Origin of the sequence: Mesorhizobium sp. B2-7-2 (assembly GCF_006440775.1) — a bacterium.
GTDB lineage: Bacteria > Pseudomonadota > Alphaproteobacteria > Rhizobiales > Rhizobiaceae > Mesorhizobium.
Map to the genome: position 1 here is coordinate 1 of NZ_VFTZ01000032.1, position 50,092 is coordinate 50,092.

The window sequence follows — 50,092 nt, forward strand, 5'->3', positions numbered from 1 at the left end:
CCAGTTCCCCAGTTCCCCAGTTCTTCAATTCCCCAGTTCCTTTTTTCTCGCCTGCCGCGCCGTCGCCAGGGCTACGCCAAGGGTCGCGATCGCCATGCCGGCTATCTGCAGCAGATTGAGCTGTTCGTTGAAAAGCAGCCAGGCGATGACCGCCGTTACGGCCGGTACCAGGTAGAACAGCGAGGCGACCTTCGACATCTCACCGTCCCTGATCATCACCATCAACAGAAATATGGCGCCGATCGACAGCACCAGGACCAGCCAGGCCATGGCGAAGATCAATTCGCCATTGACGGTGACGGCGCGGGTCTCGAAGGCGAGCGAGCCCAGGATCATCACGGCGGAGCCGCCGACATACTGCCACATCGTCGCCGACACCAGATCGCCGCCGGAGGCATAGCGCTTCTGCCAGATGGTGCCGGCGCTCATGCCAAGCACGGAGACGAGCGAAGCCGTCAGTGTCGCCGGCGTGACGCCGCCCCCCAGCGCGCCCAGCTTCGGCCACAGCACGATGACGACGCCGAGAAGGCCGACGGCGAGGCCGGCCCAATGGCGCGGCAGGATCGCTTCGCCGAGGAACTTTCCGGCGAGCACGGCGGTGATCAACGGCTGCAGGCCGACAATCAAGGCCGATAGGCCGGCCGGCATGCCCCTGTGGATCGCCCAGAAGACGGCGCCGAGATAGACACCATGCATGAGGACGCCGGCCACCGTCGCGTGCAGCGCCTCTTCGCGCGTCGCCTTGCGCGAGCCAAGCAGAACGGTCAGCCCCGCGAACAGGGCCGCCGCGATCACGAAGCGGATGGCAAGGAAGGTAAAAGGTTCCGCCCAGGGCATGGCATAGCGCGCCCCAATGAAGCCGGTCGCCCACAGAACGACGAAGGAGGCGGGAATGAACCGCTTGATGCTCTGCATGGGGGAGGCTGCCGGGATGAACGGTTGATGACGCCAATTGCTCTAATGCCGTTCAATCCCGCAAGCAAAACGAAACGGTTGATCCATAAGCTAAGTTGAATTCATCAAACCGTGCCAACAGGGGCATGGCGCGTCGCCGCGCCATGGTGAGGCATGCCTTTGCATCTGGACACGACCTGGCTCTTGTTCGCCTTCGCGATCATCGCCGCCTTCGGCTTCTTCTTCGGCACGGCGCTCGACGCGATCATGAAGGAGAGCGGCTTCGGCCCGACAGGCAACACGCTGCTGTTCATCTTCGGCTTTTTCGTCGCGGTGGGGGTCGCAAACAAGCATGGCATCAGCCTGAGCGATCTCAAGCTGGCAGTGGCCTGCGGGCTGGGCGGCGCCTTTGTCTTCATCAGCGTGCTGGCGCTGATCAAGGCCGGGATGGCGCGCCTCTAGCCAGCTAAAAACCGACCGATCTTCTGACGTCCTGCGGCGACATGCCGGCCTCCCGGAGGGAGGCCAGGCCGGTGTCCTTGAAGCTCTTGGACAGTTTCCTGCCGTCCGCACCGAGGATCAGGCGGTGGTGGAAATAACGCGGCTGCGGCAGGCCGAGCAGTTGCTGCAGCAGGCGCTGCACCCCGGTCGCCGAATAGAGGTCCTGGCCGCGCACGACATGGCTGACACCCTGCAGCGCGTCGTCGACGACAACGGCGAGATGGTAACTGGTCGGGACGTCGCGGCGGGCGACGATGACGTCGCCCCAGGCCCGCGGTTGTGCTTCGATTGCTCGCGTCGCCGACATCGTCTCGTCGGTGAACTCCACCCATGACAAGCCGGCCGTGACGCGCGCCATTGCCGCCTCGACGTCGAGCCGCCAGGCGAAAGGCATGTTGTCCGCGATCCGCCGCTTGCGTTCCTTCACCGGCAAGTGCTTGTCGAGCGGCGGATAGAGCGGCACGCCGTCCGGATCGCGAGGCCAGTCGCGGCCGCCGGTCTCGGCGATGAAGGCGCGGATCTCGCCGCGACTCATGAAAGCGGGATAGACGAGTTCCTCGGCGATCAACCGGTCAAGCACCTCCCAGTATTCGGCGAAATGCTCGGACTGGCGACGCACCGGCTGCTCCCAACGCAATCCCAGCCATTCGAGGTCGCGAAAAATGCCGGTTTCGAATTCGGGCGTGCAGCGGGTGACATCGATATCCTCGATGCGCAGCAGCAGGCGCCCGCCGACCTGCGCCGCCATGCGCTGGTTGAGCAGCGCCGAGTAGGCATGGCCGAGATGCAATTCGCCATTGGGGCTCGGCGCGAAGCGGAATGTCAGGAGTGTCATATCTCGGGCGGTATTCGGGTTGAAAGGCGCTTCCGCCGGTTGCTAGTTAGCCATCAATTGCCATTTCGCGGGCGCCCTGGGAACAAGCAACGTGCAACGCATCGCCTCGCTGGACGACATTGCGACAGGGCTCGACGCGCTCTGCCGGATCGATCCGCGGCTGGCGACCGTGCGCGGCCGGGCGGGCGAAGTGCCGCTGCGGCTGTCGGAACCAGGGTTTGAAAGCCTCGCCTCCATTATCGTTTCACAGCAAGTTTCCCGCGCGAGTGCTGACGCTATCTTCGGGCGGCTGGTGAAGCTTGTCGATCCGCTGACGCCGCAGGCAATCCTTGCCGCCGGCGAAAAGGTTTTTCGCGAGGCCGGGCTGTCGCGACCGAAGCAGCGCGGGCTGCTCGCCGTCGCCGAAGCGGTGGCCGGCGGGCTGGATCTCGATCACCTGTGCACGCTGGACGCCGGCGAGGCGATCGCGGCGATGACGGCCGTGCCCGGCATCGGCCCATGGACGGCCGAATGCTACCTTTTGTTTGCCGCCGGCCACCCGGATGTGTTTCCCGCGCGCGACGTCGCTTTGCAGACGGCGGTCGGCCATGCGCTCGGCATCGACCCGCGCCCGCCGGAGAAAATGCTTATCCGGCTGGCCGAATCATGGAGCCCATGGCGGGGTGTCGCGTCGCGGCTTTTTTGGGCTTATTACCGGGAATTGAAGGGCAGGGATGCGGCGCCGACTGTCGAAATGGCCAAAAAAGCCTGAAAATCATGCGGTTTTGGCGATTTCGACGCACGACAATCCGCTTCACATCCCTGTCATGTCGGGCTTACAGTATCCGCGCCGTTCGGTTCTAGAAGCAAGGAGGCGAAGGACGTGACGGTTGCCGTATCTCCGGATGGGCTTCCCGCGCTGGTGCTGAACGCGGACTACCGTCCGCTCAGCTATTACCCCCTGTCGCTCTGGTCGTGGCAGGACGCCATCAAGGCTGTCTTCCTCGACCGGGTGAACATCGTCGCCGAATACGAGCACGCCGTCTCTTCGCCGACCTTCTCGATGAAGCTGCCGAGCGTGGTCAGCCTGAAAGCCTATGTTAAGCCGTCCAGGCATCCCGCCTTCACGCGCTTCAACGTGTTCCTGCGCGACCGCTTCCAGTGCCAGTATTGTGGAACGCCCGAGGACCTGACGTTCGACCATGTCATCCCCCGCCATCGCGGCGGAGCGACGACCTGGGAGAATGTCGTCGCCGCCTGCTCGCCCTGCAACCTTCGCAAGGGCGGCATGATGCCGGCCCAGGCCAAGATGTGGCCGTTGCAAAAACCCTATCAGCCGACCGTGCACGACCTGCACAACAACGGCCGCCTGTTCCCGCCCAACCATCTGCATGAAAGCTGGATGGATTATCTGTACTGGGATGTCGAACTGGAGCCTTAGAGTTCGGCACAAATTCGCCATGCTGGTCGCCTGCCGCAGCTTTCTGCGCTTCCGGTGCTCACGTACTTAAGTACGCTCCGCTCCGGTTCTCGAAAGCCGCGCCATCCGACTCAGCCTGCCGAATTTTTGCTCGAACTCTGCGTCGCGTTTCTCGATCAATTGGCTCAATCCCGCGCGAGCGCGCTGCGGAAGGCGACGGCGGCGAGGACGAGGCTGGCGATGGCGTTCCAGCCGGCGAGCGACAGGCCGAGGATGCGCAGCGCGGCCTTGTCGCAGGAGGGCGGCACGAATTTGTCGAGCGCGTCGAGCACGCCCTTGCCGCCGGTGTCGACCGGACCGGCGCCGGCGGTGCAGTCGGCCGGACCTTGCCACCATGCCCATTCGACGCCCGAATGATAGACGCCGAGATAGAGGCCGTAGAGCATCAGCAAGCCGCCGATCGCCAGCAGGCCGCGCGTCACCCAGGCGGGAGCGCGCAGCATCGAGGCGATCGCCGCCAGCAGCATCAGCGGCACGCCGATATAGTAGGGCGTGCGCTGCTCCAGGCAGAGATGGCAGGGGATATAGCCGCCGATATATTGGAAGGCGAGCGCCGAGCCGACCGTCGCGGCCATGGCGACGGCGAGAAACAGCGCCGCGCGCATGCGCTGGCGTCCGGTGTCGGCATTCATGGTCGCGGTCATCTATTGGATCCGTTGTTGCGTCGCTATCCGTGGGCGTATCTGACGAGGATATAGAGCAAAATCAGGGCAGCGGCGCCGGCGCCGACAATCAATCCCAAGCGCTTTTCGATGAACTCCCTGATCTCCTCGCCATAGCGGCGCAGCAGCCAGGCAAGCAGCAGGAAACGCGCGCCGCGCGCCACGATCGCCAGCCCGATGAAGAGCAACAGATTGACGCCGATGACGCCGGACAGGATCGTCACCACCTTGATCGGCGGCAGATGGGCCGCGCCCGAGGTGACCAGCATCAGGATGATGAAGCCGACGCCGGACGAAGCGCGCAACTGCTCGAACTCGTCATATTTGCCGTAGAATTCGAGCACCGGCTTGGCGACCGCCTCATAGGCATAGTGGCCGATGAACCAGCCGGCGACGCCGCCCAGAACCGAAGCGACCGTGGCGATCAGCGCATAGCGATAGGCGCGCTCGGGCTTGGATAGCGCCATCGGCAGGAACAGCACGTCGGCCGGCACCAGGAAGACCGAGCTTTCGACGAAGGCGATGAAGGCCAGCCACCATTCGGCCGATTTGCGCGCCGCCAGCGACAGGGTCCAGTCGTAAAGTCCGCGAAGCATCGGCTCTCCTAATGCGATTGACACAATTCCGGACGGAAAACCGCTGTGCTTTTCCTGGAATTACCTAATGCATGTCGCCCCAAACGACGCAGCGGTTTTCGGCCACCGGCACGCACGAAACAAGGACCCAAAGCGCCGCAGCCGCCATTATCGACCGGGCACGTTAAACATTCGCCTCTCTAAAAAGATTCCTGCGGCGCACAATGGCGGCGGTCCTTACAAGACCGCCGGATGCTGTTTGGCGAAGCGGCGCCGGTAAATCCGCAACAGGCCAGTTGACGAAAGGCCGTCCAACCGTATAGTCCGCGCCCATCCAGGCCGCCCGGCCTGAGCCCCTATGGCGGAATTGGTAGACGCGCTCGACTCAAAATCGAGTTCCGCAAGGAGTGCTGGTTCGATCCCGGCTAGGGGCACCACCCTTCGTTCTGCGAGCTTCGGGTGGCAGGCCATGCTTTACGAGCTTCGGATGGCAGGCCGTTCCCCCCAACGAGCTTCGGGTGGCAGGCCATCCAAGCAGCCTACCGCATATTCCCCGTATGCCCCTGCGAGTAGCGCCCCGGCTGCGGCCACACGGTGAGGCCATGCGGCTCGGCGCCGACGCGGATTTTCGTCACCGCGCCCCTGGTGGTGTCGATCATATAAACCTCGCTGTCGAAGCGGCCCGACAGCCATAGCTGCCTGCCGTCGGCGCTGACATTGCCCATGTCGGGGCTGCCGCCGCCGGGGATCGGCCATTGCACGACCACGGCGCGGGTGGCGAAATCGATCACAGTGACGCTGCCCGGGCCCTTGGCCTTGCCCTGCTCCATTTTGTGCGAGCCGCGGTTCGAGACATAGAGGCGCTTGCCGTCGCGGCTGACGACGAAACCGTGCGCGCCGATGCCGGTTGGGATGAAGCCGATTTCCCGAAAACTGTCGCCGTCGACCAGGAACACGCCGTCATTCATCATGTCGGCTACGTAGAAGACCTTGCCGTCGGGCGACAGGCGGATGTCCTGCGGCATGCCCATCCTGGAGAAGTCGAGGCGGCCGAGCAGCTTCTGGTTCTTCAGGTCGATCTTGGCCAGGCCGCCGTCGCCGTATTCGCAGGTGAAGATCGCGTAGGAGCCGTCGGCAGAGAAGTCGGCGTGGTTGATGCCGGGGCAGGTCGGCGTCGGCAGGCTCGATTTCAACGCCATGGTGTGCGGATCGCGGAAATCGAGCTGCTCCATCGCCTCGTCGACGACGATTGCCGCGCTGCCGTCCGGCATGAAATACAGATTGTAGGGGTCGTCGACCGGAATCTGCTGGCCGGGCCTGGCCGTCATCGGGTCGATCGGCGTTAGGCTGCCGTTCCTGCCGGTGCCGTTGTTGGCGACCCACAGCGTCTTCAAATCCCAGGACGGCACGACATGCTGCGGCTTGCTGCCGACCGGAAAGCGGCCGACCTCCTTCAAGGTGACGGTGTCGATCACCGAGACGGAGTTGGAGGAGCGGTTCGGCACATAGACGCGCGGCAGCGCGCCGGCCGTGGCGGGGCTCAGATGGCCGGCCGTGGTCTGGCCGTAGATGTTGACCGGAGGAGGCGGCGGATCGCTGCAATCCTCCGGGCAGGTATCGGCCACGGCTCGAGCCGGAAACGCGGCGAGCAGGACAAGCGGCGCGCAAAGGCGGGCGAAGCGCAGGACGATATCGATCATTTGAAGTGCTTTGTGGTGAAGGCAGGCCGGGTCCGGCCGCCGCAAGCCATAGCCGGTGTCTCGCCGCCCATCTAGCGCCTTTTCAGCAGGCTCCGCATGCGGTTGCGCAGGATGCGCGCCATGTTGCGGGTCTCGCGGTAGAGATGCAGTTGCGAGGCGGCCTGACGCGCCAGCCGGTCGGCGTCCGGCGTCAGCCCTATCACCAGCGTGCCCATCGGCTTGCGCTCGCTCCACAGACGGCTCATCACCGGATGGTCCGGAACCGCGCAGGAATCGGTCATGACGATGTTCGGGTCGTCGAGATGCTGTCTGGTCACCTCTATCATCAGCAGCGTGCCCGGCGAATAGGCGGAGAGCGCCTCGTCATAGGCCGTCTTCCAGGTATAGGCGACGCCGGCCTCGACGAAGACGACCAGGCAGGCGATGGTGCGGCCGTCGAGCGTCAGCAAATGGATGCGGCACATGTCCTGCTCGGCCAGCCTGTGCACGGCCTCGCGGGCGAACGCGGCGCGGTAGCGGTCGATCGCCATCGCGGTGCGCTCGCGGCCTTTCCAGCCGGCCGCTTCCAGCGTCAGGAAGCTTTCGATGGCGTGGCGGATCTCGTCCGGCCCGCGCGCCACGACGTGCTCCAGCTTGCCGAGCTCGGCGAGACGTCGCTTCAGGCGGCGGAATTCGCGATAGTGGTGCGCGCGCAGCGAAGCCTTGAGATAGTCCTCGCCGTCGGCATCGCTTTCCAGCACCGGCCGCTCGACCTTGCCGGTGGTCACCATGGTCAAGCCGCGGCTGTCGGCAAAGGAGGTGAGCAGGCTCGCCACCGGACCGTCGAGGCGCATATCGGGCAGCACGAAGACTTTTGGCAGCTTGAGATGCGGCCGCGATAGCATCGAGAAGAAATCCTCGATGACGCCGACCGGATCGTCGCGATCGACCAGCGGCGTGCCGAGCGGGCCGAACGGGCTCGACCATGTGCGCATCACCGGAACGCCGAGCGGGATCGCCGGCCGCTCGACCGAGAACGGCGCCAGAAGGCGCAGCCGGTTGCGATACTCGTCGCCATCGCGGATGACGGCCAGCCGCACCTCGCGGTCTTCCAGCCGCGGCATCGCCGGCGCCAGGAAGCGCGGGTTGAAGAAGACGTTCGGCTCGATCGTGCGGGCGCTGAGATAGTCGAGCTCCTCGACGAGGTCGAAGCCGGCCGAGGCCGGGTAGATGGCCAGCTTGCGCTCCGGCCTGTTGCTGGCGAAGAGCTCGATATGGGCGGGGTCGACCTCGCGCGCCAGGCCGGCAAGGTTCGAGACCATGGCGCCGGCGGGGCCGCCGCTGGTCTCTTCGAGCAACGGGACGGCGGCCATCAGGCGACTTCCTTGTTTGCTGGCACGAAGATCGCCATCACGATGCCGAGCTTGCGCCAGACGGTGAAGGAGAGTGCACCGGCCTCGAAGACCATGGCGAGGCTGGTGGCGATAGCCGCGCCCCAGAGGCCGAAGAGCGGAATGAGGATCACGTTGAGGCCGATGTTGAGCGCAAGCGTCATGGCATAGACGGCGGCGCAGATGTTCTGGTTGCCGCTCATGGTGAGCAGGCTTTCGCAGGGGCCGACGGCGGCGCGCGCCACGACGCCCAGCACCAGCAGGAAGAGCAGTGGGTAGCCGGCGGTGAATTCGGGGCCGAACAGCACCAGCATAGGCTCGCCCAGCGCCAGCACCATGAGCGCCATCAGCAGCGAGGGCCAGAAGGTCCAGGAGACGGTCTCGCGGGCGAAGGCGGCGAGCCGATGCGGCTCGCCATGGGTGAATTGCGCGTAGCGCTGTGCGACGCCGGCCTTGACCGCGAAATAAACGAAATGCACCAGCGCCAGCGTCTTCACCGTGGCGAAATAGACGGCGACGTCATTGGGATCGAGATAGGCGCCCACCATCAGCACGTCGGCATTGGTGAGCAGGAAGAAGAAGCCCTCGACGAGGAAGATCGGCAGCGAGACGAGGATCCACTGGCCGAAATGCACCGCCATCGGCCCGGCCGGTATCTTTTTCTCCATGCGCGAGGTGACGGCCATCAGCTGGCCGAGCGTGGTGACATAGGTCGCGGCGATGGAGGCGAAGATCGCGGTCTTGGCGTCGGGCACATAGTGCAGGCCAAGCATCAGCGCCATGAAAGCCAGGATCAGCACCGGCCGCACCAGATAGGTGGGCGACAGCGCCAGCAGCGCCCAGGAATTGGCGCGCGCCAGCCCTTGCAGGAGATCGCCGAGCGCGATCATCGGCAGGCAGATGACCCCGAGGATGAAGGGGATGACATAGTAGTTCTCGATCCAGTCCGAGGCGAGCCAGACGCCAAGCGCGCCGAGGCCTGCCACCAGCGTCGAGGCGACGAGCACGAACAGGCGGCTTGCCTGCACGATGCCGCGCAGCTCGGCCAGCATGCCGCGCTCGCGATATTCGGGAATGAAGCGGATGACCGAGGTGTGGAAGCCGAGGCAGGCGAGATTGCCGACGATGACCATCGTCACCCAGACCAGCACCGAGATGCCGTATTCGAACGAGCCCATCCAGCGTGCCATCAGCACCTGGCTGACAAAGGCGATCAAGGCGCTGACGATGCGGATGGAGAAGGCGATCAGCGACATGCGCCCGGCTTCGCCGCGCTCGTCGGCGGTGGACAGCACGGCGTCGATGCGGCCAAGCAACGGACGCATGCGCAGCGCCCAGCGCTGCGGCAGGAACCGCCCGGCAGTCGTCGCCGCGGAAAAGCGCACCCAGAACTCTCCGTTTTCCGCCTCTTTCCAAGGTTTTGGGTCTATCCGAAACACCTTAAGAAAGCGTGGGTGGGGTGCGGGCTTTTCCCGTCACTATATGGGAGGAGAAGGTGCCGGCAGGCGGATGAGGGGCAGCGCTGACTTTTGAAAGTTAACGTTGGATAAGCAGATCGGTTGAATGGTAGCGCCAACGTGCGGTTGCTGTCGAAAACAAATTCTGTTTTTCTCGCCCAGCAGTGGGGGAATGCGTGCAAGTCGAAGAATTTATCCATAGATGGACAGCGAGGGAAGGCGGCGCGGAGCGTGCCAACTACCAAATGTTCCTGTCCGAATTTTGCGACGTGATCGGTGTTCCACGCCCCGAACCTTCTGGCGCAGAACGCGAACACAACGATTATGTGTTCGAACGCGCGGTGCGCCGTCGCGCAAGCGACGAAATCGCGTCGTCCAAACGGATCGATCTCTACAAGAAAGGCTGCTTTATATTAGAGGCCAAGCAGTCGCGGTTGCCAGGGGCGAAGAACGCCATTCCGGCGCAAGGCGCGTTGTTCGCCGACGAGCCGGAGCAACTTGGCAAGCGCAGTGTCGCGCGCGGCTGGGACGTGATGATGCAGAACGCGCGTAAGCAGGCAGAAGAGTATGTCTATCTGCTCGATGCCAGCCATCCCGCGCCGCCCTTCATCATCGCTTGCGATGTCGGCAACGCATTCGAGATTTTCGCCGACTTCACTGGCACCGGCCGCGCCTATAGCCAGTTTCCTGATCGCAAGGGATTTCGCGTCTATCTGGACGATCTGAGGCATAAGGAAACGCGCGGGCTTTTCGTGCGTATCTGGACTGATCCCGCAAGTCTTGACCCGGCAAAGGAATCGGCTCGGGTTACGCGCGAGATTGCCAAGCGGCTGGCGGAAGTCAGCAAGGCACTGGAGAAGAATCATCCTGCGGAGGATGTGGCGCATTTTCTTATGCGCTGCATCTTCACCATGTTTGCGGAAGACGTGGATCTGTTGCCGAAGGGGTCGTTCACGGAGTTGCTGGAAGACTGCGTGAAATCGCCTTCGGCATTCGTGCCGCTGATCGAGGAACTGTGGGCGAAGATGGACGAGCCCGTGCAGGCAAAGCGCTTCTTCTCAGCGTTCCGTACCGAACTTCGCTATTTCAATGGCAATCTGTTCAAGAATGCCCGCGCTTTCCCACTCGGTCGCGAAGAAATCGGCGAACTGCTTCAAGCCGCAAAGGCGAAGTGGACGGAGGTCGATCCGGCGATCTTCGGCACTTTGCTCGAACAGGCCCTAGAGCCGGGTGAACGCAAGAAGCTTGGGGCCCATTACACGCCACGCTCCTACGTGCAGCGACTCGTCGAGGTGACTGTCATGGAGCCGCTACGCGACGACTGGCAGAAGGCGCTGACCAAGGCGGAGGCCGCCAAGGACGAACGCGATGACGCCAAGGCCATCCAAATTGTACGCGGCTTCCATCACCAGCTTTGCCTGACGCGGGTGCTGGACCCCGCCTGCGGCACCGGCAATTTCTTGTATGTCAGCCTTGAGCTGATGAAGAAACTGGAAGGCGACGTGTTGGAAACTCTGGCTCGGCTCGGGTTCAACGAAAGCCTTGGATTGGAGCGCGAGACCGTCGACCCGCATCAACTCCTCGGGCTGGAACTTAATCCGCGCGCAGCGGCAATCGCCGAACTGGTTGTTTGGATCGGATATTTGCAGCAGCACTATCGCACACGCACTGGACATCCGGCAGAACCGATCTTGCGGGCATTCAAGAATATCAATTTCGGCCGGCGCGAAGGCTACGACGCGGTTCTGACTTGGGAATGGGTATCCGGTGCCAAAGGTCGTTGAAAGGGATGGCCAGCGAGCCGAGACGTTCCCTAATGCACGACAGCCCGACTGGCCGGAGGCCGAGTTTATCGTGGGAAATCCGCCGTTCATTGGGAACAAGCGGATGAACAGCGTCCTAGGTTTGGGGTACGTCAAACAGCTACGGTTAATTTGGCCGGAAGTGTCAGAGGCTGCTGACTTCGTGATGTATTGGTGGTCAAAAGCAGCGGAATTGTCGGGTAAATCGAAAGTGCGTCGGTTTGGGTTGGTTACTACAAACTCAATAACCATGTCATTTAATCGAAGCGTCGTTGAAAAACACCTTTCCGCTAAGTGGCCTATTTCCATCGCCTATGCTGTGGCTGATCATCCTTGGATGGTGGGCGAGGGTGGCGCGGCGGTACGCGTGGCAATGACGGTGGTCGAAAAAGGGCTACGCGAAGGATGGGTGCAAAGCGTTAAAAATCCGAAGTCGGGTTTTGCCGACAGCGATGATCTACAGGCGCCTGTTCGTGGGTTCATAAATGGCTTCTTGCGGACTGGTGCGAAGTTAACTAATGCCAAGCCGATCTTGTCTAACGCAGGCTTATCTTTCATGGGTGTGATACCCGTCAGTCTCCGCTTTGTGCTTAGCGAATCTGAGCAGAAGTTATTCGATGTCAATCGAAAAGACTATGCTGCGATATTGAAGAATTACTTGGGAGGAAAGGATCTTTCAGAAAACCGTAAAACTCGTCTTATAATAGATTTTTTCAATCTGTCGGAATCGGAGGCACGACAAAAATTTCCGCGAGCATATCAACACGTTATGGAATTCGTTAAACCGTTTCGTGACAATGTCGCTCGCAAGAATCACCGGGACAATTGGTGGATATTTGGCGAAGCACGCCCAGGTATGCGCGCCGCGTTAGCGGGGTTAGACTATTTTATTGCGACCACAGAAACGTCAAAACATCGGTGGTTTACAAAGTTGCCAGCCACGATTCTTCCGGATCAAAAGATTCGGGTGATAGCAAGTGACAGCAACTTACTCCTAGCGGAGCTGAGTTCACGCTTCCATGTCCTCTGGGCAAACGCAATAGGCGGGCGCGTAGGAAAAGGCAATGACCCCGTTTACAACGGCACTATTTGCTTTGACCCATTTCCATTTCCCGATCCGTCACAAGATCTGAGGGATAGACTCGGAGAGGTGGGCCGGGAGCTTGACATGTTGCGCAAACGGGTAATGACCGAACATTCCGACCTAACTTTCACCGCATTGTACAACGTTCTGGAAAAGCTGAAGGCAGGCGAACGGCTGTCGGATAAAGATCAAGATGTGAAGCAACGCGGACTGGTACTGATCCTAAAAGATCTCCACGAGTCGATCGATCGGCTGGTGGCAGAAGCCTACGGTTGGCCTGCTGACCTTTCCGATGACCAAGTCCTCGAACGGCTGGTGTCGCTCAACGCCGAGCGAGCGAGGGAAGAGGCAGTCGGCCAAGTGCGCTGGCTCAGGCCTGAATATCAGATACCGCGCTTTGCCAAGGGAGCCGTGGCCAAGACGGCTGAACTGGATATCGGCGAAACCGTGGTGGCAATCGACGAGAGCAAGCCGGTGTTTCCGAAAGATCGCTACGAGCAGCCGTTGGCTGTGGAAGCCTTGCTTTCGGCAAGTGCCGTCACGCTCGACGCTGCTGCAATCTCTCGGGCATTCAAGGGTGGGGGCAAAAAAATCGAGCCGCGCGTATCGCAAGTGCTTCTCACGTTGGCGCGCTATGGTCGGGTGACGCGACTTCCCGACGGTAAATTCGCCGCACGCAAAGTGGCGTAAGGCGGGGGTAGAACAACATGGACGCAATCGTTCCGCCGTTCGCAGAGTTCTTCGTACCGGTTCTCAGGGCGCTGGACGTCCTCGGGGGCTCTGCTTCGATTGAAGAAATAGACGACAAGGCGGCCGTGCTCATGAATATCTCCGACGCGGCGCGGGCTGTGTTGGTTGGCGACGGGCCGAGATCGAGATTCGACTATCGCTGCGCCTGGGCGCGAAGCTGGCTGAAAAATGCCGGCCTCACCAACAATAGTGAGCGAGGAGTTTGGACCCTCACTGCGGAAGGTCGGGCCTCACTGTCTCTTGATCCGGAAGAGATCGTGCGGCGCGTGCGGCGAGCGGACGCGGTCTTGCGCAAAGCGAAGGCCAGTGTGGCCCCCGAACGCGTGGAGGCTGAAGCGGAAGCGGCAGAAATCTCCCTGAAGGATTGGCGCGAGCAGTTGCTCGACGTTCTCTTGGCATTAGATCCTGCGGCCTTCGAGCGGTTGTGCCAGCGGCTTCTTCGAGAGGCAGGCTTCGTCAAGGTCGAGGTGACTGGGAGAAGTGGCGACGGCGGCATCGATGGGACCGGTGTGCTGCGCGTAAACCTACTTTCATTTCACGTGCTTTTTCAGTGCAAGCGCTGGAAAGGATCGGTTGGTGCTGGTGTTGTTCGCGACTTCCGCGGCGCTATGGTCGGTCGCGCCGACAAGGGCCTGATAATCACCACCGGAACGTTTACAGCGGATGCGCGGCGCGAGGCTGTCCGCGACGGAGCGCCCGCTATCGATCTGATCGACGGCGACGGGCTTTGCGATCTCCTGAAAGAGCAGAAAATTGGCGTACGAGTGAAGATGGTCGAGGAAGTGATCGTGGATAAAGCCGCTTTCGAAGGAATCTAGGCAGCCTTCCCGCACAAATAGCCAATCGCAATCGCCGGCGCTGCCCCTCATCCGGCCCTTCGGGCCACCTTCTCCCCGTGAAACGGGGAGAAGGAAAAGGCGCTGCTTACATCCCCTGCATCGCGTCGCACGAGACGTTCGGGTTCATGTCGGCGAAGGCGCCGGTGGGGTTTTGCTTCCAGGCCCAGACATGTAGCTCGTAGAAGGGGCCGAGGCCGTAGCGGTTGGGCGCGGTGTTGAAGTTGAACAGGTGGCCTTCGAGCGAGGCCGGGCCCTTAGCGGTGATGTATTCGACCGCGATCAGCTTCAGCGTGCCGTCGGCCATCGGCTCGTACATCACGGCTTCCGGCTTGGCGACGTCGACGGCGTCGTCCTTCAGATAGGCGGCGTTGACGTAGTGGATGCCCATGGCGCCGCCGGTGAGGCCGCTGGCGCAGGGGATCGGCGCGTAGCCTTCGGCTTTTGCCACCGCGACATCCTCGAAGCGGCTGTCGAGCGCCCGCACCTTTTCGGCGAGCGGATTGACGATTTCGGCCGTGGCCGCGCCCGCCATCAGCATGATGATCGAGGCAGAAGCGCCGATAACGCATTTGACTAAGGTCTGAATGTTCATTTGTCTCTCCAATTGAGGCGCGCAAGCGGCAGCGGTCGGCCGGTAGGCCAACTCCGAACGCCGGCGGCGCCTGTCTGTAAAAGGGATGGCCGCTGATCCCGACCAGAGCGGTTCACCGAACGAACCGCTCCAAGTCTTTGCTTTGCGCAATTCCGGACGGAAACTGCTGCGCAGTCTTCCTGGAATTGCTGGGTGCGGGATCAGCTGTGATGCCACCAATATTCCCAGTATTCGCGCGGGTTTTCCCGCTCGTGCAGGCCGATGTCGCGTCTCAGGTAGTCGTCCTGCGGTGGCAGAAAGCGTCGCCGGTTTCGCAGCGGCGAAAGCAACGCCGACACAGCCCGTCGCATGAAGCCGCGCCATGACGGGACGACGTCCGCCGCGGCGGATACAGCCTCGTCCTCTGGCCCGGCGTCAGGTCCGCCGGCGACGGGTATGGTCTGCCCAACATGGTCTGCCCGATCAGCGATAAAAGTAGGGGTCGAGGACCCGGACCTCCGTGATCTTGTCGACGGGAAGCGAATTCTTCTGCGCGGTGCTGCGGATCGCCTCCGGCGACGGCGCATCGTAAATGCAGAAGCTCTTGCTCTTGTCCGGCGAGACGAAGGATTGCACCCAGGTGACGCCTTTCTCGGCATTGCGGGCGATGACGCCGCCCATCGCAGTTGCGCCGGCATCGTTCATCGGCACGTGAAGCCCATCGGGGAAGGTACGTTCAATCAGGTAACGAGGCACGATCGGTTTCCTTTCATTGGTGAATTGCGCTCGGTTCAAGCGCGACCCAGCAGAAATCACCTTCGCGGCAGGCGCGCATCGGAGCCATTCCCCATATTGGCCGGGACGAATCCCTATCTTTGCGACGTTTTATGTGGAAGATGGCACCTCAATGTGTGGAAAGTCACATTGTCGCGCCGTTTCCCATTCTATCGCGGCGGCGGTCCGCCACGATGGAAATTCGGATTTGGCGAGAGAGTGACAATGCTTCTGGAACGGCAGACGCAGCTGCAGCAAATGGATGCCTTGCTGGCGGATGCAACAGGCGGGCGCGGCCGCGTCGTGGCCCTGTCGGGAGAAGCCGGCGCCGGCAAGACGGCGCTGGCCGAGGCGTTCGCAAGCCGTTTGGGCAAGGGTCTGACCGTGCTTCGCAGCGCCTGCGAGGATCTCTCCATTCCCGATCCCCTGGGGCCGCTTTACGATCTGGCGCGCGAGGCGCAGTGGGAGCCGCCGCGCGCGATCGACGACCGCCAGGTGCAGCGGCTGCCCTTGTTTTCCGAGGCGCTCGACGTCTTCGAAGCGAAAGGTCCTTGCCTGCTCGTCATCGAGGACCTGCACTGGGCCGATGACGCGACGCTCGATTTCGTGCGTTTCCTCGGCCGGCGTATTGCAAACACGCACATCCTGCTTCTGATCACGGCGCGCACCGACCGGAGCGAAGGACAGGTGCGCGTGCGCCGGGCGCTTGGCGAGATACCGGCCGGCAACATCCATCGCATAGAAGTGCCGCTGCTTAGCGAAAGCGCGGTGCGCTCGCTCGCGGCGGCGGCCGAGCGCGACGGCGACGCGATCTACCGCGCAACGGCGGGCAACGCCTTCTTCGTCACCGAGCTGCTCGCCGCCACAGTCGATGGCGCGTTGCCGGCGAGCGTCCGCGACGCCGTGCTGGCGCGCGCCGAAAGATTGTCGCCCGGCGCCCGCTCGATGCTCGACGCGGTCTCGGTGTTTCCGCGCCGCGCCGACGCCTGGGCGCTGAGCGGCCTTTGCGGGATTGCCGCCGCCGGCCAGCTCGCCGAATGCGTCGCCAACGGCCTGCTCGAGGATTTCGGCGATGGCTATGCTTTCCGGCACGAGATCGCCCGCACGGCCATCGAGATGGCGCTGACGCCCAGCAAACGACGCGAGTACAATGAGCGCGCGCTGGCGGCGTTACGGGAAAATCCGCAAGTCGCCACCGCAAGGCTGGTGCATCATGCCGTGGAAGCGCAAAGCCTGGACGTGGTGCGCGAGCTGGCGCCGGTTGCCGCGCGCGAGGCATCCCGCGTCGGCGCGCATCGCGATGCGGCGGGCTATTACGAGGTCGCGCTGCGCTATGCGGATATCCTGCCGATCGAAAAGCGGGCGGAGCTCTACGAAGGGCATGCCTTCGAGTGCCACCTGATCGGCCGCGTCGAGGCGGCGATGGAAGCGCAGGGCCGGGCACGCCAGCTGCGCCAGGCGCTGGGCGACCGGCTCAAGGAAGGCGACAGCCTCAGATGCCTGTCGCGCTTTGCCTATCTGCTCGGCGATCGCGAGGCAGCGGACCGTTTCGGAGAGCAGGCCGTGGAGCTTCTGGAGACCGCGCCCGACAGTGCCGAGCTGGCGATGGCTTATTCGAACCTCTCGCAACTGGCGATGCTGGCCGAGCGGCTCGAGGACGCGCTTTCGCTCGGCGGCAAGGCGGTCGAGCTGGCGGAGCGGCTCAACCGGGCGGACATTCTATGTCATGCGCTGAACAATGTCGGCGCCGCCGGACAATGGCTGGATTTTGCCAAAGGGCGGCGCGATCTCGCCCGCAGCCTCGGGATTGCGCTGTCGGGCAACTATCAGGAGCATGCGGCGCGCGCCTTCACGAACTGCGCCTGCGTCGAGATGAACAGGCTCAACTTCAAGGAGGCGGCATCGTTCCTGGATCGCGGCATCGGCTATTGCGTCGAGAACGATCTCGCGACATGGCGCGACTATATGCGCGGCGTGCAGGCGCAGCTTTTGCTTCGCCGCGGTTTGTGGAACGACGCCGCGACAATGGCGCATGAGGTTGTCGACGACGACGCAACGACGCCGCTGGTGCGCTATCCGTCGCTGGTGGCGCTGGCACGATTGCGCATCCGCCGCGGCGACCCGTCGGCCGAGCCGATCGTCGAAGAGATGAGGCGGTTCCTGGACAAGGGCATGGAGCTGCAGCGCCTCGTGGCGTTTGTCCAGGTGCTGGCCGAATCGGCCTGGCTTGGACAAGCCGACAGGCAGGAAGCCTTGCGCCTGATCGCGATTGCCGAAAATCTCGCGCCGACGCCGGCCGTGTTCGGCGAACTTGCCACCTGGCGGGAACTGTTGTCGCCGGGATCCGAACCCGGCGACACGGAGGGCATGGCGGAGCCGCACCGCCTGCAACTGACGGGCGACTGGCGCGCCGCCGCCAAGCTATGGGCCGAAATGGGGGCGCCTTTCGAGCAGGCAATGGCCTTGCTGCTCGGCGACGAAGCGGCGCAGCGCGAGGCGCTCGCCATCTTCGAGGACCTTGGCGCGAGGGCGGTCGCGCAGCAGGCGCGCAGCCTTATGCGGGAAAGCGGCGTCAGTCACATCGCGAGAGGGCCGCGACAGGCGACGCGCGCCAACCAGGCCGGCCTCACGCAGCGCCAGATGGAAGTCCTGGAACTTCTCGAGCGAGGCTTTTCCAACAAGAAGATCGCCGCGCATCTGACCATTTCGCCCAAGACGGTCGATCACCACGTCTCGGCCGTGCTGGAGAAGCTGGAAGTCATCTCGCGCGGCGAGGCGGCGGCCGCGGCGCGCGCGTCGGGTCTGGTGTGAGGCTTGTTTTCTGCGCCTGAAGGAAACCGCCGGCCCCGGCGCTGCCCCTCATCCGCCCTTCGGGCACCAGCCGGCCCTTCGCTATCGCTCCGGGCGTTCGTCGTTCGAAAAGCCAAGCAATTGGCTTTTCGTTCCGCTACGCGGACCACTCCTCAACCCCGCAGAACGGGGAGAAGGAAATAGGCGTCAGGCGAACGTGCCGTGGCAGTGCTTGTACTTCTTGCCGGAGCCGCAGGGGCAGAGCTCGTTGCGGCCGACCTTGCCCCAGCTCGCGGGGTTCTTCGGATCGCGGTTTTCCGGCGCGACGACGGCGTTGTCCTGACGTACCAGAAGCGCGGTCTCGCCGCCCTGGAAATCATCCTCGCCGGTGGATCCGTCGATATGGCTGCCGAACATCTCGGGCGCTTCAGGCGGCGGCGCATCGGCCGCCTGGCGCACCAGCTCGACGCGCATCAGCTGCGCGGTGACGGCCTGCTCCAGATTGCCGAGCATGGCCTGGAACAGCTCGAAGGCCTCGCTCTTGTATTCCTGCAGCGGGTCGCGCTGGGCGTAGCCGCGGAAGCCGACGACCGAGCGCAGATGGTCGAGATTGACGATGTGCTCGCGCCACAGATGGTCGAGCGTCTGCAGCACCACCGAGCGTTCGACATAGTTCATCACATCGGGGCCGAAGCGGTCGGCGCGCTCCTTGGCGGCGGCGTTGGCGGCGGCCGTGATGCGCTCGCGAATGTCGTCCTCGGCGATGCCTTCTTCCTTGACCCATTCCTCGACCGGCAGGTCGAGGTTGAGGTACTGCGCCACTTCCTCCTTGAGGCCGGCGACGTTCCACTGCTCGGCATAGGCGTTTTCGGGGATGTTCTTGGCGACGATCTCCTCGATGACGCCTTCGCGCATCTCGGCAATGGTTTCGGCGAGACCTTCTCCGTCCATCAGCTCGATGCGCCGCTGGAACACCGCCTTGCGCTGGTCGTTGGCAACGTCGTCATATTTCAGGAGGTTCTTGCGGATGTCGAAGTTGCGCGCCTCGACCTTCTTTTGCGCTTTCTCGAGCGCCTTGTTGATCCAGGGATGGATGATCGCCTCGTCTTCCTTGAGGCCGAGCTTCTGCAGCATGCCGTCCATGCGCTCGGAGCCGAAGATGCGCATCAGGTCGTCCTGCAGCGACAGGAAGAATTTCGAGCGGCCGGGATCGCCCTGCCTTCCTGAACGACCTCTAAGCTGGTTGTCGATGCGGCGCGATTCGTGGCGTTCGGTAGCCAGAACATAGAGGCCGCCGGCGGCCAGCGCCTTTTCCTTCAGGCGTTCGACGTCGGCGTGGATTTCCCTTTCCCGCGCCTCGCGCTCCGGCCCGGCCGGCATGTCGCCCAGTTCCTCGGCGATGCGCATCTCGGCATTGCCGCCGAGCTTGATGTCGGTGCCGCGGCCGGCCATGTTGGTGGCGATGGTGATGGCGCCGGGCTTGCCGGCCTGGGCGACGATGGCCGCCTCGCGCTCGTGGTGACGGGCGTTCAGCACTTCGAAGTCCTTGAAGCCGTCCTTGCGCAGGCGCTCGGCCAGCTGCTCGGATTTCTCGATCGAGGTGGTGCCGACCAGCGTCGGCTGGCCTTTGGCGCTGGCTTCGCGGATTTCCCTGACGATCGCCTTGTACTTCTCCTCGACCGTCCGGTAGACCTCATCGTCCTCATCCTTGCGGATGACCGGCAGGTTGGTCGGGATTTCGGTGACCTCGAGGCCGTAGATGTTGCCGAATTCCTCCGCCTCGGTCAGCGCCGTGCCGGTCATGCCGGAGAGCTTCTTGTAGAGGCGGAAATAGTTCTGGAAGGTGACGGAGGCCAGCGTCTGGTTCTCCGGCTGGATCTGCACATGCTCCTTGGCCTCGAGCGCCTGGTGCAGGCCTTCCGAATAGCGGCGGCCCGGCATCATGCGGCCGGTGAACTCGTCGATGATGACGATCTCGCCGTTGCGCACGATGTAGTCCCTGTCCTTCTGGAACAACAGATGCGCCTTCAGCGCGTTGTTGACGTGATGGACGATGGCGACGTTCTCGACGTCGTAGAGCGACTCGCCTTTCAACAGGCCGGCGTCGCGCAGCATGTTTTCCAGCTTCTCGGTGCCGTCCTCGGTGAAGATCGTCGTCTTCTGCTTCTCGTCCACCTCATAGTCGGCCGGGCTGAGCTTCAGCATGAAGGCGTCGATGGTGTTGTACATTTCCGAGCGGTCTTCGAGCGGACCGGAAATGATCAGCGGCGTGCGCGCTTCGTCGACCAGGATGGAGTCGACCTCGTCGACGATGGCATAGGAATGGCCGCGCTGCACCATCTGCGCGCGCTCATACTTCATGTTGTCGCGCAGATAGTCGAAACCGAGCTCGTTGTTGGTGGCATAGGTGACGTCGGCGGCGTAGGCGACGCGCCGCTCCTCGTCGGACAGGCCGTGGACGATGACGCCGACGCTGAGGCCGAGAAACTTGTAGACCCGGCCCATCCATTCGGAGTCGCGGGTGGCGAGATAATCGTTGACGGTGACGACGTGGACGCCCTTGCCGGCAAGGGCGTTGAGATAGACCGGCAGAGTGGCCACCAGCGTCTTGCCCTCGCCGGTGCGCATCTCGGCGATGCCGCCATTGTGCAGCACCATGCCACCGATCAATTGCACGTCAAAGGGACGCATGCCAAGCACGCGGCGGGCCGCCTCGCGCACCGTGGCGAAGGCCGGAACCAAGAGATCGTCGAGCGCGGCGCCGTTGGCCAGATCCTGGCGGAACTTTTCCGTGCGCCCCGCAAGCTCGGCATCGGAAAGCGCCCGCATCTCGTTTTCCATGGCGTTGATGGCTTCGACCCTTGGCCGGGTCGACTTGACCCGGCGGTCGTTGGAAGAACCGAAAACCTTACGGGCGAGACCGCCGAGACTGACCATCCAATGGTCCTTTCGATAGCAATTTAGCCGTTTGCGACAGGCACCTGGCGGGCCCATCAAATCCGCGTGAGTGCGGACAAACGCAAAAAGCGCCCGGAAAACGGTTCTGGACGCCAAGTCGTTGGACAGATAAGAGGGGGCTCAATCGATGTCAACGCCGCGTTAGCCCTATCGGCAGCGCCAAATTCCGCCACAATTCGACTGATCTGGAACCCTTCCGCTCACGCGATCCTTATTGGCAATCCCCATTGGAGTTTATCTTGATGTCCCTGTCGATCCGCCGCGCCTCGCTCGCCAGCCTCGGTCTGGCCTTCGGGCTCTCGGCTCTTTGCCTGTCGCCGCTGATGGCGCAAGAGACCAAGCCCGCCCAGCCGGACGCCACGGCGCCCGCGGCTGCTCCGGTCGATCCCAATGCCGTGATCGCCACCGTCAATGGCGAGACGCTGACCGAGGCCGATCTTCGGCTCGCCGAAGGCGAACTGTCGCAGCAGTTCGCGCAACTGCCGCCTGAGCAGCGTCGCGCGGCGGCCCTCTCGGCGGCGATCGAAATCCGCGTCATGGCCAAGAAGGCCGTCGACAGCGGCCTCGACAAGGACGCCGACTTCCAGCGCCGCATGGCTTTCCTGCAGGCGCGAGCCCTGCACGGCGAGGTCGTCGAGAAGGAAGTGGTCGACAAGGTGACGGACGCCGAAGTGCGCGCCCGCTATGACCAGGAGATCGCCAACACGCCGCCGGTAAACGAAATCCATGCCCGTCACATCCTCGTGAAGACGAAAGAAGAGGCCGAGGCGATCATCAAGCAGCTCGATGGCGGCGCCGATTTCCAGAAGCTCGCCAACGAACACACCAGCGACCCGAGCGGCAAGACCAGCGGCGGCGATCTCGGCTGGTTCGGCCCGGGGCAGATGGTGCCGGAATTCGACAAGGCGGCCTTCGCGCTTGACGTCGGCAAATATTCGAAGGAGCCGGTGCAGTCGCAGTTCGGCTGGCACGTCATCAAGGTCGAGGACAAGCGCGCCAAGCAGCCGCCGGCCTTCGACGACGTCAAGGACCAGGCCAAGCAGGCGGTGATCCGCGACAAGTATTTCGCCATGGTCAAGGAGCTGCGCGCGGCCGCCAAGGTCGATATTCCGGACGAGAAGCTCAAGAAGGATGTCGACACGCTGGAAGCCGGCAAGTAGTGCGCTTGCGGCTGGATGTTTTGAAAGGGCGCCTTCGGGCGCCCTTTTAGCATTCGGGGGTCAAGCGTTCATTATGCCCCGCGTGATGTAGCGTATGGCGGCGCGGATCGCCGCCGCGTCCTCGTCGAGCCGTTCGGTCAAAAGATGCCGCCAGGCGAAGGAAGCGACCAGGTCAGCGACGATCCCGGCATCGACGTTGGCCGCCACCTCGCCGCGCGCCTTGGCGCGCTCGATCATCCGGCCGGTATGGCTGCGGCGTCCTTTTGAATATTCGGCAAGCGCGGCCGCGGCCGTCTCGTCCGACTGCGCCTCTGCTATCAGCGAGCGGAAGATGTTGCCCGACGGGGTGTCGCGCCAATGCGCGAACAGGTTCTCGAGGAAGCCGGCCAGATCGTCTTCGACGTTTCCGGTGTCGGGCGTCTCGACGCGCTTCTGCCGCTGGTAGACCTCGATCAGCAGGGCCGCCTTGCTCGGCCACCAGCGATATATGGTCGGCTTTCCCGCCCGCGCCCGCCGGGCGACGGCCTCGATCGAGAAGCCGGCATAGCCCGCCTCGCGCAACACCGCCTCGGCGGCGTTGAGGATGGCATCGGCGCTCTCGGGACTGCGTTTTGCGCCGATCGACTTGCGCCCGCGAGCGGCGGCTTCGCCCATCGAGGTCTTCCTTGGCCGGTGAATCTGCAGCCGATCATATTGGCTTCGGCGACGAAACGAAACGACGTGTTTCCAATTGCAAGGCCGCCGGCCAAGCCGGGAAGGCGCGGCCAGAACGCCTCTTGCGCCGGCGCGCGCTATCGGGCAAACCGGCTTCCTTCCTTTCGTGTTCTTGCCGCTCCGGGATACCGATGTCTGCTACGATTTCGCCGCTCGCACCGAAGAAATATCCGAAGATGCCGGTCATCGAGGGTGTGCGCATCGCGACCGCCGAAGCCGGTATCAAGTACCGCAACAGAACCGACCTGCTGGCCATGGCCTTCGATCCGGGCACGGCTGTCGCCGGCGTGTTCACCAGGTCGAAATGCCCGTCGGCGCCGGTCGACTTCTGCCGTCAGAACCTGCCCGCCGGCAAGGCGCGTGTCCTGGTGGTCAATTCCGGCAATGCCAACGCCTTCACCGGCAAGAAGGGCCAGGCTTCGACCGCGCTGACCGGCGAGGCGGCGGCGAAGGCCGCCGGATGCTCCGAGAGCGAGGTGTTCCTGGCCTCGACCGGCGTGATCGGCGAGCCGCTTGACACGACCAGATTCAGCCATCTGCTCGCCGGCCTGGTCAAGGACGGCAGGCCGGATCAGTGGACCGAGGCGGCCAAGGCGATCATGACCACGGACACCTATCCGAAGGTGGCGACGGCAACGGTCAAGCTCGGCGACACCGACGTCACCATCAACGGCATCGCCAAGGGCGCCGGCATGATCGCGCCCGACATGGCGACGATGCTCTCTTTCATCGCCACCGACGCGCCGATCGCCGCCCCCGTGCTGCAGGACCTGCTGTCGCGCGGCACGGCCAAGACCTTCAATGCGGTGACCGTCGACAGCGACACCTCGACCAGCGACACGCTGCTCTTCTTCGCCACCGGCAAGGCCGCGGCGCGCGGCGCGCCGGTAATCGGCGATCCCAAGGACGCGCGGCTCGGCGCCTTCCGCCGGGCGCTCGGCAAGGTGCTGAAGTCGCTGGCGCTGCAGGTGGTGCGCGACGGCGAGGGCGCACGCAAGCAGGTCGAGGTCACCGTCACCGGCGCGAAGTCCGCCCGCTCGGCCAAGCGCATCGCGCTGTCGATCGCCAACTCGCCGCTGGTCAAGACGGCCGTCGCCGGCGAAGACGCCAATTGGGGCCGCGTGGTCATGGCCGTCGGCAAGGCCGGCGAGCCGGCCGATCGCGACCGGCTGTCGATCTGGTTCGGCGACAACCGCCTGGCGCATGAGGGCGAGCGCGACCCGGCGTATTCGGAGGAAGCGACCTCGGCCTATATGAAGCGCGACGATATCCGCATCCGCGCCGATCTCGGCATCGGCCGCGGCAAGGCGACGGTGTGGACCTGCGACCTCACCAAGGAATATGTCGCCATCAATGGCGATTACCGGAGCTGATGGCGCCGGTGTCGAGGCATCCGGCAAGCGTGCTCGCGGTCGTGCGTCGCTACGAGGCGGCGGGTTTTCGCGCCTGGCCGGCGGCCGCCGTCCATTATGACGGGACCTGGGTGGTGCGGCTGACCGCAGGTCTCCCCGCCAAGCGCCTCAACTCGGTCAATCCGCTCGATCCGGGCGACACCCACGCCATCGAAGAGCGCATCGGCCGCGCCGCAAGACGCTTCGACGCCTATGGCCGGCCGCTGACCTTTCGCATGTCGCCGCTGTCGGGGCAGGTGTTGTCCACGCATCTCGACAAGGCCGGCTGGAACATGTTCGACGAATCCCTGGTGATGCGGCTGCCGCTGAAGGAGGTCGAGCTTGGCGCGGCCATGGACCAGATTCCGCTCAAGGACATCAGCCGTTTCATCGGCGCCTCGCTGAGGACGAGCGGCTCGGACGCCTCGCTGCGGCCCGGCCTGTCCGAGGTCATCGGCGCCATCCAGCCGGAAGCGGGGCTGTTCGCGCTCGAGGACGGCAACGAGCCGCTGGCGACGCTGATCTGCGTTCATGACGGCGATCTCGCGGGTCTGTTCGAGGTCGCTACCGAAAAGTCGGCGCGCAAGAAGGGCCATGGCCGCAATCTCATCCTGTCGGCGCTGAAATGGGCAAGGCTGCGCGGCGCGCGTGAGGCCTGGCTGCAGGTCGAGGCCGGCAATGCGCCGGCGCTCTCGCTCTACCGGTCGCTCGGCTTCGAGGAAGTCTATCGCTACCACTATCGACGGCCGCCGGGCGCATGAGCGAGGTCAAACCGGCCGGAAAGCGACTGCTGCTGGTCGCCGCCTGCGCGCTGGTCGATACTGACCGGCGCGTGCTTCTGGCGCAGCGCCCGGAAGGCAAGCAGCTTGCCGGCCTGTGGGAGTTTCCAGGCGGCAAGGTCGAGCCCGGCGAGACGCCGGAGGCGTGCCTGGTCCGCGAGCTGCATGAGGAACTCGGCATCGAAACCGAGATTCCGTGCCTGGCGCCGCTCACTTTCGCCAGCCATTCCTATGACGATTTCCATCTCCTGATGCCGCTTTATGTCTGCCGCCGCTTTCGCGGGATCGCGCAGCCCAGGGAAGGACAAGGGCTCAAATGGGTCAGACCGCGGCAGATGCGCGACTATCCGATGCCGCCGGCCGACGCGCCGCTGATCCAGTTCCTCATCGATCTTTTGTAGTTTCGCGCCGACCTGGCAGCAGGTCACCGTTTCCGGACGGCGGAGGGTTTCCGCACGTTTCCGGGAGTTGGTTTAGTCAGCGTTAATGGAAGATTTATCTCGACGTGAAAAATTGCGCGAGGCCGTTTCGCGCGGCGATATCGTCGATGACTGGGAAACACGGCATGAGCCTTGAAAGAGACTGGGATTCGATCCGGCCCGACCGGGGGTTTCGCGCGGTGGATGCCGGCATGGGCATCCTGCGGATCACGCTTCTCTTCGGCTCGGCGGCGGTGGCGCTGGCGCTGATCGCAACGCCTTTCCTGGACAACCAGACCCGGCCGCAGAGCGCTCGCGACGGCTTCGCGGGCGGGCTCGACATGACCGCGACCGGATCGATCGGCCATCGGAATACATATACGGTGCGCCGCAGCGTGCTGCAGCCCTTTCCCAGTTCAATCTGCGTCATCCGCAATGACGGCAGCCGCAGCGGCGAGTGCTGACTTGGTTAATGATTTTTCGCCGCGACGGCGTTTCACTCGCTGTTAAGCTTTTACCGTTAACCTTTCTTAACAGGTAGGACATTAGAGTTTCTGCATGAGGGATCGATGATCATGAAAAACCTGCTGCAGCAATTCATTGAAGACGAAACGGGCGCTACGGCCGTCGAATATGGCCTGATCGTCGTGGTGTTGTCGCTGGCCATCATCGCCGGGGTCAAACAGGCGGCAGATGGGCTGGTGTGGCTGTTCACCGACAACAACAGCAAGCTTGCCAACGCCTTCGCTCACTGACGGCATCACGAGCGCACTCAGGTCCTGGACGGGTTCTCCAGGACCGCCTTGAGCGAGACCTTGGCGGACCCCGGCTTGAGCGGCTTTTGCTGCGAGGCGTCGGGCGCCCAGCCGGACATCCAGACAATCGAAAAACTTGCTCGGATACGGCCATCCGGATCCGCGAACCGCTCGGCGTAGAGTTCCGCGGCGCGGGCAAAAAGCCGTCTGCCGGCGGGCCTGCGGCTGCGATCGACGAGCGCGCTTGTTTCGCCCATGGCGCGCAGATCGGCGGCGAGATCGAACAGCGTGTCATAACGCACCGCGACCGTTTCGACATCGGCGACCGGCAATGCCAGGCCGGCGCGCTGCAACAGCGCGCCCGCGTCGCGCACGTCGGTGAAGGGAAGGATGCGCGGGCTTGCGCCGCCGTAAAGCTCCGTCTCGGCCGCCAGCATGCTCTCGCGCAATTCCGCCAATGTGCCCGCGCCGGCGAAAGCGCCGAGGAAAAGTCCGTCCGGTCGCAACGCCCGGCGGATTTGCGCAAGCACGCCGGGAATGTCGTTCATCGCATGCATCGACAGCAGGGAGACGACGAGATCGAGGCTGGCCTCCTCGAACGGCACGGTCTCAGGCGGCGCTACCAGGCCGGTGCTGCCGGCGAGAAGCGCTTCGTCCATCTCGACGCGCACGATTTCGCCGACCTTGCCGCTGCCGGCAAGCACGTCCACGGCCGCTGAAGTCTGACAAAACAGCGCGGCCGCCTTGCCGAAGCGGCGTTCGACGGCGCCCAGCCGGTCGGCAAGATCCTCCGCGGCGCGGCGCATCAGGAAATCGGCGCCTTCGACGGGGCGCGCGAGTGCCCGGCGCTTGCGCGCGAGCCAGAGCTCGGTGTCGATCAAGGGCTGCAATGAAAAGCTTCCTGTTGTCCGCGCGTGCCTGAGTGGTGTTAAGGTGGCGCGGGGTTTCCTTTCACGTGGCCGATCCGGTGCGCAAGATCAAGACCATAGCGGTCCAGGATATGACGCGGCAGGCACTGGCCTGGCCGGCGCGCCTGTTGTTTCCGCCGGTTTGCGCCGGCTGTCGTCGTCATGTGTCGCAACCCGGCGTGCTGTGCGGCGCCTGCTGGCCGAAGCTTAGGCTGCTGGAAAAACCATGGTGCCCGGTGATGGGCACGCCCTTCACCCACGACATGGGCGAGGGGTTTCTTTGCGCCGAGGCGATCGCCGATCCGCCGCCCTTCGAGCGGGCGCGGGCCGCCGTCCTCTATTCGGGCGTCGCGCGGCAGATGGTGCAAGGGCTGAAATATCAGGACCGCACCGACCTCGCGCCCTGGATGGCAAACTGGATGATGCGGGCCGGCGCCGAGCTGATTGCGGAGGCCGACCTGGTCGTGCCGGTGCCGTTGCATTGGCGGCGCTTCTTCCGGCGCCAGTTCAACCAGTCCGCGGAACTCGGTCGGGCCGTTGCAAAGCTCAGCGGGCTGCCCTTCTCGCCATCCGCGGTCAGGCGCGTGAAGCTGACACGCCAGCAGGTCGGGCTCGAACGGCACGAGCGCGAGGAGAATGTTCGCGCCGCGTTTCGCGTGCCGCCGGACGCCGAAATCGAGATAGCGGGGCGCCGGGTGCTCGTGGTCGACGATGTCTATACCACCGGTGCAACGGTGCGGGCCGTCACCAAGGCGCTGAAGAAAGGCGGCGCCGGCGCGGTCGACGTGCTGACCTTCGCGCGCGTCCTGCCGGGGGACTTCCGAGCCGATGAGTCTGCAACTATATAGTGCTTAAGTTGTTGTTTCGGTGCAGGTCGTTTACGCACAAGCGTTGGGCGATTTGCACAGGCAGGATTTTGCTGATGGTCGATGTGACGATCTATACGCGCATGATGTGCGGTTATTGCACGGCCGCCAAGCGGTTGCTCGAGCGCAAGGGTGTGACCTATACCGAGCACGACGCTTCATTCTCGCCGAAATTGCGCCAGGAAATGATTTCTCGGGCGCATGGGCGCACCACTTTTCCGCAGATATTCATCGGCGATACGCATGTCGGCGGCTGCGACGATCTCCATGAATTGGAGTCGCAGGGGCGGCTGGACGTGCTGCTTGCCAACGAAGCGAGGGCTTGATCATGGGTGTTTTCAAGGCGGCGGCGGTGCAGATGCGTTCGGGGACCAGCCCGGAGAGCAATGCGGCCGACATGGAAAGGCTGGTCCGCGATGCCGCACATCAGGGCGCGACCTACGTCCAGACGCCGGAAATGACCGGTGCGCTGATCCGCGACAAGCAGGCGGGGGCGGCGGCCTTCACCACCGAAGACAAGGACGTGGTCGTCGCGACCGCGCGCAGGCTGGCGAAGGAGCTCGGCATTCATCTGCATGTCGGCTCGACGGCGATCCTGCGCGCCGACGGCAAGCTCGCTAACCGCGCGTTCCTGTTCTCGCCAGACGGTGCCCTGATCGCCGCTTATGACAAGATCCACATGTTCGATGTCGACCTCGACAATGGCGAGAGCTGGCGTGAATCCGCCTCCTACGAGCCGGGAACGGAAGCGGTCGTGACCGATATCGAGGGGACGAGGCTGGGCTTTGCCGTTTGCTACGACCTGCGCTTTCCGCAACTGTTTCGCGCCGAGGCGATGGCCGGGGCCGAGGTGCTGACGGTGCCGGCCGCTTTCACGCGCCAGACCGGGGAGGCGCATTGGCATGTGCTGCTGCGCGCCCGCGCCATCGAGAACGGCGCCTATGTCGTCGCCGCCGCGCAGGGCGGCCTGCATGAGGACGGGCGCGAAACCTATGGCCATTCGCTGATCGTCGATCCGTGGGGGCGCGTCCTCGCCGAGGCCGCGCATGACGAGCCCGGCGTGATTGTCGCCGAGATCGATCCGGCGCAGTCGCTTGCCGCGCGCCGCAAGATCCCCAATTTGAAGAACGCGCGGGATTTCACCGTCAATGCCGGGACAAGCGAAGCGCCGCGTTTCAGGGGTGCCGCCTCTTGATCCGGTTTTCCCTGATCTGCGAACACGAGCACGAATTCGAAGCCTGGTTCCGCAGCAATGACGACTTCGACACCCAGAAGAAGCGCGGTTTCGTCGATTGCCCGCGCTGCGGCTCGCACCGGATAGAGAAGGCGCTGATGGCGCCTGCCGTCTCAACGTCCCGCAGCCGAGAGAAGGTCGCTTTGGCCATTGGCGAGGCGCAGAAGCAGGCGCTGGCGCAGCTCAAGGCGCTGGCCGAGAAGGTACGCGAGAATGCCGATTATGTCGGCGACAAGTTCGCCGAGGAAGCGCGCAAGATCCATTTCGGCGAGACCGATCCGCGTGGCATCTACGGCGAAGCGACGCCCGAAGAGGCGCGGAGTCTCGTCGAGGATGGCGTCGAGTTCATGCCGATCCCAAGTTTTCCGGACGACCGGAACTGAGCAGGGACTAGCTCAAGCTTCCGATCAGTTTTTCCAGCACTTTCGCCAGCACTTCCCGGTCCTCGCGTGTCAGGCCGGCGAGGATTTCATGCTCGTTGGCGACGTGGGCGGCAAGCGCTTCGTTGATGAGATCGAGCCCTTTCCCGGTCAATTGCACAACCACGCCACGTCGGTCGCTGGGGTGCGGCGCGCGCTGGATCAGGCCGGCCTTCTCCAGCCGGTCGAGGCGTGCGGTCATGGCGCCCGACGTCACCATCGTCGCCTCGTAAAGCTCGGTCGGCGTCAGCGCGTAGGGCGCGCCGGAACGGCGCAATGTCGCCAGGACATCGAATTCGCCGGACTGCAGCCCGAAGCGGGCGAAGACCGGCGCGAGCCGGTCGCGGGCGATGAGCGCCGAGACCTCGTTCAGCCGCCCGATGACGCCCATCGGCGACACGTCAAGGTCCGGTCGCTCCCGTCGCCACTGCTCCATGGCCCTGCCCGCTCGATCCATATTACTCACCGCAAAGTATCTTGACATAAAGAATCTTTGCATTATCTTACTGCAGGAAGAACTGGCCGCCAAGCGGTCTCGCAGCGACAGGACGAACCAATGAGATTTCTCTGGGATTCAGCGATTTGGCTTCTGGTCGTGACGGGCGGCCTGCTGGGCATGACGCTGCCGTTCGGCAAGCTCGCCACCGCCGCCGGGGTGCCGGCCATGGTCTGGGCCTTCGTCATCTCGCTGGGCGCAGGCGGCGTGCTGTTTCTGGCGCTTCTGCTGCGCGGCGAACGCATCCGGCTGACGCCGCACAAGCTGCGCTATTTCTTCGTCACCGCGGCGATTTCCTACGCCATTCCCAATCTTTTGATGTTCTCGGCCATCCCGCATCTCGGCGCCGGCTACACCGGCATCATGTTCACCCTGTCGCCGGTGATCACGCTGGTGTTCTCGATCGTGCTCGGTGTCAGGCGCCCCAATCTGCTCGGGGTCATCGGCATCGCCGTCGGCTTTGTCGGCGCGGCGATGGTCGCGCTGACGCGCGGCGAGGCAGGGCAGCCGGCCGATTATTTCTGGGTGGCGATCGGGCTGCTCATCCCGGTCAGCCTTGCCGCCGGCAACATCTACCGCACCGTCGACTGGCCGCAAGGCACGGGCCCGATCGAGCTGGCGGTCGGCAGTCACCTGGCGTCGGCCACGCTGCTCCTCATCGGCATTTTGACGCTTCTGGGCGGGCAAGCCTTCATTCCGCTCGGCGGCGTGCCGCTCGTGGTCGTCGGCCAGGTAGCGTCGGCCTCGGCGATGTTCGCCTTCTTCTTCCGCCTGCAGGCGGTCGGCGGGCCGGTCTATCTCAGCCAGATCGGCTATGTGGCGGCGGCCGTCGGCCTGTTCGCCGGCACGATCTTCCTCGGCGAGCACTACCAGCTTCTGACCTGGCTGGGCGCCGCCATCATCACCGTCGGCGTTTTCATCACGACCAAGGCGCAAAGCCAGGCCGGCGCGCCGGCGCCGGTCCGGGTCGAGCCGGCGGCGTTCCGGAGCTAGTCCTCCTTGCCGGCGCCCACTGGAGGCGTGAGGCGGGCGGTCCGGCTAGCTGCCGTTCAGACCGAAGCTTTCTCCGCCAGCACCATGTAATTGACGTCCATGTCCCTGGACTTCTGCCAGCGGTCGGCCAGCGGATGATAGATGACGCCGGTGCGGTCGACCACCGTGAGCCCGGCGGCGCCCAGCGCCTTCGCAAGCTCCTCCGGACGGACCAGCTTGCCGAACTGATGCGTGCCGCGCGGCAGCCAGCGCAGCAGATATTCGGCGCCGATGATGGCAAGGCCGAGCGCCTTCAGCGTGCGGTTGATGGTGGCGACGAACATGATGCCGCCGGGGCGGACCATCTGGCCGCATTTGGCGACGAACAGGTCGACATCGGCGACATGCTCGACCACTTCCATGTTCAGGATGACGTCGAAGGTCTCGCCGGCATCGGCCAGCGCCTCGGCCGTGGTGGCGCGGTAGTCGACGCTGACGCCGGCCTCCGCCGCATGCAGCTTCGCCACTTCGATGTTGGTTGCGGAAGCATCGGCGCCGACCACTTCGGCGCCAAGCCTGGCCATCGGCTCGCACAGCAAACCGCCCCCGCAACCGATGTCGAGGAAGCGCAGGCCATCGAAGGGCCGCGCCGCGCGCGGATCGCGGCCGAAACGGGCTGCAACCTGATCGCGGATATAGGCAAGCCGCACCGGATTGAACTTGTGCAGCGGACGGAACTTGCCATTCGGGTTCCACCATTCGGCGGCAAGGGCGGAGAAGCGTTCCACTTCTCCGGCATCGATGGTCGATCGGCGGGGCTCTGGCATAGGCGGGTCTCCTCGAACGCCAAGAAGTCGGGGAACGCTAGGAAGTCGGGCGCGGGGGAGGGAATGTCAAGGCGGGTTTTTTGCTGCTGACGTCAGACCGCCCGCAGGCCCAACCTTGTCGATGCATCAGGCCGCGTTCTGTCAGCACCTGGCAGCTTGGTTGCCGCGCTGCCGAAACAAATCGGATGGGCGAACGAAAGGCTGTCATGGACAGGGAGCGGCAGACCGAGACGGGAGTGTGCGAAAATGCGAATTCTGGCTTCGATCCTTTGGCAACGGCTCGACCTGGAGGGGCACGACGCTTGCCTGCTTGGCGAGACGGATGACAGCCGGACCCTCAAGGGCCATGCGCTTTTCGTCCACGACGCCGGTCCGTGCGGCCTTGCCTATGAGGTGGATTGCGACCTGAGCTGGCGTACCCGCAGGGCGCGGGTCGACGGCTTTTGCGACATGCGGGAGATGCATTATCGGATTGAACGTCTTGCCGACGGCCAGTGGCTGCTGAACGGTGCAAGCCAGGCGGAGGTTGCCGGCCTCGTCGACGTCGATCTCGGCTTCACGCCCGCCACCAACCTTCTGGCGATCCGTCGGCTCGAGCTTGGCGCCGGAATGGCGGCGCCGGCGCCGGCCGCCTATCTGGCCTTTCCTGAACTCAGGCTCTCGCGTCTCGAACAGACCTACCGGCGGCTCAACGACAGCCGCTATGCTTATGCCGCGCCCGTGTACAGCTACGATGCCGTCCTGACGGTCTCGCCGGCCGGTTTCGTTCTCGACTATCCCGGCCTGTGGCGAAGCGCTGCCTGAGCCGCGAGCGCGCGACCGGCAATGTCGCGATCAACACGACAGCGCGATCGTCGCGTGGTTCATGGCGACGCTGGCCGGCTCGATCGCCTGCACGGCTTCGCTGCCGCCGATCTCGGCCATAATGCGGTCGGCCGCCGCCTGGGCCTGTTCCATGCTCTGCCAGCGCACCACATCCACCCAGCTTCCATCCTCGCGCCGGCCGAGATGCCGGCTGAGGAAGCCCGGCTGCCGGGCAAGCCAGTCGGTGATGACGCCGTTGCTGGCGACAAAGCCGGCTTCGGCGTCGGGCTTGAGGCGGAAAGTGACGATTTCCAGGGTTTCGGTCATGAGACTCTCCAACGGGCCGTTTCGCCAGTCTTATGGCATGGTCGGCGACAAGGTTCTGTCAGTAGAGGTGGTGCCGGGCCGCTCATGGCCGCGCTCGCTTGCGAAGCGTTGCTGTTTTGGCTAAGGAGGCCGCATTCCGGCGCCGGGCTTAAACCCGGCGTTTCCTCTCGTTCCGGGCTCGAGCCGGCTTCAGTCAAAGGCATTTCGCTTCCATGGCGCGTATCGTGATGAAATTCGGCGGAACCTCGGTCGCCGACATCGCCCGCATCCGCAATGTGGCGCGCCATGTCAAACGCGAGGTCGATGCCGGCCACGAGGTTGCCGTGGTGGTCTCGGCCATGGCCGGCAAGACCAACGAGCTGGTCGGCTGGACCCGCGAGGCCTCGCCCATGCACGACGCGCGCGAATATGACGCGGTTGTCGCGTCGGGCGAGCAGGTTACCGCCGGTCTCCTGGCGATCACGCTGCAGAACATGGGCATCCATGCACGATCCTGGCAGGGCTGGCAGATCCCGATCAAGACCGACAATGCGCATGGTGCGGCGCGCATCCTCGATATCGACGGCGCCTTCCTGATCAAGCGCTTCGGCGAGGGCCAGGTGGCCGTCATCGCCGGTTTCCAGGGCATCGGCCCGGACAACCGCATCGCGACGCTCGGCCGCGGCGGCTCCGACACCAGCGCCGTGGCGATCGCCGCTGCCGTCAAGGCCGACCGTTGCGACATCTATACCGATGTCGACGGCGTCTATACGACCGACCCTCGTATCGAGCCGAAAGCCCGTCGGCTGGCCAAGATTTCGTTCGAGGAAATGCTCGAAATGGCTTCGCTCGGCGCCAAGGTGCTGCAGGTGCGCTCGGTCGAGCTTGCCATGGTACACAGGGTGCGTACCTTCGTGCGGTCGTCCTTCGACGATCCCGACGCGCCCGGAATGGGGGATTTGCTCAATCCGCCCGGAACGCTTATTTGCGACGAGGAAGAGATCGTGGAACAGCAGGTCGTCACCGGAATTGCCTACGCCAAGGACGAAGCGCAGATTTCGCTGCGCCGCGTCGGCGACCGTCCAGGCGTTGCCGCCGGCATCTTCGGCCCGCTGGCCGAGGCCAACATCAATGTCGACATGATCGTCCAGAACATCTCCGAGGACGGCAAGTTCACCGATATGACCTTCACCGTGCCGTCCGGCGACGTCGACAAGGCGCTTGCCGTGCTGGAGAGGCTGAAACCCGATGTCGGCTACGATGTCGTCCAGTCGGAAGCCGGCATGTCGAAGGTCTCGGTCATCGGCATCGGCATGCGCAGCCACGCCGGCGTCGCCGCCACCGCCTTCAAGGCGCTGGCCGACAAGGCGATCAACATCCGCGCCATCACCACTTCCGAGATCAAAATCTCGATACTGATCGACGGTCCCTATACGGAACTTGCAGTTCGTACTTTGCATTCCGTCTACGGGCTCGATAAGCAATAGCAAGAACTGAGTCAGTTGTTGCGTGAGCGCCGGCCGCGGGAGAAACTGCGGCGGGCGAAATGCCCATTGGAGAACAAGCCGCGATGCGTGATACGGCCAGTGGCCCGCGCGTTCTGCTCAAACGGCTTCGCGAGCTCATGCAGGAGCCGCTGGAGCCGCAGGAGCGGCTCGACCGCATCGTGCGCGACATCGCCTCCAACATGGTCGCCGAAGTCTGCTCGCTCTATGTGCTGCGCGCGGATTCGGTGCTCGAGCTCTACGCCACCGAGGGTCTGAACCCCAACGCCGTCCACCTGGCGCAGCTGCGGCTCGGGCAGGGCCTGGTCGGCACGATCGCCGCCAGCGCGCGACCGCTCAACCTCTCCAACGCGCAGGAGCATCCGGCTTTCGCCTACCTGCCGGAGACGGGCGAAGAGATCTACAACTCCTTCCTCGGCGTGCCGGTGCTGCGGGCAGGGCGCACGCTGGGCGTGCTGGTGGTGCAGAACAAGACCATGCGCCATTACCGCGACGACGAGGTCGAGGCGCTGGAAACGACGGCGATGGTGATCGCCGAGATGATCGCCACCGGCGATCTCGCCCGCCTGACCAAGCCGGGGCTGGAGCTCGATCTGCGCCGCCCGGTGAGCTTCACCGGCCTTTCCTTCAACGAGGGCGTCGGGCTCGGCCATGTCGTGCTGCACGAGCCGCGCATCGTCGTCACCAACCTCTTCAACGAGGACAGCGAGGAGGAGGTGCGCCGGCTGCAGTCCTCACTCGGCTCGCTCCGGCTCTCCATCGACGACATGCTGGAGCGGCGCGAGGTCGCGTTCGAGGGCGAGCACCGCGAGGTGCTCGAGGCCTATCGCATGTTCGCGAACGACAGCGGTTGGGTGCGGCGGCTGGAAGAGGCGATCCGCAACGGCCTGACGGCGGAAGCCGCCGTCGAAAAGGTGCAGAGCGACATGCGCGCCCGCATGCTGCACATGACCGACCCTTATCTGCGCGAGCGGATGAGCGATTTCGACGACCTCGCCAACCGGCTGCTGCGCCAGTTGATGGGACGCGGTCCGGAAGATGTCGCGGCCTCGCTGCCCAAGGACGCCATCATCGTCGCCCGCTCGATGGGCGCGGCCGAGCTGCTCGACTATCCGCGCGACAAGCTGCGCGGCCTGGTGCTGGAGGACGGCGCTGCCACCAGCCACGTCGTGATCGTCGCGCGCGCCATGGGCATTCCCGTCGCCGGACAAATGAAGGGCGCCGTTTCCATGGCGGAAAACGGCGACGCCATCATCGTTGACGGCGAAGAAGGCACCATCCATCTCAGGCCGCAATCCGACCTGGAAGCCGCCTATGCCGAAAAAGTCCGCTTCAGGGCGCGGCGGCAGGAGGTCTATCGCGAGCTGCGCAAGAAGCCGTCGCTGACCAAGGACGGGGTTCCGGTCGATCTCCTGATGAATGCGGGCCTTGCTGTCGACCTGCCGCAGCTGACCGAATCGGGCGCCGCCGGCATCGGACTGTTCCGCACCGAGCTGCAGTTCATGGTCGCCTCGACCTTCCCCCGCGCCGAGGCGCAGGAACGGCTTTACCGCGACGTGCTCGAGGCGGCGCGCGGCAAACCGGTCACCTTCCGCACCATCGACATCGGTGGCGACAAGGTGCTGCCCTATTTCAAGGGCGCGGTGCAGGAAGAGAACCCGGCGCTGGGCTGGCGGGCGATCCGGCTCACCCTCGACCGTCCCGGCCTGCTCAGGACGCAGATACGGGCGCTGCTGAAGGCCAGCGGCGGCCGCGAGCTGAAGCTGATGCTGCCGATGGTCACCGAGCTGTCGGAAATCGCGCAGGCGCGCGAGATCATCGACCGCGAGGTCCGGCATCTGTCGCGCTTTGCGCATCACCTGCCCACCAGCCTCAAGCTCGGCGCGATGCTGGAAGTGCCGTCGCTGCTGTTCCAGCTCGACGAATTGATGAAGGCGGTGGATTTCGTTTCTGTCGGCTCCAACGACCTCTTCCAGTTCGTCATGGCCGTCGATCGCGGCAATACCCAGCTCGCCGACCGCTTCGACAACCTGTCGACGCCGTTTCTGAGGGTGCTGAAGACGATCGCCGATGCCGGCGTGCGCAACGACACCCCGGTGACGCTCTGCGGCGAGCTGGCCGGCAAGCCGATCTCGGCCATGGCGCTGATCGGCCTGGGCTTCCGCTCGATCTCGATGTCGCCGGCCTCGATCGGCCCGGTCAAGGCGATGCTGACCGAGCTGCCGCTGCAGGAACTGAAGGCCTTTTTCGACGACAATCTGATGGCGCCCAGCCAGAAATTGCCAATGCGAGCCTTGCTGCAGGCCTTTGCAGACGATCGTTCGATTCCGCTATAGCACTGAATCATGATCAACCTGCCCCGCGACCGTATGGATCAAGTCGTCAAGCGTTTCGACATGCTCGAGGCGCAGATGGCGGCCGGACCCGCCGCCGATCAATATGTGAAGATGGCTTCGGAATATGCCGACATCCAGGAGATGGTGGGCAAGATCCGGGCGCTGCGCGCCGCCGAGCAGGAGCAGGCGGATCTCGAGGCGATGCTTGCCGACAAAGCGACCGATGCCGATATGCGCGCGCTGGCCGAGGCGGACCTGCCGGAGGTCGAGAGCCGCATCGAGACGCTGAAGAAGGACATCCAGATCCTGCTGCTGCCCAAGGATGCGGCCGACGAGAGGAACGCCATCCTCGAAATCCGCGCCGGCACCGGCGGCGACGAGGCGGCCTTGTTCGCCGGCGATCTCTTTCGCATGTATGAGCGCTATGCCGCCTCGCGCGGCTGGCGCTTCGAGGTGGTATCGGCGAGCGAGGGCGAGGTCGGCGGCTACAAGGAAATCATCGCCGCGGTGTCGGGCAAGGGCGTGTTTGCGCATCTGAAGTTCGAATCCGGCGTGCACCGCGTGCAGCGCGTGCCGGAAACCGAGGCCGGCGGGCGCATCCACACCTCGGCCGCGACCGTCGCCGTGCTGCCCGAGGCCGAGGAGGTCGATATCGAAATCCGGGCGGAGGACATCCGCATCGATACGATGCGGGCCTCCGGCTCGGGCGGCCAGCACGTCAACACCACCGATTCGGCGGTTCGCATCACCCATTTGCCGACCGGCATCATGGTGGTGCAGGCGGAAAAGTCGCAGCACCAGAACCGGGCGCGCGCCATGCAGATCCTGAGGGCCAGACTCTACGATCTCGAGCGCAGCCGCGCGGATGAGGAGCGCTCGTCGTCGCGAAAATCGCAGGTCGGCTCGGGCGACCGGTCGGAGCGCATCCGCACCTACAATTTCCCGCAAGGCCGTGTCACCGACCACCGCATCAACCTCACGCTCTACAAGCTCGACCGGGTGATGATGGGCGAGTTGGACGAGATCGTCGGCGCGCTGATCGCCGACCATCAGTCGAAGCTGCTTGCCGATATGAGCCTCGATGGCTGATCGACTGCCCGCCGCGCTCGGACCGCTGCTCAGGGCAGCGCGCGAGCGTCTGGCCATAGCCGGCATCGACGATCCGGCGCTCGATTCGCGGCTGATCGTCGAGCATTTCTCGGGCACGACCCGTACCCAGGCCATCGCCGAACCGGGACAAGAGGTGGGTTCGGCGGCGCTTTCGGCCATCGAAGCGGCCCTGAGGCGTCGCGTCGCAGGCGAGCCGGTGCACCGTATCCTCGGCTACCGCGAATTCTACGGTTTGCGCCTGTCGCTTTCGCCGGAGACGCTGGAGCCCCGGCCGGACACCGAGACGCTGGTTGACGCCGTCCTGCCCTTTGCGCGGGCAACGGCCGAAAGGCTTGGCGAATGCCGCATTCTCGATCTCGGCACGGGCACCGGCGCCATCGCGCTGGCGCTGCTCAGCGCCGTTCCGGCGGCCACCGCGACGGGCGTCGACATTTCGCTCGGCGCATTGGCGGTTGCGGCCGGAAACGCCCGGGCCCTGGGGCTCGGCGAACGCTTCAAAGCCTTGCATTCCAACTGGTTCGAAAAAGTTTCGGGCCACTACCATGTAATTGCCTCGAACCCTCCCTATATACCCAGTCGAGACATCGGAAATCTGCAGGACGAGGTCCGCGATTTCGACCCGCACCGGGCCCTCGACGGTGGTGCGGACGGTTTGGACCCCTATCGGGTCATTGCCGCTGAAGCGGCGGAATTTCTGCAAGCGCAAGGCAAGGTAGCGGTCGAGATCGGCCATACGCAGAAAAACGAGGTCACCGGGATATTCGCGGCAGCCGGCTATGTGTTAACCGGGTCACATCGCGATCTCGGCGGCAATGACAGAGTTCTGGTGTTCGAGCGTTGAAAGCCCTGATGCAGTGCGAAAAAACCGCTTGGCAATACCGGGGAATGCAGTTAGGGTCCGGCTCAACCGGATGAGACGAAGCAGGCAGTGCTCCCAGCGATTCGGTTTTCCTTGGAAATAGCTGCCTTCTTGCGCAAACGACGCCCAAGCTTCGTGCGGGAATCATCCGGCAAGTGATGTAACCGGGACAGGATGACACGTGGCGCCAACGCAATTGATGCGGGCGAACGCCGGTGAAGAGACGAAGCGGCTGGCTGCATGAGCGCCACCGTTCGTGAAGAGTTTTTCGAAAATTCACTATGAAGAGAGTCTAATGAGGCCACAACAGCAGAACAGGCGCATGCGCGGTCGCAACAACAATGGCGGCGGTGGCAACAACAACAACCGCAAGGGGCCGAACCCCCTGACCCGCAACTACGAAAGCAACGGCCCGGACGTGAAAATCCGCGGATCGGCTCAACAGATCGCCGAGAAATACGCCACACTCGCCCGCGACGCGCAAAGCTCCGGCGACCGGGTTATGGCGGAGAACTACCTCCAGCACGCCGAGCATTACAATCGCATCATTGCCGCCGCGCAGGCGCAGATGCCGATCCAGAACGCCCAGCAGAATCGCGACGATTTCGACGACGATATGGACGAGGATCGCGAGGAGTTCGACAATATCGGCAACAACGGCGCCGATGCGCCGGGCACGGCGAGCGGCTCCGGCCCGCAGCCGGTGATCGAAGGCACGCCGGCGGAACTCGCCTACAACCAGGAAAACGGCCGCGACAACAACAGCCGCCGCGACAACAACCAGCGCGACAACAATGGCCGCGACCGGCATCGTGACCGCCGCAACGGCGGCGGCCAGTATGGCCAGAACGGTCAGCGTGGCGAAAACGCCCAGCGCGGCGAGCAGGGCGGCCAGCAGTTCGACCAGAACCGCCGCAATGAGGGACAGGCGCAGCCCGAGGCGACCGGCGAGGCTGGTTCACAGGCCGAGCAGGCGCCGCAGTTCGACAGTTTCTCGCCGGCGGCCCTTGCCGCACAGGCCGAGCTCAACGAAGCCGCCCAGGACAATGGCGGCCGCCGCCCGCGGCGTCCGCGGCGTCCCCGCGGCAGCTATGCCGACCAGGCCGGTGGCGGGCAGGGCGACCGGCCGGAGGGCTCGAGCCCCGAAGGTTCCGGTCCCGAAAGTTCAGGCGAAACGCGCAACGCGGCGAACAGTGGCGACGAGGTCGGCGCCAAGCCGGCCGAAGAGGCGAACCAGGCGAGGGAGCCTGCCGCCAGCGAGCCTGCACCTGTTGTCAACGAAGCTCCCGGCGAGCCTGTAGCTGCCGACGCAAACAACTGATCCAGACGCCAATTCAAGCATCGCTGACGGCGGAGAGAAATCTCCGCCGTTTTTGTATATGCGCGCCTGGGAATATTCTGCATTGATCGACATCAAGGCGTCTTGAGGGACCGTGGCCCATACACCATATCTGTGCTGAACAGGGCTCGGCTCTTTTGAGCGGGTTCGTCACCGCAATCTGATCCGGTGCCGCGAAGCGGGCCGGTGATGGAAGGAGACAGCGAAATGAATCTTGAAAAATACTCGGAGCGCGTGCGCGGATTCATCCAGTCCGCGCAGACCATGGCGCTGTCGCGCAACCACCAGCAATTCACGCCCGAACATATACTGAAGGTGCTCGTCGACGATGACGAGGGCCTCGCCGCATCCTTGATCGAGCGCGCCGGCGGCAATGTCCGCGATGTCAAGCTCGGCGTCGAAACGGCGCTCGAGGCGATGCCCAAGGTCGAAGGCGGCAACGGCCAGCTTTACCTCGCGCAGCCGCTCGCCAAGGTGTTCTCAACCGCCGAGGACTTGGCCAAGAAGGCCAGCGACAGCTTCGTCACCGTCGAGCGGCTGCTGCAGGCGCTTGTCATGGAGAAGTCGGCCAAGACCGCCGACATCCTGTCCAAGGCAGGCGTCACCGCGCAGGCGCTCAACCAGGCCATCAACGACATCCGCAAGGGCCGCACCGCCGATTCGGCCAGCGCCGAGCAAGGCTACGATGCGCTCAAGAAATACGCGCGCGACCTCACTGCCGACGCCCGCGCCGGCAAGCTCGATCCGGTCATCGGTCGCGACGACGAGATCCGCCGCACCATCCAGGTGCTGTCGCGGCGCACCAAGAACAATCCCGTGCTGATCGGCGAGCCGGGCGTCGGCAAAACGGCGATCGCCGAGGGCCTGGCGCTGCGTATCGTCAATGGCGACGTGCCGGAATCGCTGAAGGACAAGCAATTAATGGCGCTCGACATGGGCGCGCTGATTGCCGGCGCCAAATATCGCGGCGAGTTCGAGGAGCGGCTGAAGGCCGTGCTCAACGAGGTAACCTCGGCCAGCGGCAACATCATCCTGTTCATCGACGAGATGCACACGCTGGTCGGCGCCGGCAAGGCGGACGGCGCGATGGACGCCTCGAACCTGTTGAAGCCCGCGCTGGCGCGCGGCGAATTGCACTGCGTCGGCGCGACCACGCTCGACGAATACCGCAAGCATGTCGAAAAGGATGCCGCGCTTGCCCGCCGTTTCCAACCCGTCTTCGTCGACGAGCCGACGGTGGAGGACACGGTTTCGATCCTGCGCGGCTTGAAGGAGAAATACGAACAGCACCACAAGGTGCGCATCTCCGATTCCGCGCTGGTGTCGGCGGCCGCACTTTCCAACCGCTACATCGCCGACCGCTTCCTTCCCGACAAGGCGATCGACCTGGTCGACGAGGCGGCGTCCAGGCTGCGCATGCAGGTCGATTCCAAGCCTGAGGCGCTGGACGAGATCGACCGCCGCATCATGCAGCTCAAGATCGAGCGCGAGGCGCTGAAGGTCGAGAAGGACGAGGCCTCGAAGGACCGGCTTGCCCGGCTGGAGAAGGAGCTCGCCGATATCGAGGAGGAATCGAGCGAGCTGACCACCAAGTGGCAGGCCGAAAAGCAGAAGCTTGGCCTTGCCGCCGACCTGAAGAAGCAGCTCGACGAGACGCGCAACGAACTGGCGATCGCGCAGCGCAAGGGCGAGTTCCAGCGCGCCGGCGAGCTTGCCTACGGCAAGATCCCGGAACTCGAGAAGAAGCTCAAGGAAGCCGAGGCGCAGGACGGCAAGACCGGCATGGTGGAAGAGGTGGTCACGCCCGACCATGTCGCGCATGTCGTGTCGCGCTGGACCGGCATTCCGGTCGACAAGATGCTGGAGGGGCAACGTGAGAAGCTCTTGCGCATGGAAGACGAGATCGGCAAGCGCGTCGTCGGCCAGGGCGAAGCCGTGCAGGCGGTGTCCAAGGCCGTGCGGCGCGCCCGCGCCGGATTGCAGGATCCGAACCGGCCGATCGGCTCGTTCATGTTCCTCGGACCGACCGGCGTCGGCAAGACCGAGCTCACCAAGGCGCTGGCCAGCTTCCTGTTCGACGACGAGACGGCGCTGGTGCGCATCGACATGTCGGAATTCATGGAGAAGCACTCCGTCGCCCGGCTGATCGGCGCGCCTCCCGGCTATGTCGGCTATGAGGAAGGCGGCGCGCTGACCGAAGCGGTGCGGCGCCGGCCGTATCAGGTCGTGCTGTTCGACGAGATCGAGAAGGCGCATCCGGACGTGTTCAACGTGCTCCTGCAGGTGCTCGACGACGGAAGGCTGACCGACGGCCAGGGCCGCACGGTCGACTTCCGCAACACGCTGATCATCATGACGTCCAATCTTGGCGCCGAGTATCTGGTCAATCTCAGCGACGACCAGGATGTCGACGCCGTACGCGACGAGGTGATGAGCGTGGTGAAGGCCTCGTTCCGGCCGGAGTTCCTCAACCGCGTCGACGAGGTGATCCTGTTCCACCGGCTGCGCCGGCTGGACATGGACCGCATCGTCGAGATCCAGCTCAAGCGGCTGGAGAACCTGCTTACCGACCGCAAGATCGCGCTGTCGCTGGATCACGACGCCATCGAGTGGCTGGCGTCGAAGGGCTACGATCCGGCCTATGGCGCCAGGCCGCTAAAGCGGGTGATGCAGAAGGAGCTGCAGGATCCGCTGGCGGAGAAGATCCTGCTCGGCGAGATTCTCGACGGTTCGACCGTCAAGGTCACCGCAGGCTCCGACCGGTTGAATTTCCGCTCGAAGCCGACCGTGGTGGCGACGGAAGCCGCCGCCTGATTTCGGGCGAGCTTGAATGAACGCGAAGCGCGTCGCATCGTATGGTGCGGCGCGCTTTGTTATTCGCAGTGATTGCGCATAATCAGCTGCCGATTCGGATGACCGCGAAGGACTTCATGAAGCTCGACGATTACAACGGCTTCTGCGCTTCATTGCCCGCCACGACGCATGTCGTTCAGTGGGGCGGCGCCCATGTCTGGAAGGTCGGCGGCAAGGTGTTCGCCATCGGCGGCTGGAACGAGGGCGGCGAGCTCTTCGTCACCTTCAAATGTTCCGAGATGGCCTATGACGTGCTGAAAGATCAGCCGGGCTGCCGGCCGGCGCCCTATCTCGCCTCGCGCGGCATGAAATGGATCCAGCGTCAGACAAGCCAAAGCATGGATGATGCGGCGCTCGAGGACTATCTGCGAGAGAGCCATCGCCTGGTCGTCCTCAAGCTGACCAGACAGGCACGCAAGGAATTGGGGCTTGCCGCAGGCCAAAACGCCTCGCGCTGAAACGGATATAGTCGATGCGTCTTAGCTTTTGTTTCGATGCATGTCGGTCCCCCGGAACCGCCGCGTATTCTTGGGGACCTGCATGAGCTCATATTCCTCAAGGTACCGGAAAACCGCCATCTTCATGCCCGGTTCATGTTGGAATCTTAATTTGGCTAGCTGGTTTGCTGACGAAGGTTCGCCCGCCAGAAGTCCGAGTCGACCGGAGAGCTTGACCCCCATGCTGCGCTTGATCTTTTCCCTTTCGGCACTCGCGGCCGGGCTGGTGTCTTCCAGTGCGTTCGCCATGCCGACCGCGGATGGTGCGCAGGCTGCGCGCCCGGCTGAGCGCGGCGCGCTGATGCTGGCCCAGGACGGCAATATCGATATCTACTACGACGCCAGGGGCAATCGCGTGCTGGTCGATGCCGACACCGGCAAGGTCATCGCCATCCAGCCGCCGGGCAGCAGGCTCGACCGCCGCGCGCTTCGCCGGCAGATGCGCATGCAGGAACTCGGCCGCGCGCCGGCCGAAGACGACGATCGCTACTATCTCGACAATCCCGACGACATGGCTCGCTTCCGCCGGCGGCAGCTCGAGGAAAATGGCCGGGTCATCCCGCCGCCGGTCGACGAATATGACCTCAACGACAATTCCGTCGATGCCTATCCGCCGGTGCCCAACAACGATGAAGGCTATGCCACCACTTATCCGGAGGCGCCGAGGTCCAACACAATCAAGCGCCAGCCGCTGAACGAGGCGTCGGTCGATCCGGAGCAGCCGGGCCAGGGCGAAGTGCTCCAGACCAATCCGGATGCCCAGGCGGCACTGCCGCCGAACACTGGTGGCAAGGCCACGGTCGATCCGTCGCTGTCGCTCGGCGTGCGCCAGGACGTTGCGGCGCTGCAGGTGCTGCTCGACCGCGGCGGCGCCTCGCCGGGCGTGATCGACGGGCGTTTCGGCTCGAATGTCGACAAGGCGCTGGCCGCCTACAACGAAATAAACGGCACCAATCTGAAATCGACCGATGCGGTCGGCATCCAGGCAGCGCTTGCACAGTCGGGCGGCGACGCCTTCGCCTCCTACACGATCACGCCGGAAGACGCGGCCGGCCCTTACGTCGCCTCGATACCGGAGGACTACAGCCAGAAGGCCAAGCTCGACTGCATGTGCTACACCTCGGTCACTGAGGCGCTGGCCGAACGCTTCCATATGGACGAGACCTATCTGAAGTCGATCAACAAGGGCGTGGACTTCAATCGCCCGGGCACGATGATCAAGGTCGCCAATTTCGGCAAGCTGGTGTCGACGCCGGTGGCGCGCATCGTCGCCGACAAGACCAACAAGGAAGTCTACGCCTATGATGGGAGCGGCAAGCTGGTCGCGGCCTATCCTGCGACCATCGGCTCGGCCGACACGCCCTCGCCCACCGGCATCCATGCCGTCTCGCGCATCGCTCTCGACCCGAACTATACCTACAATCCGAACATCAATTTCAAGCAGGGCCAGAACGACAAAATCCTGACCGTCCCCCCGGGACCGAACGGTCCGGTCGGATCGGTATGGATCGCACTCGACAAGCCGACCTATGGTATTCACGGCACGCCCGATCCCTCTAAGATTGGCAAAACCGAGAGCCATGGCTGCGTGCGCCTGACCAACTGGGATGCACGCGAGCTTGCCAAACTGGTGTCGCCGGGCGTCACCGTGGAGTTTGTCGGCGGATCAACAATCGCGGATGTCGGCGGGACCTCAACCGATGAGTTTACGCAGCAGTAAGGCGCGCGGCGCCGCGGCATAGATGAGCTGCACCAGCAGGATGAAGCCTATGCTGAGCAGCGGCGTGATCAGGCAAAGCGCCGCGCCGACCGCCCACAGGATCTGCGCCTTGACGATCCGCTTGTAGACGGTGCGGCGCGTTTCAGCATCGACGTCCTCGGCGATCATGCCGTTCCTGTCGGCATACCACCAGCTTGCGTACAGCGTGGCGCCCAGCATCAGCAGGTTCAGCCAGTAGACCAGTACCGCGCCCCTGAATGCCAGGAAATCGGCGAGAAGGTCGGTTGAGAAGGGCAGCAGCGCGATAAAGGCAAGGAAGCACAGGTTGAGCGTCGCGAGCCGCCGGTCCGATTTCGCGATCAGGCCATGCTGTGCCTGCTGTCCGAACCAAAAGATGGTGAGCGTGAGGAAGCTCAGCGCATAAGTCAGGAATCGCGGCCCCAGCGCCAGGATCGCGGCGAGCAATTCGCCTTCCGAATGCACCGCCTCATGCGACGGCACCCTGATCTCCAGCACGATCAAGGTCAGCGCGATGGCGAAAACGCCGTCGGTCACTCCGACGATGCGTCCGCGTCCTTCCGCCGACGGTTCGAGCGGCCGCTTCATGGCTTCCCCCTCTCACGCATGATGGTGGAACCTAGCACGCCGTTGGCGGTTTGCATCAGGATTGAGCCCACCTCGCCATCTGGCCCTGAATCAACCTGAATCAAAAAGAGAGAGCATGATGTCGTCCGAAAACCGCTTCACACTTTTCGGCATCATGCTCTGTCATCTGGTTTCAAGAACAGCGATGCTCTGGCTTGTTGTTGCGCCCGCGCGAGGGGCTAAGCAGGGATACGATGTCATCAGCGAATGAAACCACTGCCGATTCGCATTCGCCCCCGCGGGCGAACGGCACGTTTTGTCCTCAGACCCAGCGAAAATTCGTGCTGGTCGCTGCGATCCTCGCCTCGGCGCTCGGCTTCATCGACGGTTCGGTCCTGGCGATCGCCATGCCGGCGCTGCGCGCGGATCTCGGCGCCAGCCTGGCGCAAGCGCAGTGGATTTCCAACGCCTATGCGTTGACGTTGTCGGCGCTCATCCTGGTGGGGGGCGCTGCCGGCGACCGGTTTGGACTGCGGCGCGCCTTCGTGATCGGGATTGCGCTGTTCGTCGCGGCGTCGCTCGCCTGCACGCTGGCGCCCGATCCGGCTATATTGATCGCCTTCCGCGCCATCCAGGGCATCGGTGCGGCGATCATGGTGCCGGGGAGCCTTGCCATCATCGCCAAAGCCTATCCGAAGAAGGAGCGCGGCCGGGCGATCGGCATCTGGGCCGCCGCTTCGGCGCTGACCACGGCGCTCGGTCCCGTGCTGGGCGGCCTTGCGCTCTCGACCTTCGGCAATGGCGTCTGGCGCGCGATCTTTGCCATCAACCTGCCGCTTGGGCTGATCTCGATCTATCTGCTTCTGGCCAAGGTGCCGGCCGACAAGCCGACCGAAAAACGCAGCCTCGACCTTGGCGGCGCGGCGCTGGCGACGCTTGCCTTCGGCCTGCTCGCCTACGGGTTGACGGCGATGAATGCCGAAGGCGCAGGGTTGATGCCGGGCCCGGCGATCGTTGCCGGCGTGGTCCTGCTTGTCGTCTTCATCTTTTACGAGCACAGGCGGCGCGACCCGATGATCGATCTCGGCCTGTTCCGGATCAGGGCCTTTGCCGGCGCCAATCTGGCAACGTTTTTCCTTTATTTCGCGCTGTCGGCCAATTTGTTCTACCTGCCGATGGCGTTGATCGCCGGCTGGAGGCTGAGCGAGGCCGAGGTCGGCTTCATCTTCGTGCCGCTGTCGGCGTCTATCGCGCTTTTGTCCGGACCGGTCGGCCAGTGGTCGGATCGCATAGGTCCGCGTTTCCCGATCGCCAGCGGCAGCATGGTCGTCGCCATCGCCTTCGCCGGCCTTGCCTTGCTCACCCGTTTCGGCATCCACGATTTCTGGATCGGCACCTTTCCGCTGATGGCGCTGATGGGACTTGGCATGGCGCAGGTCGTGTCGCCGCTGTCGACCGCGGTCATGACGTCCGTCGAGGACAAGGATACCGGGGCTGCATCCGGCATCAACAATGCGGTCTCGCGCGTCGGCGGCCTGATCGCGGTGGCGGCGATGGGCTCGCTGGCGGCTTGGGTTTACGCGCGGATGACCGGCAATGCCGCCGGGCTGCCCGGTTTCGGCGAGCCGCCCGCCTCCGGGCTGGCCGCCAATATCGAAGCGGCCAGGATTGCGGCAAGCGATTCGGCTTTCGCCGCGGTCGCAGCGATCACGGCGCTGCTTTGCGTGCTGTCTTCACTCACCGCCTGGTTCACGGTTCCCGGACAGGCATCGCCCTGGCCGCAAAAGACAAGCGATGAGCAAGATTAGTTCGGGAGCTGCGAATCAGTCTTGGCGCTGGCAACCTTCAGCGCGTTGCCGTCTTCCTGCTTCAGAAGATCGTCGATGCGCTCGCGCTCTTTCTTGAAGGCGACGAGATCGTCGCCCTTCAAAACCTTGCCGACCGGCAGGCGCACGCGCATCGAATCGACCTTGGTGCCGTTGACGATCAGTTCGTAGTGAAGGTGCGGGCCGGTAGAGAGGCCGGTCTGGCCGAGATAGCCGATGACCTGCCCCTGCCGCACATGAACGCCTTCCTCGATGCCTTTGGCGAAAGCGCTCTGGTGGTTATAGGAGGTCTCGTAACCATTGGCGTGGCGGATGATGATCTGCTTGCCGTAGCCGCCGGCCCAGCCGGCCTTCTCGACGACGCCGTTGCCGGCGGCGATGATCGGCGTGCCGATCGGCGCTGCCCAGTCGGTGCCGGTATGCATCCGGACGTAGCCAAGGATCGGATGCCGGCGTGCGCCGAAGCCGGAGGTGAAGCGCCCATTGGGCAGCGGATTGCGCAACAGGAACTGCTTGGCGCTGCTGCCGTTCTCGTCGAAATAGTCGACGCTGCCGTCCTGCATCTGGAAGCGATAGAAATTGCGCGTTTGTCCGCCGAAGGTCGACGAGACGTAGAGAAGCTCGGAGTCGTCGGAGGCCTGGTCGTCGCCGTCGGGTTGGGAAAACAGCACTTCGAGGCGGTCGGAAGGCGAGAGCCGCGACTGGAAATCCACGTCGGAAGCGAGCAGCTTGATCAGCTTCTGCGTCATCGCTTTCGACATGCCGTAGGAATAGGCGGTGCGGTAGATGCCGTCATAGACATTGGGCAGGTTGCCGCGCACCACGACGGGCTGCGAATCGTCGAACGCCGTCAAAAGCTCGGGATTGGGCTCCGGCTCCTGCGCCGGCACATACTGGCCACGGTCGTCGAGCGCTATGGTGACGATGTGCGTCGTCTTGTCGTAGACGCTGGTGCGCACGACCTTGGCGATGTCGCCGCGCACCTCGAGTCCAACGCGCAACACTGTTCCGGCCTTCAGCGCCGGGGCGTTCAAGAGCTTGGCGATCGCCTCCGCCATGCCGGTGGCGTCGTCGCCGGTATAGCCCGAATCGGCATAGGCCTCGGCGATATCGGTATCCTTGGTGAAGGGAATGATTTCCTCGGCGAAGGCAGGCGTCTGGTCGTCCGGCGTGGCGCGCGGCGCCACCGACACATTTTCCTGCGTGATCTTCACGTCATAGGAGCCGGCCATCGATTCCGCGAAGGCATCGCCGAACCGCTGCGGATCGATATAGTGCAGCGCTGCCACCTGGACGGCGCCGTCGCTCAAGCCGGTGCCGGCGTCCCGCACCACCCTTTCAACCTCGTCGGCGGAGAGATCGCTTTTTTCGTCGAACGAGGCCGTCTCGATCGGGAAATCGACCGTCTTCAGGCTCATCTCGCTTTCGACCTTGGCGCCGTAGATCTGACCGGCGACCGCGGCGGCCGTTGCCGGTTGCGCGTTGTCGTCGCTGTCGTCGCCGAACACCTGCATCGGGTCGAACGGCGGATAAGGGCGGCTGGTGGTGTGGCCGGCGGCCAGGGCCATCTTGATCTGCACGAAGGGCATGGTGTGGATAACGTCACGGTCGCCGACCTTGGTGACCATCGACACTTCCATGCGCCGCCGGTCCTTCGCCCGGGCGATCTGGCGGGGTGCTACCAGCCTTGTGGTCTTTGCCTGCTCGCCGGAATCATCGCCGCCGCTGGCAAGACCGATGAGCTCGGCGATTTCCGGCGGGGTCGCCAATTGCTGGCGCCCGTCAAGGGCGGCGAACAACGCGACGCCCATCAACACGCTCGATGTCACGCCGGTGAGAAAGGTGCCCGACAGCCAGCGCGCCGAGACCTCGCGGCGGTCGGGCGGACCGCTGCGACCGTCCGCGATCAGCGGCGGCTCGTTGCCGAGTTCGGCTATGACCTCTTCGGTATCTGGCATCCAGAAAGGCTGCTTCTTCCCCAGGCGAAACGGCTTGTCGTTGTCGTTGTGGCCATGACAATTGCCTGTCACGGCGGTTGAAGTCAAACGAAGCGGCAGGCCGGGGCCGATATCCCCAATCATGCGCCCCCTTGCGCAGGGCGCCCTGTCATCCGTCGTCGGCGAGCCTCGCATATACGCGCGCGCCTTCCTTACATGGGCCGGTTTCACGCCCCAATGCGGCGGCAATAGGGCCTCGTCGCGGATAACCCAGGGGCTGCCGCAAGGGCAGTCGGCTATCGAAAAAGTGGTTCGAAAAATTCGTCGCAAAAAATTCAAAAAAGTTCGAAATCGGTGTTGACGCGTCGAGGGAGGTCCGACTATATACGGCCCACGAACGAGGGCGGTGCGCCGCTGGCGACGAAGAAGTTTGCTTCTAGGTCTGCCCTCTGTT

45 protein-coding genes and 1 tRNA gene are annotated in these 50,092 nt (G+C 64.0%); 29 read left to right on the forward strand and 17 right to left on the reverse strand.

The window, feature by feature from the left end; translation table 11 throughout:
* Positions 1 to 24 precede the first annotated feature (24 nt).
* Entirely contained in the window at positions 25 to 915 is an 891-nt protein-coding gene (locus FJ425_RS28320) for a DMT family transporter (RefSeq protein WP_140632847.1), read from the reverse strand.
* A 153-nt stretch (positions 916 to 1,068) separates the two neighbouring features.
* Here FJ425_RS28320 and FJ425_RS28325 point away from each other — a divergent pair, with 153 nt between their 5' ends.
* Positions 1,069 to 1,356: a hypothetical protein gene (locus FJ425_RS28325; RefSeq protein WP_140632844.1), complete on the forward strand. Its 288-nt coding sequence runs from the start codon at positions 1,069 to 1,071 to the stop codon at positions 1,354 to 1,356.
* Positions 1,357 to 1,360: 4 nt separating this feature from the next.
* Here FJ425_RS28325 and gluQRS read toward each other — a convergent pair whose 3' ends face one another.
* A complete protein-coding gene (gene gluQRS, locus FJ425_RS28330; protein ID WP_140632841.1) occupies positions 1,361 to 2,230 on the reverse strand; it encodes a tRNA glutamyl-Q(34) synthetase GluQRS in 870 nt (289 codons plus the stop codon).
* A 91-nt stretch (positions 2,231 to 2,321) separates the two neighbouring features.
* Here gluQRS and FJ425_RS28335 point away from each other — a divergent pair, with 91 nt between their 5' ends.
* Together FJ425_RS28335 and FJ425_RS28340 are read left to right on the forward strand one after the other, a co-directional pair.
* Positions 2,322 to 2,981: a DNA-3-methyladenine glycosylase gene (locus FJ425_RS28335; RefSeq protein ID WP_140632838.1), complete on the forward strand. Its 660-nt coding sequence runs from the start codon at positions 2,322 to 2,324 to the stop codon at positions 2,979 to 2,981.
* A 111-nt stretch (positions 2,982 to 3,092) separates the two neighbouring features.
* Entirely contained in the window at positions 3,093 to 3,650 is a 558-nt protein-coding gene (locus FJ425_RS28340) for an HNH endonuclease (protein ID WP_027167440.1), read from the forward strand.
* 164 nt (positions 3,651 to 3,814) lie between these two features.
* Here the strand turns inward: FJ425_RS28340 and FJ425_RS28345 are convergent, their stop codons facing one another.
* A complete protein-coding gene (locus FJ425_RS28345) occupies positions 3,815 to 4,333 on the reverse strand; it encodes a disulfide bond formation protein B (RefSeq protein ID WP_140632836.1) in 519 nt (172 codons plus the stop codon).
* A gap of 23 nt (positions 4,334 to 4,356) precedes the next feature.
* Complete coding sequence (locus FJ425_RS28350) at positions 4,357 to 4,947, reverse strand: YqaA family protein (protein WP_140727505.1); 591 nt, start codon at positions 4,945 to 4,947, stop codon at positions 4,357 to 4,359.
* 331 nt (positions 4,948 to 5,278) lie between these two features.
* On the opposite strand from FJ425_RS28350, the gene FJ425_RS28355 reads away from it, so the two are divergent.
* Positions 5,279 to 5,363, forward strand: a tRNA-Leu gene (locus FJ425_RS28355).
* Positions 5,364 to 5,465: 102 nt separating this feature from the next.
* Here the strand turns inward: FJ425_RS28355 and FJ425_RS28360 are convergent.
* The 3 genes from FJ425_RS28360 to FJ425_RS28370 all read right to left on the reverse strand — a co-directional run bounded on the left by FJ425_RS28360 (position 5,466) and on the right by FJ425_RS28370 (position 9,381).
* Positions 5,466 to 6,626, reverse strand: a complete 1,161-nt coding sequence (locus tag FJ425_RS28360; RefSeq protein ID WP_140727507.1) for a YncE family protein — start codon at positions 6,624 to 6,626, stop codon at positions 5,466 to 5,468.
* Positions 6,627 to 6,697: 71 nt separating this feature from the next.
* Entirely contained in the window at positions 6,698 to 7,978 is a 1,281-nt protein-coding gene (locus FJ425_RS28365; protein WP_140727509.1) for a GNAT family N-acetyltransferase, read from the reverse strand.
* The gene (locus FJ425_RS28370) at positions 7,978 to 9,381 is read right to left on the reverse strand and encodes a lipopolysaccharide biosynthesis protein (protein ID WP_140727511.1); all 1,404 of its coding nucleotides are present in this window, start codon (positions 9,379 to 9,381) and stop codon (positions 7,978 to 7,980) included. Before FJ425_RS28370 ends, FJ425_RS28365 begins: the two co-directional genes overlap by 1 nt.
* A gap of 248 nt (positions 9,382 to 9,629) precedes the next feature.
* On the opposite strand from FJ425_RS28370, the gene FJ425_RS32505 reads away from it, so the two are divergent.
* The 3 genes from FJ425_RS32505 to FJ425_RS28380 all read left to right on the forward strand — a co-directional run bounded on the left by FJ425_RS32505 (position 9,630) and on the right by FJ425_RS28380 (position 13,907).
* The gene (locus tag FJ425_RS32505; RefSeq protein WP_348643171.1) at positions 9,630 to 11,237 is read left to right on the forward strand and encodes a type IIL restriction-modification enzyme MmeI; all 1,608 of its coding nucleotides are present in this window, start codon (positions 9,630 to 9,632) and stop codon (positions 11,235 to 11,237) included.
* A gap of 103 nt (positions 11,238 to 11,340) precedes the next feature.
* Positions 11,341 to 13,029, forward strand: a complete 1,689-nt coding sequence (locus tag FJ425_RS32510) for a type IIL restriction-modification enzyme MmeI (protein WP_348643172.1) — start codon at positions 11,341 to 11,343, stop codon at positions 13,027 to 13,029.
* 17 nt (positions 13,030 to 13,046) lie between these two features.
* Entirely contained in the window at positions 13,047 to 13,907 is an 861-nt protein-coding gene (locus FJ425_RS28380; protein WP_140727513.1) for a restriction endonuclease, read from the forward strand.
* A 106-nt stretch (positions 13,908 to 14,013) separates the two neighbouring features.
* On the opposite strand, the gene FJ425_RS28385 is transcribed toward FJ425_RS28380, so the two are convergent.
* Both FJ425_RS28385 and FJ425_RS28390 read right to left on the reverse strand, forming a co-directional pair.
* Complete coding sequence (locus FJ425_RS28385) at positions 14,014 to 14,466, reverse strand: hypothetical protein (protein ID WP_246678049.1); 453 nt, start codon at positions 14,464 to 14,466, stop codon at positions 14,014 to 14,016.
* 516 nt (positions 14,467 to 14,982) lie between these two features.
* Positions 14,983 to 15,255, reverse strand: a complete 273-nt coding sequence (locus FJ425_RS28390) for a DUF4242 domain-containing protein (protein ID WP_095767571.1) — start codon at positions 15,253 to 15,255, stop codon at positions 14,983 to 14,985.
* Positions 15,256 to 15,498: 243 nt separating this feature from the next.
* Between FJ425_RS28390 and FJ425_RS28395 the strand changes: the two genes are divergently transcribed.
* Entirely contained in the window at positions 15,499 to 18,084 is a 2,586-nt protein-coding gene (locus FJ425_RS28395; RefSeq protein WP_140727516.1) for a LuxR family transcriptional regulator, read from the forward strand.
* A gap of 186 nt (positions 18,085 to 18,270) precedes the next feature.
* Here the strand turns inward: FJ425_RS28395 and secA are convergent, their stop codons facing one another.
* A complete protein-coding gene (gene secA / locus FJ425_RS28400; RefSeq protein ID WP_140727518.1) occupies positions 18,271 to 21,000 on the reverse strand; it encodes a preprotein translocase subunit SecA in 2,730 nt (909 codons plus the stop codon).
* Positions 21,001 to 21,263: 263 nt separating this feature from the next.
* Between secA and FJ425_RS28405 the strand changes: the two genes are divergently transcribed.
* Entirely contained in the window at positions 21,264 to 22,181 is a 918-nt protein-coding gene (locus FJ425_RS28405) for a peptidylprolyl isomerase (RefSeq protein ID WP_140727520.1), read from the forward strand.
* 60 nt (positions 22,182 to 22,241) lie between these two features.
* Here the strand turns inward: FJ425_RS28405 and FJ425_RS28410 are convergent, their stop codons facing one another.
* Complete coding sequence (locus FJ425_RS28410) at positions 22,242 to 22,835, reverse strand: TetR/AcrR family transcriptional regulator (RefSeq protein WP_140727521.1); 594 nt, start codon at positions 22,833 to 22,835, stop codon at positions 22,242 to 22,244.
* Between the two features lie 191 nt (positions 22,836 to 23,026).
* Here FJ425_RS28410 and argJ point away from each other — a divergent pair, with 191 nt between their 5' ends.
* The 5 genes from argJ (at position 23,027) to FJ425_RS28435 (ending at position 26,239) form a co-directional block, all read left to right on the forward strand.
* Positions 23,027 to 24,268 (forward strand): bifunctional glutamate N-acetyltransferase/amino-acid acetyltransferase ArgJ, encoded by a 1,242-nt coding sequence (argJ, locus tag FJ425_RS28415; protein WP_140727523.1) that lies wholly within the window; start codon positions 23,027 to 23,029, stop codon positions 24,266 to 24,268.
* Positions 24,268 to 25,047 carry a GNAT family N-acetyltransferase gene (locus tag FJ425_RS28420; RefSeq protein WP_181170685.1) on the forward strand — a complete coding sequence of 260 codons (780 nt, stop codon included), beginning with the start codon at positions 24,268 to 24,270 and terminating at the stop codon, positions 25,045 to 25,047. The genes argJ and FJ425_RS28420 overlap by 1 nt, the downstream gene beginning before the upstream one ends.
* Positions 25,044 to 25,466, forward strand: coding sequence for a (deoxy)nucleoside triphosphate pyrophosphohydrolase (locus tag FJ425_RS28425; protein WP_140543571.1), 423 nt, complete (start codon positions 25,044 to 25,046; stop codon positions 25,464 to 25,466). Before FJ425_RS28420 ends, FJ425_RS28425 begins: the two co-directional genes overlap by 4 nt.
* A gap of 164 nt (positions 25,467 to 25,630) precedes the next feature.
* Complete coding sequence (locus FJ425_RS28430; RefSeq protein WP_140632803.1) at positions 25,631 to 25,948, forward strand: hypothetical protein; 318 nt, start codon at positions 25,631 to 25,633, stop codon at positions 25,946 to 25,948.
* Between the two features lie 111 nt (positions 25,949 to 26,059).
* Positions 26,060 to 26,239: a Flp family type IVb pilin gene (locus tag FJ425_RS28435; RefSeq protein WP_140543577.1), complete on the forward strand. Its 180-nt coding sequence runs from the start codon at positions 26,060 to 26,062 to the stop codon at positions 26,237 to 26,239.
* Positions 26,240 to 26,256: 17 nt separating this feature from the next.
* Here the strand turns inward: FJ425_RS28435 and FJ425_RS28440 are convergent, their stop codons facing one another.
* The gene (locus tag FJ425_RS28440; RefSeq protein WP_140727525.1) at positions 26,257 to 27,129 is read right to left on the reverse strand and encodes a methyltransferase domain-containing protein; all 873 of its coding nucleotides are present in this window, start codon (positions 27,127 to 27,129) and stop codon (positions 26,257 to 26,259) included.
* A gap of 65 nt (positions 27,130 to 27,194) precedes the next feature.
* Here FJ425_RS28440 and FJ425_RS28445 point away from each other — a divergent pair, with 65 nt between their 5' ends.
* From FJ425_RS28445 to FJ425_RS28460, 4 genes are all read left to right on the forward strand, one after another.
* A complete protein-coding gene (locus FJ425_RS28445) occupies positions 27,195 to 27,995 on the forward strand; it encodes a ComF family protein (RefSeq protein ID WP_140632798.1) in 801 nt (266 codons plus the stop codon).
* Positions 27,996 to 28,069: 74 nt separating this feature from the next.
* Entirely contained in the window at positions 28,070 to 28,339 is a 270-nt protein-coding gene (grxC, locus tag FJ425_RS28450) for a glutaredoxin 3 (protein WP_140543583.1), read from the forward strand.
* Between the two features lie 2 nt (positions 28,340 to 28,341).
* Positions 28,342 to 29,208 carry a carbon-nitrogen hydrolase family protein gene (locus tag FJ425_RS28455; RefSeq protein WP_140632795.1) on the forward strand — a complete coding sequence of 289 codons (867 nt, stop codon included), beginning with the start codon at positions 28,342 to 28,344 and terminating at the stop codon, positions 29,206 to 29,208.
* The gene (locus FJ425_RS28460; RefSeq protein WP_140632792.1) at positions 29,205 to 29,630 is read left to right on the forward strand and encodes a DUF1178 family protein; all 426 of its coding nucleotides are present in this window, start codon (positions 29,205 to 29,207) and stop codon (positions 29,628 to 29,630) included. The genes FJ425_RS28455 and FJ425_RS28460 overlap by 4 nt, the downstream gene beginning before the upstream one ends.
* A gap of 7 nt (positions 29,631 to 29,637) precedes the next feature.
* Here the strand turns inward: FJ425_RS28460 and FJ425_RS28465 are convergent, their stop codons facing one another.
* Positions 29,638 to 30,123 (reverse strand): MarR family transcriptional regulator, encoded by a 486-nt coding sequence (locus FJ425_RS28465; RefSeq protein WP_140727527.1) that lies wholly within the window; start codon positions 30,121 to 30,123, stop codon positions 29,638 to 29,640.
* Positions 30,124 to 30,222: 99 nt separating this feature from the next.
* Between FJ425_RS28465 and FJ425_RS28470 the strand changes: the two genes are divergently transcribed.
* Entirely contained in the window at positions 30,223 to 31,155 is a 933-nt protein-coding gene (locus FJ425_RS28470; RefSeq protein WP_140727529.1) for a DMT family transporter, read from the forward strand.
* 56 nt (positions 31,156 to 31,211) lie between these two features.
* Here FJ425_RS28470 and ubiG read toward each other — a convergent pair whose 3' ends face one another.
* The gene (gene ubiG / locus FJ425_RS28475) at positions 31,212 to 31,961 is read right to left on the reverse strand and encodes a bifunctional 2-polyprenyl-6-hydroxyphenol methylase/3-demethylubiquinol 3-O-methyltransferase UbiG (protein ID WP_140632783.1); all 750 of its coding nucleotides are present in this window, start codon (positions 31,959 to 31,961) and stop codon (positions 31,212 to 31,214) included.
* Between the two features lie 246 nt (positions 31,962 to 32,207).
* Between ubiG and FJ425_RS28480 the strand changes: the two genes are divergently transcribed.
* Positions 32,208 to 32,765, forward strand: a complete 558-nt coding sequence (locus FJ425_RS28480; RefSeq protein WP_140727531.1) for a putative glycolipid-binding domain-containing protein — start codon at positions 32,208 to 32,210, stop codon at positions 32,763 to 32,765.
* 30 nt (positions 32,766 to 32,795) lie between these two features.
* On the opposite strand, the gene FJ425_RS28485 is transcribed toward FJ425_RS28480, so the two are convergent.
* Entirely contained in the window at positions 32,796 to 33,092 is a 297-nt protein-coding gene (locus FJ425_RS28485) for an antibiotic biosynthesis monooxygenase (RefSeq protein ID WP_140727533.1), read from the reverse strand.
* A 212-nt stretch (positions 33,093 to 33,304) separates the two neighbouring features.
* Between FJ425_RS28485 and FJ425_RS28490 the strand changes: the two genes are divergently transcribed.
* The 8 genes from FJ425_RS28490 to FJ425_RS28525 all read left to right on the forward strand — a co-directional run bounded on the left by FJ425_RS28490 (position 33,305) and on the right by FJ425_RS28525 (position 45,290).
* The gene (locus tag FJ425_RS28490; protein ID WP_140632774.1) at positions 33,305 to 34,558 is read left to right on the forward strand and encodes an aspartate kinase; all 1,254 of its coding nucleotides are present in this window, start codon (positions 33,305 to 33,307) and stop codon (positions 34,556 to 34,558) included.
* An 83-nt stretch (positions 34,559 to 34,641) separates the two neighbouring features.
* Complete coding sequence (gene ptsP / locus FJ425_RS28495) at positions 34,642 to 36,912, forward strand: phosphoenolpyruvate--protein phosphotransferase (protein ID WP_140632771.1); 2,271 nt, start codon at positions 34,642 to 34,644, stop codon at positions 36,910 to 36,912.
* Positions 36,913 to 36,921: 9 nt separating this feature from the next.
* Positions 36,922 to 38,001: a peptide chain release factor 1 gene (gene prfA, locus FJ425_RS28500; RefSeq protein WP_140727535.1), complete on the forward strand. Its 1,080-nt coding sequence runs from the start codon at positions 36,922 to 36,924 to the stop codon at positions 37,999 to 38,001.
* Positions 37,994 to 38,863 (forward strand): peptide chain release factor N(5)-glutamine methyltransferase, encoded by an 870-nt coding sequence (gene prmC / locus FJ425_RS28505; protein WP_140727537.1) that lies wholly within the window; start codon positions 37,994 to 37,996, stop codon positions 38,861 to 38,863. Before prfA ends, prmC begins: the two co-directional genes overlap by 8 nt.
* A gap of 340 nt (positions 38,864 to 39,203) precedes the next feature.
* Positions 39,204 to 40,202, forward strand: a complete 999-nt coding sequence (locus FJ425_RS28510; RefSeq protein WP_140727548.1) for a DUF4167 domain-containing protein — start codon at positions 39,204 to 39,206, stop codon at positions 40,200 to 40,202.
* Between the two features lie 225 nt (positions 40,203 to 40,427).
* Positions 40,428 to 43,034: an ATP-dependent chaperone ClpB gene (clpB, locus tag FJ425_RS28515; protein WP_140727539.1), complete on the forward strand. Its 2,607-nt coding sequence runs from the start codon at positions 40,428 to 40,430 to the stop codon at positions 43,032 to 43,034.
* A gap of 116 nt (positions 43,035 to 43,150) precedes the next feature.
* Positions 43,151 to 43,531: an MmcQ/YjbR family DNA-binding protein gene (locus FJ425_RS28520; protein WP_140632760.1), complete on the forward strand. Its 381-nt coding sequence runs from the start codon at positions 43,151 to 43,153 to the stop codon at positions 43,529 to 43,531.
* Between the two features lie 220 nt (positions 43,532 to 43,751).
* The gene (locus FJ425_RS28525) at positions 43,752 to 45,290 is read left to right on the forward strand and encodes a L,D-transpeptidase family protein (RefSeq protein WP_140727541.1); all 1,539 of its coding nucleotides are present in this window, start codon (positions 43,752 to 43,754) and stop codon (positions 45,288 to 45,290) included.
* Here FJ425_RS28525 and FJ425_RS28530 read toward each other — a convergent pair.
* Complete coding sequence (locus FJ425_RS28530) at positions 45,264 to 45,896, reverse strand: TMEM175 family protein (protein WP_140727543.1); 633 nt, start codon at positions 45,894 to 45,896, stop codon at positions 45,264 to 45,266. The genes FJ425_RS28525 and FJ425_RS28530 overlap by 27 nt on opposite strands.
* Positions 45,897 to 46,129: 233 nt before the next feature.
* Between FJ425_RS28530 and FJ425_RS28535 the strand changes: the two genes are divergently transcribed.
* A complete protein-coding gene (locus tag FJ425_RS28535; protein ID WP_140727545.1) occupies positions 46,130 to 47,683 on the forward strand; it encodes an MFS transporter in 1,554 nt (517 codons plus the stop codon).
* Here the strand turns inward: FJ425_RS28535 and FJ425_RS28540 are convergent.
* Positions 47,680 to 49,659, reverse strand: a complete 1,980-nt coding sequence (locus tag FJ425_RS28540; protein WP_181176092.1) for a M23 family metallopeptidase — start codon at positions 49,657 to 49,659, stop codon at positions 47,680 to 47,682. The two genes, FJ425_RS28535 and FJ425_RS28540, sit on opposite strands and share 4 nt — an antisense overlap.
* Between the last annotated feature and the right edge of the window lie 433 nt (positions 49,660 to 50,092).

What these genes read in the sequence shown, in the direction of transcription:
- FJ425_RS28540 (WP_181176092.1), bottom strand. Translation starts at nt 49,659, where the DNA reads ATGCCAGATACCGAAGAGGTCATAGCCGAACTCGGCAACGAGCCGCCG.
- FJ425_RS28360 (WP_140727507.1), bottom strand. Translation starts at nt 6,626, where the DNA reads ATGATCGATATCGTCCTGCGCTTCGCCCGCCTTTGCGCGCCGCTTGTC.
- FJ425_RS28380 (WP_140727513.1), top strand. Translation starts at nt 13,047, where the DNA reads ATGGACGCAATCGTTCCGCCGTTCGCAGAGTTCTTCGTACCGGTTCTC.
- FJ425_RS28510 (WP_140727548.1), top strand. Translation starts at nt 39,204, where the DNA reads ATGCGCGGTCGCAACAACAATGGCGGCGGTGGCAACAACAACAACCGC.
- FJ425_RS28345 (WP_140632836.1), bottom strand. Translation starts at nt 4,333, where the DNA reads ATGACCGCGACCATGAATGCCGACACCGGACGCCAGCGCATGCGCGCG.
- gluQRS (WP_140632841.1), bottom strand. Translation starts at nt 2,230, where the DNA reads ATGACACTCCTGACATTCCGCTTCGCGCCGAGCCCCAATGGCGAATTG.
- FJ425_RS28530 (WP_140727543.1), bottom strand. Translation starts at nt 45,896, where the DNA reads ATGAAGCGGCCGCTCGAACCGTCGGCGGAAGGACGCGGACGCATCGTC.
- FJ425_RS28430 (WP_140632803.1), top strand. Translation starts at nt 25,631, where the DNA reads ATGAGCCTTGAAAGAGACTGGGATTCGATCCGGCCCGACCGGGGGTTT.
- FJ425_RS28350 (WP_140727505.1), bottom strand. Translation starts at nt 4,947, where the DNA reads ATGCTTCGCGGACTTTACGACTGGACCCTGTCGCTGGCGGCGCGCAAA.
- prfA (WP_140727535.1), top strand. Translation starts at nt 36,922, where the DNA reads ATGATCAACCTGCCCCGCGACCGTATGGATCAAGTCGTCAAGCGTTTC.
- FJ425_RS28365 (WP_140727509.1), bottom strand. Translation starts at nt 7,978, where the DNA reads ATGGCCGCCGTCCCGTTGCTCGAAGAGACCAGCGGCGGCCCCGCCGGC.
- clpB (WP_140727539.1), top strand. Translation starts at nt 40,428, where the DNA reads ATGAATCTTGAAAAATACTCGGAGCGCGTGCGCGGATTCATCCAGTCC.
- ptsP (WP_140632771.1), top strand. Translation starts at nt 34,642, where the DNA reads ATGCGTGATACGGCCAGTGGCCCGCGCGTTCTGCTCAAACGGCTTCGC.
- FJ425_RS28395 (WP_140727516.1), top strand. Translation starts at nt 15,499, where the DNA reads ATGCTTCTGGAACGGCAGACGCAGCTGCAGCAAATGGATGCCTTGCTG.
- FJ425_RS28320 (WP_140632847.1), bottom strand. Translation starts at nt 915, where the DNA reads ATGCAGAGCATCAAGCGGTTCATTCCCGCCTCCTTCGTCGTTCTGTGG.
- FJ425_RS28485 (WP_140727533.1), bottom strand. Translation starts at nt 33,092, where the DNA reads ATGACCGAAACCCTGGAAATCGTCACTTTCCGCCTCAAGCCCGACGCC.
- FJ425_RS28470 (WP_140727529.1), top strand. Translation starts at nt 30,223, where the DNA reads ATGAGATTTCTCTGGGATTCAGCGATTTGGCTTCTGGTCGTGACGGGC.
- FJ425_RS32510 (WP_348643172.1), top strand. Translation starts at nt 11,341, where the DNA reads ATGAACAGCGTCCTAGGTTTGGGGTACGTCAAACAGCTACGGTTAATT.
- prmC (WP_140727537.1), top strand. Translation starts at nt 37,994, where the DNA reads ATGGCTGATCGACTGCCCGCCGCGCTCGGACCGCTGCTCAGGGCAGCG.
- FJ425_RS28535 (WP_140727545.1), top strand. Translation starts at nt 46,130, where the DNA reads ATGTCATCAGCGAATGAAACCACTGCCGATTCGCATTCGCCCCCGCGG.
- FJ425_RS28455 (WP_140632795.1), top strand. Translation starts at nt 28,342, where the DNA reads ATGGGTGTTTTCAAGGCGGCGGCGGTGCAGATGCGTTCGGGGACCAGC.
- FJ425_RS28480 (WP_140727531.1), top strand. Translation starts at nt 32,208, where the DNA reads ATGCGAATTCTGGCTTCGATCCTTTGGCAACGGCTCGACCTGGAGGGG.
- FJ425_RS28435 (WP_140543577.1), top strand. Translation starts at nt 26,060, where the DNA reads ATGAAAAACCTGCTGCAGCAATTCATTGAAGACGAAACGGGCGCTACG.
- argJ (WP_140727523.1), top strand. Translation starts at nt 23,027, where the DNA reads ATGTCTGCTACGATTTCGCCGCTCGCACCGAAGAAATATCCGAAGATG.
- FJ425_RS28410 (WP_140727521.1), bottom strand. Translation starts at nt 22,835, where the DNA reads ATGGGCGAAGCCGCCGCTCGCGGGCGCAAGTCGATCGGCGCAAAACGC.
- FJ425_RS28465 (WP_140727527.1), bottom strand. Translation starts at nt 30,123, where the DNA reads ATGGATCGAGCGGGCAGGGCCATGGAGCAGTGGCGACGGGAGCGACCG.
- ubiG (WP_140632783.1), bottom strand. Translation starts at nt 31,961, where the DNA reads ATGCCAGAGCCCCGCCGATCGACCATCGATGCCGGAGAAGTGGAACGC.
- FJ425_RS28420 (WP_181170685.1), top strand. Translation starts at nt 24,268, where the DNA reads ATGGCGCCGGTGTCGAGGCATCCGGCAAGCGTGCTCGCGGTCGTGCGT.
- FJ425_RS28405 (WP_140727520.1), top strand. Translation starts at nt 21,264, where the DNA reads ATGTCCCTGTCGATCCGCCGCGCCTCGCTCGCCAGCCTCGGTCTGGCC.
- FJ425_RS28425 (WP_140543571.1), top strand. Translation starts at nt 25,044, where the DNA reads ATGAGCGAGGTCAAACCGGCCGGAAAGCGACTGCTGCTGGTCGCCGCC.
- secA (WP_140727518.1), bottom strand. Translation starts at nt 21,000, where the DNA reads ATGGTCAGTCTCGGCGGTCTCGCCCGTAAGGTTTTCGGTTCTTCCAAC.
- FJ425_RS28385 (WP_246678049.1), bottom strand. Translation starts at nt 14,466, where the DNA reads ATGCTGATGGCGGGCGCGGCCACGGCCGAAATCGTCAATCCGCTCGCC.
- FJ425_RS28520 (WP_140632760.1), top strand. Translation starts at nt 43,151, where the DNA reads ATGAAGCTCGACGATTACAACGGCTTCTGCGCTTCATTGCCCGCCACG.
- FJ425_RS28525 (WP_140727541.1), top strand. Translation starts at nt 43,752, where the DNA reads ATGCTGCGCTTGATCTTTTCCCTTTCGGCACTCGCGGCCGGGCTGGTG.
- FJ425_RS28325 (WP_140632844.1), top strand. Translation starts at nt 1,069, where the DNA reads ATGCCTTTGCATCTGGACACGACCTGGCTCTTGTTCGCCTTCGCGATC.
- FJ425_RS28490 (WP_140632774.1), top strand. Translation starts at nt 33,305, where the DNA reads ATGGCGCGTATCGTGATGAAATTCGGCGGAACCTCGGTCGCCGACATC.
- grxC (WP_140543583.1), top strand. Translation starts at nt 28,070, where the DNA reads ATGGTCGATGTGACGATCTATACGCGCATGATGTGCGGTTATTGCACG.